Genomic DNA, 57,671 nt, shown 5'->3' on the forward strand with positions numbered 1-57,671 from the left:
AAACGACATGAAATGGCTATGTTCTGTAGGTGTCGCCGTCAGCCTGGCGCTGCAACCTGCGCTGGCAGAGGATTTGTTTGGCAATCACCCGCTCACGCCTGAAGCGCGGGATGCGTTTGTCACGGAATTGCTCAAGAAAATGACGGTCGATGAGAAAATCGGCCAGCTGCGTCTGATCAGCGTCGGCCCGGATAACCCGAAAGAGGCCATCCGCGAGATGATCAAAGACGGGCAGGTAGGGGCCATCTTTAATACCGTCACCCGCCAGGATATCCGCAAGATGCAGGATCAGGTGATGGATCTCAGCCGCCTGAAGATTCCGCTGTTCTTCGCCTATGACGTGGTGCACGGCCAGCGTACCGTCTTCCCGATTAGCCTCGGCTTAGCGTCTTCCTTTAACCTCGACGCGGTGAAAACCGTCGGGCGCGTGTCGGCTTATGAAGCGGCGGACGACGGCCTGAACATGACCTGGGCGCCCATGGTGGACGTTTCGCGCGATCCGCGCTGGGGCCGCGGCTCGGAAGGCTTTGGTGAAGATACGTACTTAACCTCCACGATGGGTAAAACCATGGTGGAAGCGATGCAGGGTAAAAGCCCGGCGGACCGCTACTCGGTGATGACCAGCGTCAAACACTTTGCGGCCTATGGCGCGGTTGAAGGTGGGAAAGAGTACAACACCGTCGACATGAGCCCGCAGCGCCTGTTCAACGACTACATGCCGCCGTACAAGGCAGGGCTGGATGCGGGCAGCGGCGCGGTGATGGTAGCGTTGAACTCGCTGAACGGCACGCCTGCGACGTCCGATTCCTGGCTGCTGAAAGACGTGCTGCGCGACCAGTGGGGCTTTAAGGGCATCACCGTATCCGACCACGGCGCGATTAAAGAGCTGATCAAACACGGCACCGCCTCCGATCCGGAAGACGCGGTGCGCGTCGCGCTCAAGTCCGGCATCAACATGAGCATGAGCGACGAGTACTACAGCAAATACCTGCCGGGGCTGGTGAAGAGCGGCAAGGTAACGATGGCGGAGCTGGACGATGCAGCGCGCCACGTGCTGAACGTGAAATACGACATGGGGCTGTTTAACGATCCGTACAGCCACCTGGGCCCGAAAGACTCTGACCCGGCAGATACCAACGCTGAAAGCCGCCTGCACCGCAAAGAGGCGCGTGACGTCGCGCGCGAAAGCCTGGTGCTGCTGAAGAACCGCCTCGACACGCTGCCGCTGAAAAAATCCGGCACCATTGCCGTGGTGGGCCCGCTGGCCGACAGCAAGCGCGACGTGATGGGTAGCTGGTCTGCCGCGGGCGTGGCTGACCAGTCCGTGACCGTGCTGACCGGTATCAAGAGTGCCGTCGGTGAAAATGCCAAAGTGGTCTATGCCAAAGGGGCGAACGTCACCAACGATAAAGACATCGTGACCTTCCTCAACCAGTACGAGGAAGCGGTGAAGGTCGATCCGCGCACGCCGAAGGAGATGATTGACGAGGCGGTGAACGCCGCGAAGCAGTCTGACGTCGTGGTCGCGGTCGTGGGGGAAGCGCAGGGTATGGCGCACGAAGCCTCCAGCCGTACCGATATCACGATTCCACAGAGCCAGCGCGATCTGATCGCTGCTCTGAAAGCGACCGGCAAGCCGCTGGTGCTGGTGCTGATGAACGGTCGCCCGCTGGCGCTGGTGAAAGAAGACCAGCAGGCTGACGCCATTCTGGAAACGTGGTTCGCCGGTACCGAAGGCGGTAACGCCATCGCCGACGTGCTGTTTGGTGATTACAACCCGTCGGGCAAGCTGCCGATGTCCTTCCCGCGCTCCGTCGGGCAGATCCCGGTTTACTACAGCCACCTGAACACCGGTCGTCCGTACAATGCCGACAAGCCGAACAAGTACACGTCTCGTTACTTCGACGAAGCTAACGGCCCGCTGTATCCGTTTGGTTACGGCCTGAGCTACACCACCTTTAAGGTCTCTGACGTGAAAATGTCGGCGCCGACCCTGAAGCGTGACGGCAACGTTACCGCCAGCGTCGAGGTAACCAACACCGGCAAGCGCGAAGGGGCTACGGTGATTCAGATGTACGTTCAGGATGTTACCGCGTCGATGAGCCGTCCGGTGAAGCAGCTGCGCGGCTTCGAGAAGGTCAACCTCAAGCCAGGGGAAACCAAAACCATCAGCTTCCCGATCGACGTGGATGCGCTGAAGTTCTGGAACCAGCAGATGAAATATGATGCGGAACCAGGCAAATTTAACGTCTTTATCGGCGTGGACTCCGCCCGCGTGAATAAAGGCGAGTTCGAGCTGCTGTAACCTTTCCCTCCTTTGCCTCCCCCCGTCCTGCGGGGGAGGCGTCTTACCTTATGCTAAAAAGGCATTTTGACGGTTAATTCCGCCGTTTTAAGCTACGCTTTTCTCTCAAGCCTCTGAAAAAGGCAGCAAAAAAATGAGGATAGCGGAATGACGATTGCAAAGGGGATGTTGGGATCTGCGGTGTTACTGGCGGCGCTGAGCCTGCCGTTACAGGCGGCGGAGCCGGTAAAAGTGGGCTCAAAGATCGATACCGAAGGCGCGCTGCTCGGCAATATTATTTTGCAGGTGCTGGAAAGTCACGGCGTGAAAACGGTCAATAAAGTCCAGCTCGGCACCACGCCCGTCGTGCGCGGCGCGATTACCTCCGGCGAGCTGGATATCTACCCGGAATACACCGGCAACGGCGCATTCTTCTTCAAAGATGAAAACGATCCTGCCTGGAAAAACGCCAAGGCCGGGTATGAGAAAGTCAAAAAACTCGACGCGGAACAGAACAAGCTGGTCTGGCTGACCCCGGCACCGGCCAACAACACCTGGACTATCGCCGTGCGCAAGGACGTGGCGGAGAAAGGGAAGCTGACTTCTCTGGCGGATCTCAGCCGCTACCTGAAAGAGAAGGGCGACTTTAAGCTGGCTGCGTCCGCGGAGTTTATCGAGCGTCCCGACGCGCTTCCTGCGTTCGAAAAAGCCTACGACTTCAAGCTCGACCAGGCTCAGCTGCTCTCGCTGGCGGGCGGGGACACGGCGGTAACCATCAAAGCGGCGGCGCAGCAAACCTCCGGCGTTAACGCGGCAATGGCCTACGGCACCGACGGCCCGGTGGCGGCGCTCGGCCTGCAAACCCTGACCGATCCTAAAGGCGTACAGCCGATTTACGCTCCGACCCCGGTCGTGCGTGAGGCGGTACTGAAAGCCTATCCGGAGATTGCCGAATGGCTCAAACCGGTTTTCGAAAAGCTTGATGAAAAAACGCTGCAGCAGCTGAATGCCAGCATTGCCGTCGAGGGGCTGGATGCCAAAAAAGTGGCCGCCGACTTCCTGAAACAACAAGGGCTTGTGAAGTAACGGGAAAGGGCTGTGCCAATAAAATGTCATAACCGCGTCCTGCTGCTGCTGGCCTGCGTGGCCATCGCGGCGGTCGCGTTACCGTTTGTCAACGTTGCCCCAAACCGCCTGATGTCGGGGGAGGGCAAAGCGCTCTGGCAGGTCTGGTCGTTTACGCCGGCGTGGCTTGTGGCGTCGCTGAGCGCGTGGGTGATCCTGTCGCTCTGGCAGGGACGCCCGGCGCAGTGGCTGACGCTGCTCCTCTCTGAAGGGCTGTTTATCCTCCTGTTCTGGAGCGCCGGACTGGCGGCGACGCATATGGCATCGGCGGAAAGTCCGCTGGCGAGAACCACTATCGGCAGCGGCCTGTGGCTGTGGCTGGCGCTATGTCTGCTGGCCTGCAGCGATGCCATTCGTCGACTCATCGCCAGCGCGGTCTGGCGCTGGATGCTCAATGCGCAGATATGGTGTATTCCATTGTTCCTGCTGTTCAGCGGTGAGCTGAACAACCTCTCGCTGCTAAAAGAGTACGCCAACCGTCAGGAGGTGTTTGATGATGCCCTCGCGCAGCACCTGACGATCCTCCTCGGTACGCTCGTTCCGGCGCTTCTGGTTGGGATCCCCCTTGGCATGTGGTGCTATCGCCATCCTTCACGCCAGGGCGGGGTTTTTACAGTGCTCAATGTTATCCAGACCATTCCATCCGTTGCGCTGTTTGGCCTGCTGATTGCGCCGCTGGCCGGGTTGGTGAAGTCATTTCCTGTGCTGGGAACGCTCGGTATTGCCGGAACGGGGTTAACGCCCGCCCTAATCGCGCTGGTGCTGTATGCGCTGCTGCCGCTGGTGCGCGGCGTGGTCGCGGGCTTAGGTCAGGTCGCACCTGACGTGCTGGAAAGCGCCCATGCGATGGGAATGAGCGCCCGGCAGTGTTTCTGGAAGATTCAGCTCCCGCTGGCGCTGCCCCTGCTGCTGCGCAGCCTGCGTGTGGTGGCGGTTCAAACCGTCGGCATGGCGGTGATTGCGGCGCTGATTGGCGCGGGTGGCTTTGGCGCGCTGGTGTTCCAGGGGCTGCTGAGCAGTGCTCTGGATCTGGTGCTATTGGGCGTGGTGCCCACGATCGCGCTGGCGGTTGTCGTCGACGCGCTGTTTGCCTTATGGCTCGCGCTGCTCGGGAGAAGAGCCAATGATTGAATTTCATGATGTCAGTAAAACCTTTGCCGGTCGCCCGGCGGCGAGCCATCTGAACCTGAACTTTGCCGAGGGGGCTTTCTCCGTGCTAATTGGCACCTCGGGCTCGGGAAAATCCACCACGCTGAAGATGATCAACCGTCTGGTTGAGCATGACAGCGGGCTGATTCGCTTTGCCGGAGAAGAGATCCGCAGCCTGCCGGTGCTGGAGCTGCGCCGTCGGATGGGCTATGCCATTCAGTCTATCGGCCTGTTTCCCCACTGGACGGTGGCGCAGAACATCGCCACCGTGCTGCAGCTGGAGAAGTGGTCGCGGGCGAAAATCGCTGACCGGGTGGATGAACTAATGTCCCTGCTGGGTTTAGAGCCCGCGCTGCGCGATCGCTATCCGCACCAGCTTTCCGGCGGGCAGCAGCAGCGCGTGGGCGTGGCGCGCGCGCTGGCGGCCAACCCGCAGGTACTGCTAATGGATGAACCCTTCGGCGCGCTGGACCCGGTCACGCGCGGGGCGCTGCAGGCGGAGATGACCCGCATCCACCGCATTCTCGGACGCACGATCGTTCTCGTGACGCACGATATTGATGAAGCCCTGCGCCTGGCCGACCATCTGGTGCTGATGGATCATGGCGAAGTGGTGCAGCAGGGCTCGCCGCTTGAGCTGTTAACCTGGCCGAAGAACGACTTTGTGCGCGAGTTTTTTGGCCGCAGCGAGCTGGGCGTCAGGCTTCTCTCCCTGCGGACGGTCAGCGACTATATGCGCCGGGAAGAGGTGCCGGTGAGCGGCGAACCGCTGCAGGCGCAGATGAGCCTGCGGGATGCCCTCTCCGCGTTTGTCGCGCGACAGTGCGAGGTATTGCCCGTCTCGGATGACCGGGGGGCGCCGTGCGGAACCTTACATTTTCGCGATCTGCTGGCCGGGGAGGTGACGCGTGAAGGCTCTGCGTGATCCGCTCCTCTGGCTGGTAGCGCTCTTTGTCGCCTTGCTGTTTCTGATGCCCCACAGCGCGGCGCTGTTTAACAGCCTTTTTCCCGGGCTGCCTCGGCCGGTGTATCAGCAGGAGAGCTTTATTAATCTCGCCCTGGCGCATCTCTGGCTGGTGGCGCTCTCCAGTGCCATCGCGGTTGTGCTGGGCGTGGGGGCGGGCATCGCGGTCACGCGGCCTGCGGGCCGGGAGTTTCGCCCGCTGGTGGAGACGATTGCGGCCATTGGTCAGACGTTTCCCCCGGTGGCGGTGCTGGCGATAGCGGTTCCGGTGATGGGCTTTGGTCAGCAGCCGGCGATCATTGCGCTGATTCTATACGGCGTATTGCCGGTGCTGCAGGGCACGCTGGCGGGCCTCGCGGCGGTACCGGCGTCAGTGCTGAGCGTGGCAGAAGGGATGGGGATGAGTCGCGGCCAGCGGCTGCGCAAGGTTGAACTGCCGCTTGCGGCGCCGGTTATTATTGCCGGGATCCGCACGTCGGTCATCATTAACATCGGGACGGCGACCATTGCGTCGACGGTCGGTGCCAATACGCTGGGAACGCCGATCATTATCGGCCTGAGCGGGTTTAATACGGCTTATATTGTGCAGGGGGCGGTGCTGGTCGCGCTGGCGGCCATCGTCGTCGATCGCCTTTTTGAGCGGCTGACGCTGTACCTCAGCCGACACCGCCGCGAACAATAAACGAGTACCCTGCCAGCATCACGCCGCCGATACCGCTCACGGCCATCAGGACAAAAAGGGTAATAATGGCCAGTTTGGTTGCCTTCATCATGTGCTCCTGTTGTTAACGGAACAATTATACGGTGAAGCGCAGCTGTTAATGAACCATTAAATGCCGTTATGGCTCATCCGGCCCAAGGGAATAAACCGGGTAACCATTTTCTCGCCATTCCATCAGAAGCTGCTGCTGCGTGGCGGACGGCACTTCGCCACACCAGACCAGCAGGGTCTGGCCGTCGAAAAACTCAGGCTTAAGCTGAGCCAGCGAGTGCGCCAGAACATCCACGCGCCAGCCCTTCTGGGTAGCAATCCACGCTTCCAGCCACAGGCGGGTGGTATCGTGCACGTTCCAGCCGACTACCAGCGCATCTTTTCCGGCTTTGTTCTTCGCTGAGGCAAGGCAGACGGCAATATAGTTGATCAGCACCCCGTCGAGCATGCTGAGCAGCGCCTGCAGGGTGGACTGCTGGCACTGCAGGCGTCGACGGAGCGGAATGAAAAGATGGGAGATCAGCGTCTGTGCCGGATAGTCGCGGCCCTGCTCTTTTATCCATGCGCGCAGGCGCTGAAGATTGCCTGCCTGCAGGAGCCGCAGCAGGGTTTCCTGTTGTTCGCGCCAGAGGTGCTGCGTGTCCGGGTCGTCATGGCTCAGCAGGGACTTCACTTTGCCGACCTGCACCCCGTTGTCGATCCAGCTCTTAATCTCGCGGATCCGGTCTATATCGGCATCATTAAAAAGTCGATGCCCGCCGTCTGTCCTTTGCGGTTTGAGCAATCCATACCGTCGCTGCCACGCCCTTAGGGTAACGGGATTGATATCACAAAGGAGTGCCACTTCACCTATCGTGTAAAACGCCATATTCGCCCCCTGGCTTACGCGTTCCCAGCTTAACTGTAGACCCACTTTTGCGAACCAGGAAGGGTTGATTGATTTTTGAACAAACAATGCGAAGCATGCACGATATTCAGAAAAAGGTGTGATAACGGACACGATTTTGTGCTTTTTTGGAATGCTTCAAAGAAAGTAACCCCGCATCAGTGTATGTTACGCGTTTTTAGCGTGTGCGGTTTTGAGTATGTACGAGTTTAATCTGGTGCTGCTGTTGCTTCAGCAGATGTGCGTGTTTCTTGTCATTGCCTGGCTGATGAGCAAAACGCGCCTGTTTATCCCGCTGATGCAGGTCACCGTTCGTCTGCCGCACAAGTTCCTCTGTTACGTCGTATTTTCCATATTCTGCATTATGGGGACCTGGTTTGGTCTTCATATCGAAGATTCTATTGCCAATACGCGCGCGATTGGCGCGGTGATGGGCGGGCTGCTGGGCGGTCCCGTCGTCGGTGGCCTTGTCGGTTTAACCGGAGGACTGCATCGCTATTCCATGGGAGGGATGACGGCGCTGAGCTGCATGATCTCCACGATCGTGGAAGGGCTGCTCGGCGGCCTGGTGCACAGCTATATGATTAAGCGCGGCCGTCCGGATAAAGTCTTCAGCCCGCTCACCGCCGGAGCCATTACCTTTGTGGCCGAAATGGCGCAGATGGCGATCATTCTGCTCATTGCCCGTCCGTTTGAAGATGCGCTGCACCTGGTAAGCAGCATTGCCGCCCCGATGATGGTGACTAACACCGTGGGGGCGGCGCTGTTTATGCGCATTCTGCTCGACAAGCGCGCTATGTTTGAGAAGTACACCTCGGCGTTTTCCGCCACGGCGCTGAAGGTCGCCGCCTCGACCGAAGGGATCTTGCGCCAGGGGTTTAACGAAGAGAACAGCATGAAAGTGGCGCAGGTGCTCTACAAGGAGCTGGATATCGGCGCGGTGGCCATCACCGACCGCGAGCGGCTGCTGGCCTTTACCGGCACCGGGGACGATCACCATCTGCCGGGCAAACCGATCTCTTCAGCCTACACGCTGCGCGCCATTGAAACCGGCGAGGTGGTGTATGCCGACGGCAACGAAGTGCCTTACCGCTGTTCGCTGCATCCGCAGTGCAAGCTGGGCTCCACGCTGGTGATTCCGCTGCGCGGCGAGAATCAGCGGGTGATGGGGACCATCAAGCTGTATGAGGCGAAAAACCGTCTTTTCAGCTCGATCAACCGCACGCTGGGGGAGGGGATAGCCCAGCTGCTGTCCGCACAAATCCTCGCCGGACAGTATGAGCGGCAGAAAGCCCTGCTGACGCAGTCTGAGATCAAACTGCTGCATGCCCAGGTCAATCCGCATTTCCTGTTCAACGCCCTCAATACGCTTAAAGCGGTGATCCGCCGCGACAGCGATCAGGCCGCGCAGCTGGTGCAGTTTCTGTCGACCTTTTTCCGCAAGAACCTGAAGCGGCCGTCTGAGATCGTGACCCTCGCCGACGAGATTGAGCACGTGAACGCCTATCTGCAGATTGAGCAGGCGCGTTTCCAGTCGCGCCTGCAGGTGACGCTCTCCGTGCCGGACGAGCTGGCGTATCAGCACCTCCCGGCTTTTACCCTGCAGCCTATTGTCGAAAACGCCATTAAGCACGGCACGTCACAGCTTCTGGGTACAGGGGAGATAACCATTGCCGCCAGCCGTTTTAACCACCATCTGGTGCTGGATATTGAAGATAATGCCGGGCTTTACCAGCCTTCCGCCTCCGGCGGTTTAGGGATGAGCCTGGTGGATAAACGCCTGCGTGCCCATTTTGGCGATGACTGTGGCATAACCGTCGCCTGCGAGCCCGACCGATTTACCCGTATTACCGTACGACTGCCGCTGGAGGAAAACGCATGTTAAGAGTGCTGATTGTGGATGATGAGCCGCTGGCACGGGAAAACCTGCGCGTTCTGCTGCAGGAGCAGCCGGATATTGAAATTGTGGGTGAGTGCGCCAACGCCATTGAGGCCATCGGCGCGGTGCACAAGCTGCGCCCGGACGTGCTGTTCCTTGATATTCAGATGCCCCGCATCAGCGGTCTGGAGATGGTCGGCATGCTCGACCCGGAACATCGTCCCTACATCGTGTTTCTGACGGCGTTCGACGAATATGCCGTTAAGGCCTTTGAGGAGCACGCGTTTGACTATCTGCTCAAGCCGATCGAAGAGAAGCGCCTTGAAAAAACGCTCACCCGTTTACGCCAGGAAAGAACCGTACAGGACGTCACGCTGCTGCCGGAGAACCAGCAGCCGCTGAAGTTTATCCCCTGCACCGGGCACAGCCGGATCTATCTTCTGCAGATGGATGATGTGGCGTTCGTCAGCAGCCGCCTGAGCGGGGTGTTTGTCACCAGCGCGGAAGGGAACGAAGGATTTACCGAGCTGACCCTGCGCACGCTCGAGAGCCGCACGCCGCTGATCCGCTGCCACCGCCAGTATCTGGTGAACATGGCGCACCTGAAGGAGATCCGCCTGGAAGATAACGGCCAGGCCGAGCTGGTGCTGCGTGCCGGGCAAACGGTACCCGTCAGCCGCCGCTACCTGAAGAGTTTGAAAGAGGCGATTGGGCTGTAAAGCTGGTACACTGCGCGCCATTGCATCATCGACATTCGAAGGCTCTATGCTAAGTAACGATATTCTCCGTAGCCTGCGCTACACCCTGAAAGCGAACAATAACGACATGGTGCGCATTCTTGCGCTGTCCGATATGGAATCCACGTCTGCGGGTTTTGACACGTGGATGACCAAAGAAGACGAAGAGGGCTTTGTCCGCTGCCCTGATATCATTCTGTCGGGTTTCCTGAACGGCCTGATTTACGATAAGCGTGGCAAAGATCCTGCCGCGCCAGAGCTGGCGCTGGAGCGTCGCGTGAACAATAACACGGTGCTGAAAAAGCTGCGTATCGCGTTCTCGCTGAAAACGGACGATATCGTGGCGATCATGACCGAGCAAAAATTCCGCGTATCCGTGCCGGAAGTCACCGCCATGATGCGCGCGCCGGATCATAAAAACTACCGCGAGTGCGGCGACCAGTTCCTGCGTAATTTCCTGCGCGGGCTGACCCATCGGGTGCATCACCCTAAACCATAAAAAAAGCCGGAGATAATCTCCGGCTTTTTTGTTATTTCACCTGCTGACCCGGCTTCGCGCCTTCGTCAGGGCTTAACAGGAAGATATCTTTCCCGCCAGGGCCTGCGGCCATCACCATCCCTTCAGAGATGCCGAAGCGCATTTTGCGCGGCGCCAGGTTCGCCACCATCACGGTTTGACGGCCAATCAGCACTTGCGGGTCCGGATACGCAGAACGGATGCCGGAGAAGACGTTACGCTTCTCGCCGCCCAGATCCAGCGTCAGGCGCAGCAGCTTGTCAGAGCCTTCCACGAACTCCGCGTTCTCAATCAGCGCCACGCGCAGGTCGACTTTAGCGAAATCGTCGAAGGTAATGGTTTCCTGAATCGGATCGTCTGCCAGCGGGCCGGTAACCGGTGCCGCAGCCGCTTTAACCTCTTCTTTAGACGCTTCCACCAGGGCTTCAACCTGCTTCATCTCGATGCGGTTGTACAGCGCTTTAAAGGTGTTCACCTTGTGGCCGAGCAGCGGCTGCTGGATGGCATCCCAGGTCAGTTCGGTGTTCAGGAATGCTTCGGCACGGGCCGCCAGCTGTGGCAGAACCGGCTTCAGGTACGTCATCAGCACGCGGAACAGGTTGATGCCCATAGAGCAGATCGCCTGCAGATCGGCATCGCGACCTTCCTGTTTAGCGACAACCCACGGTGCCTGCTCGTCCACATAGCGGTTTGCCAGGTCGGCCAGCGCCATGATTTCGCGCACGGCTTTACCGAACTCACGAGTTTCCCACGCGTCGCCAATGGTAGCTGCCGCGTCGGTAAAGGTTTTGTACAGGGCAGGGTCAGCCAGTTCAGCCGCCATCACGCCGTCAAAGCGTTTGGCGATAAAGCCCGCGTTACGGGAGGCCAGGTTCACCACCTTGTTGACGATGTCCGCGTTCACGCGCTGCACGAAATCTTCCAGGTTCAGGTCGATATCGTCGATGCGGGAAGAGAGCTTCGCGGTGTAGTAGTAGCGCAGGCTGTCCGCATCGAAGTGGTTCAGCCAGGTGCTGGCTTTGATGAACGTACCGCGGGACTTGGACATCTTCGCGCCGTTCACCGTCACGTAGCCGTGTACGAACAGGTTGGTTGGCTTGCGGAAGTTGCTGCCTTCCAGCATGGCCGGCCAGAACAGGCTGTGGAAGTAAACGATGTCTTTACCGATGAAGTGGTACAGCTCTGCCGTGGAATCTTTCTTCCAGTATTCGTCGAAGCTCACGGTGTCGCCACGCTTGTCACACAGGTTCTTGAAGGAGCCCATGTAGCCGATTGGCGCGTCCAGCCAGACGTAGAAGTATTTGCCCGGCGCGTTCGGGATTTCAAAGCCGAAGTACGGCGCATCGCGGGAGATATCCCACTGCTGCAGGCCGGATTCGAACCACTCCTGCATTTTGTTCGCCACCTGCTCCTGCAGCGCGCCGCTGCGGGTCCACGCCTGCAGCATTTCGCTGAAGGACGGCAGGTCGAAGAAGAAATGCTCGGAGTCACGCATGACAGGCGTGGCGCCTGAAACCACGGATTTCGGCTCGATAAGCTCGGTCGGGCTGTAGGTTGCGCCGCACACTTCGCAGTTATCGCCGTACTGGTCCGGGGATTTACATTTCGGACAGGTGCCTTTGACGAAACGGTCCGGCAGGAACATGCCTTTTTCCGGATCGTACAGCTGAGAGATGGTGCGGTTTTTGATAAAACCATTCTCTTTCAGACGGGTGTAGATCAGCTCCGACAGCTCGCGGTTTTCGTCGCTGTGCGTGGAGTGATAGTTGTCATAGCTGATGTCAAAGCCAGCAAAATCAGTCTGATGCTCCTGACTCATTTCGGCAATCATCTGCTCCGGGGAGATCCCCAGCTGCTGCGCTTTCAGCATGATCGGCGTGCCGTGGGCATCGTCCGCACAGATGAAATTAACCTCGTGGCCGCGCATTCGCTGGTAACGGACCCAGACATCAGCCTGGATATGCTCCAGCATGTGGCCGAGGTGGATTGAGCCGTTGGCGTACGGCAGTGCGCACGTTACCAGAATTTTCTTCGCGACTTGAGTCATAGTAGGCATTACTTCTTTTAACTGTGAAAAGGGTTTTCGATATTACCAAAAGGGGCATTATTAAGTAAGCACAAACCACGGCCTTTCAGGTAAACTTGTTCATCTAAGGTCTTATTCACAAGAACAAAGGAGTCGGGATGAGTTCTCAATCCCAGGCCAAATCACCGGAAGCCTTACGAGCAATGGTCGCCGGGACGCTGGCTAACTTTCAGCATCCAACCCTGAAGCACAATCTCACTACGCTGAAAGCGTTACACCACGTTGCCTGGCTGGACGATACCCTGCACATTGAACTGCAGATGCCGTTCGTCTGGACCAGCGCCTTTGACGCACTGAAAGAGCAGACCAGCTCTGAGCTGCTGCGCATTACCGGCGCGAAGGCGATTGACTGGAAGCTGAGCCACAGCATCGCCACGCTGAAGCGCGTGAAAAACCAGCCTGGCGTGAACGGCGTGAAAAATATCATTGCCGTCAGCTCGGGTAAGGGTGGGGTAGGGAAATCCTCTACCGCCGTTAACCTGGCGCTCGCGCTGGCGGCGGAAGGGGCAAAGGTCGGCATTCTGGATGCGGATATCTACGGTCCGTCTATTCCGAACATGCTGGGTGCGGAAAACCAGCGTCCAACCTCGCCGGACGGCACCCACATGGCGCCAATCATGGCTCACGGTCTGGCGACCAACTCCATCGGTTATCTGGTGACTGACGATAACGCCATGGTCTGGCGCGGCCCGATGGCCAGCAAAGCGCTGCTGCAGATGCTGCAGGAAACGATGTGGCCGGATCTGGATTATCTGGTACTGGATATGCCGCCGGGCACCGGTGACATTCAGCTGACGCTGGCGCAAAACATTCCGGTCACGGGGGCCGTTGTGGTGACGACGCCGCAGGATATCGCGCTGATCGACGCCAAAAAAGGCATCGTAATGTTCGAGAAGGTGGAAGTGCCGGTGCTCGGTATCGTTGAGAACATGAGCATGCACATCTGCAGCAACTGCGGTCACCACGAACCTATCTTCGGTACCGGTGGCGCAGAAAAACTGGCCGCGAAGTATCACACCCAACTGCTTGGGCAGATGCCGCTGCACATTACCCTGCGTGAAGATTTGGACAGCGGAAAACCGACGGTCGTCAGCCGTCCGGACAGCGAATTTGCAGATATGTATCGCCAGCTGGCGGGACGCGTTGCGGCGCAGCTCTACTGGCAGGGCGAAGTGATCCCGGGCGAAATCGCGTTCCGCGCGGTGTAATTCCCCAGCGCTGGATTGCCGGGTGGCGGCTTCGTCTTACCCGGCCTACGAAATACGGTTTTGTAGGTCAGGTAAGCGAAGCGCCACCTGACTTACTCTAGCCGATAATGCATCAGATAGTACTCTCCGTCCGGAGAATCACCCGTCGCCTCAATGTGCCAGCCGTGCCGCTGGTAAAACGCAATAGCCCGCGCATTCTTCACCAGACACTTAAGCGAACCCGTACTGGTAAACGTTTTCTGCACGTGTTCAAGCAACTCATGCCCGACGCCGATGCTCTGATACTGCGGATCTACAAACAGGTTGTGCAGGAAATTATCGTTCGTCCAGACGGAAGCAAAACCCAGGCGATGGCCGTTCTGCGTGGCAACCCAAATCACTTCGTCACGCGTTACCGCGTCAAAGTCTTCAAGCTGCCAGTCTGAACCGTCCAGCCATGGCCAGGCTTCACGCCGGGCGTGGAGGAAAAGCGTGCGCAGGAAAGGGCGATCGCTTTCCTGCCAGGGGCGAATCAGGATGGTATTAGCGGTGATAGAAAATATCTCCATTGTAGGCTTTGTAGATTTTGCCATCCGCATCGCCGATCAGCACATAGTTCTCGCCCATGTAGGTCCAGTGGGTTCCGGCATCCGGAGCCGGCAGGTTACGCAGCTGGTACTGTTTGATGGTGTACTCCGGCGTTTGATACTGCGCCGGCGCCGTGTCGCCAATTTTGAATTTCGTGAAGTCAGCGATGAACTCTTGTTCTTCATAGGCCTTGATGCCGGATGCCGCTTGTGGTGCTGCATTCGCCGCGCTTGCCAGAGACATCACGACACCCAGAAGCAGCCATTTACACTTAGCCATTTTTTCTCCAGTTGAACGGTTTTTAAGTTTGATTTTGCCTGTCAACAATACGGCAACCTGCCTATTTTAAATATCAGACTATGGCTTGTTCGAAAAAAAATGTAACAAAAATGAACCTACCTGATAACCGTTTTCCGTTTGGTAAGCCTCATCGATGAAATGATCTTCACCAGCAAACAGACGCGACACTTCTTTACAGCATAGTGGTGTAATGCCCGCTAAGATGACCTCCGTTAAAACACGAGGTCACAATGGACAACCGCAAAATCAATCGACTGCGCCGCTGGGCGCGGGAAGGGATAATACTCGTTCTGCTGACGCTGGCCGTAGTGTGGGGTGTGGATCAATACCGAAAACCGATGCTCCCCGCCAGTTTTAGCGCAACACCGATGCAGAGCATCGACGGCAACATTCACGATATCGCGGCGCTCAGCCAGGAGCGCCCGCTGCTGATTTACGTCTGGGCGACCTGGTGCAGCATATGCCGTTATACGACGCCCTCGGTTAATCAACTGGCAGAAGAGGGAGGGAACGTGGTGAGTATCGCCATGCGCTCTGGTGACAATGCAAAGCTTGCGCGCTGGGTTGAAAAGAAACAGCTGAAAATGCCGGTGATTAACGATGCAAACGGTGCGCTGTCGCAGGCGTGGCAGGTGAGCGTGACGCCAACGCTGGTGGTTGTGTCGAAGGGGAACGTGGTGAGTACCACAACGGGCTGGACGAGCTACTGGGGATTGAAATTTAGGATGTGGTGGGCATGGCTGTAAAAATAACCCCTCTCCCGGCGGAAGAGGGGTGTTGTATTACTTAGCCAGAACTTCCTGCGCAGTGCGCTCAACCAGAGACAGCAGGATTTTGATATCTTCCAACGTCACGGTTGGGTTCAGCAGCGTCAGCTTCAGGCAGGTCACGCCGTTATGCTCGGTCACACCGACGTTCGCACGGCCGGATTCCAGCAGCGCGTCACCAATTTTCTGGTTCAGCAGGGCGATGCCCGCGTCATCCGTCTGCACCTGACCGCGGAAGCGGAACAGAACGCTTGCCAGCTGCGGCTGCATAACCAGTTCCAGCGCAGGCTGCGCTTTCACGTAGGCCGCAACCTGCTGCGCCAGGGTCACGCCGTGATCGATGATCGCCGCGTATTGCTCCTGACCCAGCGCTTCCAGGCTCATCCACAGCTTCAGCGCGTCGAAACGACGGGTGGTCTGCAGAGATTTGGACACCAGGTTAGGCACGCCCGCCTCTTCGTCGAACTCGGAGTTCAGGTAAGCCGCCTGATAGCGCATCAGCTCATAGTGACGCGCTTCTTTCAGCAGGAACGCGCCGCAGCTGATGGTCTGGAAGAACTGTTTGTGGAAGTCCAGGGTCACTGAATCCACCAGCTCAATGCCGTCAAGGTAGTGACGATACTGCTCAGACATCAGCAGCGCGCCGCCCCAGGCTGCATCAACGTGTACCCAGATGTTCTGCTTCGCAGCCAGTTCTGCAATCGCGCGCAGCGGGTCGATAGCACCGGCATCGGTGGTACCTGCCGTCGCGACGATCGCCAGAATCTGCTCGCCGTTCGCATTGCACTGTTCAATTTTCGCCGCCAGATCGGTCAGATCCATGCGGGAGAATTCGTCCGTTTTCACCTGCACCACGGACTGGTAGCCCAGGCCCATCAGCGCCATGTTTTTCTGCACGGAGAAGTGCGCGTTCTCGGAGCACAGTACGCGGATCTTACGCAGATCGCCCACCAGGCCGTCCTGCTGAACGGAATGACCCTGACGCGCAAAGAACGCATCGCGCGCCAGCATCAGGCCCATCAGGTTGCTCTGGGTACCGCCGCTGGTGAAGACACCCGCGTCGCCACCCTGATAACCCACGCGGGTACGCAGCCACTCGATCAGTTTGATCTCAATGATGGTTGCGGACGGGCTTTGATCCCAGGAGTCCATACTCTGGTTAGTGGCGTTGATCAGCACTTCCGCCGCCTGGCTTACGACCAGGCTTGGGCAGTGCAGGTGCGCCACACACTGCGGGTGATGAACGGACAGGCTGTCTTTCAGGAAGAACTCCACGGCGCGTTCAATCGCCGCTTCGTTGCCCAGCCCTTTCGGGTTGAAATCCAGCTTAATACGGTCGCGCAGTTCCGCGACCGTTTTGCCCTGGTACATCTCAGGCTGTTTCAGCCACTGCATCACAGCCTGAGTGCTTTGTTCAATCGCCTGCTGGTAAGCTTCAATGCTCTGCGCAGAGGAGAACAAAATTGGGTTTGAATCAGACATCGTAATCAACAACTCCGGTTACGCCGGGCGAACGCCCGCAGCAAGCAGTGCCTGCTCAAATTTATCCAGGAAGATCTTCAGCTCTTCATCGCTGATCAGCAGAGACGGCAGCAGACGCAGAACGATACCGTTACGACCACCGCGCTCCAGAATCAGACCGGCTTCGAAGCACTTCTTCTGAATCAGTGCAGACAGCTCGCCGTCGCCCGGGAAGCAGCCCATGTGGTCTGCGGCTTCGTGTGGCTTAACTATCTCAATACCGATCATCATGCCCAGACCGCGAACGTGGCCGATAACCGGGTAACGTTTCGCCATCTCTTTCAGCTGGCTTTTCAGCCATTCGCCTTGCGCAGCCACTTTGCCTGCGATGTTCTGGTCTTTCAGGATTTTCAGCGTCGTCAGACCGGTTGCCATCGCCAGCTGGTTGCCGCGGAAGGTACCGGTGTGGTGACCTGGGGCCCATGCGTCGAACTGCTTTTTGATGCCGAGCACGGCCAGCGGCAGACCGCCACCGACGGCTTTAGACATCACGATGATGTCTGGCTCGATGCCAGCGTGTTCGAAGGCGAAGAATTTACCGGTACGGGCAAAGCCAGCCTGAACTTCGTCGAGGATCAGCAGAATGCCGTGTTCCTGAGTCACTTTACGGATGCGCTGCAGCCACTCAGCCGGAGCCGGGTTCACGCCGCCTTCGCCCTGAACCGCTTCCAGGATCACAGCTGCAGGCTTACGCACGCCGCTTTCAACGTCGTTGATCAGGTTATCGAAGTAGTAAGTCAGCGCTTTCACGCCCGCTTCACCACCGATACCCAGCGGGCAGCGGTATTCGTGCGGGTAAGGCATGAACTGCACTTCTGGCATCATGCCGTCAACCGCTTCTTTCGGGGACAGGTTGCCGGTCACGGACAGTGCGCCGTGAGTCATGCCGTGGTAACCACCAGAGAAGCTGATGATACCGCTACGACCGGTCACTTTTTTCGCCAGCTTCAGCGCCGCTTCAACGGCGTCAGCACCGGATGGACCGGTGAACTGCAGGCAGTACTCTTTGCCCTGACCAGGCAGCAGAGAGAGCAGGTATTCAGAAAACGCGTCTTTCAGAGGCGTAGTCAGATCCAGGGTATGTAACGGCAAGCCGCTGGTAATGACATTTTGGATGCTTTTCAGCACATCAGGATGGTTATGGCCAAGCGCAAGGGTCCCCGCGCCTGCTAAACAGTCAAGGTATTCTTTATTATCTGCATCGGTGATCCACACGCCTTCTGCTTTAGTGATGGCTAAAGGCAGTTTGCGCGGATAACTCCTGACGTTAGATTCAAACTCGGCCTGACGGGCCAGATAGGTTTCGTTGCTTTTGTGGGCATCTACGGTGTCAATACGGACTTTATCCGTCATCATATCACTCCTACAACCGCCGCTTCGTTATGAGCCACGATTGAATAAAAAGTTAAAAAACAGATGGGGGCCTGAAAAAAACGCCGCCAATATAGAGCCTTTTGCCACGGGGCTCAATGGTTAATTTGTTTACTGTTTTGTGACACGCGGCTGTGGGGAGAAAATATCCCCATTTTTAAAAAGAAAATTGCATTTTATGCCAAATAAAAACAGCGCGTTACGGCCCGTTTACCCGGTGTGTAAAGACACAGAAAAGAGTGTGACAAAACGTGCCATCGAACGGCAAAAAAGAGGGGGGACGTTCCCTGTTTTTGCGTCATGGGCAAAAAAGCAGGCTTACGTTACATGCGCAACGGAATCACGCAGTAAAAATGGGCTTTCTACGCGCGTGGTTTCCAGATGCTCTTCACCGTTAATAATATGCAGGGCGCTCAGGCGACCAATTTCATAGTGCGGCAGTTGTACCGTCGTGAGAGGAGGAAGGAACAGCTCCCCAATGCCAACCATATTGTCATAGCCGATAACGGCGACATCTGCCGGTATGCGAAGCCCTTGCCCCAGCAGCGTCTGGTACACCATAAACGCGATACGATCGTTGCCGCAGATAACCGCGTCAAACCGGGGAATGCCATTCTGGATGTGAGCCAGCAACACTGACGGAATGTCGCGGTAGTGCTCATCGCCGGGTGCCATATAGCTGTGCGCCAGGCCGTCCGGATCGAGCCCCGCTTCACGGCATGCACGTTCCAGCCCCTGACGACGTCGGGTTGTGGCCAGATGCCCCGCAGGCAAATGCAGGCAGAGAGGGCGTCGATAACCCTGCGCGAGTAACGCCCGCACGGCGGTATATTGCCCCTGTTCATCATCGGGAATATAGCTGGCAACCTTTTCGCCGTCACTTTCGCAGTTGGCCAGCACGCAGGGAAGGGTGAGGAGTTTAGCCGGGAGAGGAACCTGACGTAGCCCCATGGTGGTGTAGATAATTCCGTCAGGCCGATGAGAGAGAAGAAGGTCGACAATGGCGTCCGGGTTGTCATCGGTAAACATATTCATCACGAAGCTGTTCCAGCCGTGCATTCTGGCCGTCTCTTCAATTGACAGCGTGATCTCCACCGAAAAAGGCGTCGTCACCGTATCGAGCGCCAGTACGCCTATGGTTTTAGGCGAGGCATGCGCGCCGCGTATTTTCTTGGCGGACAGGTCAGGAACGTAGCTGGTCTGCTCGATAGCCAGCTGAACGCGCGCCAGCGTTTCAGGTTTAAGGCGCTCCGGGCTATTCAGCGCGCGGGAGACCGTCATCAGCGATACGTTAGCCAGCTTTGCGACGTCCTTCAGGGAAACCATTTTCTTACTCCGTTAATGCTCTGCGGGAAAGGGTATACAACTAAGTCGCTGATGTAAAAGGAAGGCTGATGCACAGGCCAGGCCATATTTAATTCAGTGATGAATATTTGATCGCGATCTCATTCTATCAATGTTAACGTTAACTTTCGTGATTAACATCTTAAATTTCCGCCAAACCGTATGAGAAAGCATAAATGTTAACGTTACCATAATGTCATTACTCCAATATGAGAATGTCATGATGAAAACGCATCACTCTCACAGCTACCCTTTATTAAGCGCATTACTGTTTTTCTTTTTTGTCACATGGTCATCTTCCGGCTCGTTGCTCTCTATCTGGCTCCATCAGGAGGTGGGGTTAAAGGCAGGGGATACGGGAGTCATCTATGCTGTGCTGTCCGTCTCCGCGCTGTGCGCGCAAATCTGCTACGGCTTCATTCAGGACAAGCTCGGCCTGCGCAAAAACCTGCTCTGGTTTCTGACCAGCCTGCTCATTCTTTCTGGCCCGGCCTTCCTGATGTTTGGTTATCTGCTGCAAATTAACGTGTTACTCGGCAGTATTTTCGGTGGGATTTATATCGGGCTGACGTTTAACGGCGGAATAGGGGTACTGGAGTCCTATACCGAGCGCGTGGCCCGCCAGAGCCAGTTTGAGTTCGGCAAGGCGAGGATGTGGGGATCGCTGGGCTGGGCGGCGGCAACCTTTTTTGCGGGGCTCCTGTTTAACATTAACCCGAAGCTGAACTTTGCTGTCGCGAGCTGCGCCGGGCTGGTGTTTTTTGTTTTGCTGGCGCGCCTAAGAGTCTCTTCGGCCCCGCACGCCATGCAGGAGGCGGTATCCGGCGGTAAGGTCACGCTGGAAGATGCCTTGCGCCTGCTGACGCTACCGCGGTTCTGGGCGCTGGTGTTTTTTGTTATCGGCACCTGTATTTATGGCGTCTACGACCAGCAGTTCCCGGTCTATTTCTCCTCACAGTTCCCGACGCTGCAGGAAGGAAACGCCATGTACGGCTATCTCAACTCCTTCCAGGTTTTCCTTGAGGCGGCGGGCATGTTTTGCGCCCCGTGGCTGGTGAATCGCCTCGGTGCGAAAAACGGCCTGATTTTCGCCGGAATGGTGATGGCGATGCGTATGGTGGCATCGGGTCTGGTTGAGGGACCGGTGTTGATCTCCATTACCAAGCTATTGCACGCGGTTGAGCTGCCCGTTTTGCTGGTCTCCATCTTTAAATACAACAGCCTGCATTTTGATAAGCGACTCTCTTCCACCCTCTATCTGGTGGGCTTTGCCTGTACAAGCTCGGTGATTGCCTCGGTGCTGTCGCCGCTGGCAGGTTACAGCTATGAGAAATACGGCTTTGCCCAGTCCTATCTCATCATGGGGCTACTGGTCTTCAGCACCACGTTTATCTCCATCTTCCTGTTGCGCTCGGGTAAGTCCTCTTCTGACCCGCTCATGCCGCAACCTTCCACCATCTGATCAAAGAGTAGAGAAATGACGTATTCCATTACGAAAGCAGAACAGGAACTTCAGTCCAGACGCGAAGGGCTTAACCTGCGCTGGTATCCCCGTTACCACCTCGCTGCGCGAGCTGGCTGGATGAACGACCCTAATGGCCTGGTGTGGTTTGACGGCTGGTATCACGCGTTTTACCAGCATCATCCGTATTCGACCCAGTGGGGGCCGATGCACTGGGGCCATGCGCGCAGCAAGGATTTAGTTCACTGGGAGCACCTCCCTGTTGCGCTGGCACCGGAAGGACCAGACGACAAGGACGGCTGTTTTTCTGGCTCGGCGGTGGTGGATGGCGACACGCTGGCGCTGATCTACACCGGCCACAAATTCTACGGCGATCCTGGCGATGAGGCTAATCTCTACCAGGTTCAGTGCCTGGCAACCAGCCGTGACGGCATCCAGTTTGTGCGGCACGGGACAGTCATTAATACACCGCCCGGGCTGCATCACTTCCGCGATCCGAAGGTATGGCGTGAAGGGGCGTGGTGGTACATGGTCGTTGGTGCGCGGGAGGGTGATATGGGTCAGGTACGTGTTTATCGCTCTGCCGATCTGCGCGAGTGGCAGGACAGGGGCGTGCTCGCGGTAGCTGAAAAAGAGATGGGTTATATGTGGGAATGTCCGGACTTTTTTACCCTCAACGGTAAACGCGTGCTGATGTTCTCACCTCAGGGACTCACCGCAGACGGATTTAATCATCGCAATCTTTTCCAGAGCGGCTACCTGGTAGGTGAATGGCAGCCTGGTCAGCCCTTTGTGCCTGAAGGTGAGTTTGTGGAGATGGATCGCGGGCATGATTTCTATGCGCCGCAAAGTTTCCTGACTCCTGACGGCCGCCGCATTGTTATCGGCTGGCTGGACATGTGGGAATCGCCCCTGCCGGAACAGCAGGATGGCTGGGCGGGTATGCTTTCTTTACCGCGCGAGCTGACGCTGAGTGCGGATAACCATCTGCAAATGCGGCCAGCCAGAGAAGTTGAAGCCCTGCGCGGGGCGTGGTTCCCCTGGCCGATAAGTACACTTAATAACCAGCAGATGACGCTGGTGGAACACTGCGATGCGATGGAGGTCATTCTGCAATGGGATTGCACGAATAGCAGCGCGGAGCAATACGGCATTCGTCTCGGCGACGGCCTACGCCTCTATGTTGATGCCCAGATGCAGCGCCTGGTGCTGGAGCGACACTATCCACAGTATGGCCTGTGCGGTACCCGAAGCGTCGCGCTTAACCTGAACGACGCGCTCAGCCTGCGCCTGTTCTTTGACTGCTCTTCGGTGGAAGTGTTTGTTAACGAAGGTGAGGCGTGCCTCAGCAGCCGTATTTATCCTGATGCCGAATGCCGCGAGCTGGCGTTATTTGCCTGGACGGGAGGAGCATCGCTTATTCATGGCGGGGCGTGGCAGTTAGAGTAAATCTGTATTTAGTCATGAGCTAAAATAAAGCCCCATACAAATGGGGCTATGTAAATCTTATCAGGAGGGAGCGTAGTGCTAAGATCACATTTTTGATAATTGTGCGTTTACAACTCTCTCTTTCTCGACAACCAGCTGCATAATATAGCTACCCTTGTGCCATAAACCCTTATTTGGCTTCCAGCCTTTCGAAAGCAGATATTCAGCAGCATCAGAGATTGGCTTATTCATAACGTGATCCGCTTCACCTGAAAACTGTTTAACATCGCCGCTTTCTTTGGCAGGCTTGCTGTCACAACGACCCGCAGCATCCATAACCTGAGTGCAGCCTTCAGGAAAAGGCTTATGTGCTGATTGTGCAAGTTGAGCAGCATTCTCCAAAGCCTGTTTTTCTGCAGCAGCGTTAATGGCTGTAGTGCGGTTTTGCTCTGCAATATAACAAGCATCTTTACTCACCCCCTTGTTTTGACAATCCGCCATCCGTTGCGCTGGTGAGGAACACGCAGCAAGAGATAATACTGCCGCTATCATCATTAATTTTTTCATTATTGCCTCAGTAATTACAACTATAAATATAGGTGCCTAACATCAAGCCGATCCATATCCCTAATAAAATAAAAGTGAGATACAAAACAGCGGAGATAAAAATGTACTTTGTCATTTTCTTTGCGAGCAGCAATGTATTGAGTTATAGCCAGCTGATTAAAACTCATGGGCGATTTTTTTAGCTCACTGGCATTTTATTTTAATACTGTAACATTACCATCCGTAAGATGCGGACGCCGCAACAATTTCATTGCCGTTGGATGTACCTGATGTAGAGAGGGTAGCAGCTACATTCTCAGCGAACTTATGACGGTAGCCGATTGCATAACCTTGCGCATCTTTGAAGTTGGCAGCACCGACGGCAACCGCGTTATCTGTATCAACGTAATGCAAACCAGCAAGAGAAGCAGCGCCAGCGATACCAGCACGATATTCCTTGCGATCCTCATTCTGCTGATTCTCCAGAGAAGAGAACTTAGCGTTATTTTGACTCTCTAACGCAGTAATACGTGATTCATGATTCGCTAATTGTGCGCTGTGATTCTGAATCGTCGCTTCCTGTGTTTGCTGGCGTGACTGAACGGTAGCAACAGCAGCTTTATTCGCTGCGGCTACCGTTTGTGCATCGACAGCTAAAGATTGCGCATAAGCGCCCGTATTAAATGCCTGAGTCGCTTTGCCAGAGGCATCCTGAAGTGCTTGATCTTGTCTATCCTGATCGGCGTTGAAAATGCTTTTATCGACCTTACTTGCTAGCGCTTGAGTGTTGGCGTCTGCTTTGTTGTTCGCATTGGTCGCGGTGATGTCAGTTTTATCTACTCTCGTGTTTGTATCAATGATTGCTTGACCGTTAGTAATAACGCCTTGTAAAGCCGCGTCTGCTTTATTATTAGTGTTATCAATCAATATATTCTGTTTGTTATCAGTGATTGTCTGATCTGCTTTGTAATCGTCGACTTTCTGATTAAGGATAGCGTTAGCTTGAGTGTTAGCATTTACGCCATCTTGAGCGGTGTTAGCTGTATCTTGTGCTTTATTAATAGCTGTATTTGCTCTGTCAATATCGCCCTGAAGGTTATAGATTTGCCCGTCTTGCTTAATGTTACTCCCCTCGATGTTATCAAGGTTATAGGCGGATTTATCGGTGCCCTGAATTTGAATGTGAGCACCTGGATTATTGACGTTATCGTCAAGGTTTATGTTTACTTCCGCAGCATTTGCAGTATTCATTGAACCAGCAAACACAAAACCAAAAACAGCGATAGCTGCTGTATTTAAATATTTCATTTTAAAGCTCTCATCATCACTACAAGAAAAAATAAAGTAAGGGCGCTATCCTGGCGGGAAGATACAACGTCTTGTTATATCTGAAATAATTCACTATTAACGTTGAAAATTTTGGTTTGATAACTTATTTCGTAACGTGCAGTAACTATCTATGAATGTGTAATTTTGATTATTGATCTAAATCATAAATAGCAGGAATAGCAAAACGAACCGTTCCAGAAAAGCTCGGCTTAATAATCTTATAATACAATAAGATAGCGATTCATGATGGATGAGAGCCAAATTAGATATAAAACACCAATACATTAAATGTATTTAAGTGTTTTGATTAAAATTGGTTAATAATACACATAACAGTTTATGTAAATTTATGGGTTTTTGCCGATTATTTATTATCGAACCTTTCGTCAGCTTCGAATGAAAATAAATTCAGCTCATTTTTGTTCCGGGATATACCAGGAGAAAATATTTATGTTGAAGATGCTAGCGAAAAAGTGTTTAGGGAGATTCATAACGCGATCGCTGCCGTGATAAATCAAAACCCCTTGCGCCTGACCTGTGGCCACGGTTACACTGATTGAGAACATTGATTTCAATAAATCATTGTTTTAAAAGTATTTTGACTCGGGGTGCCCTTCCTTGTGAAGGCTGAGAAATACCCGTATTACCTGATCTGGATAATGCCAGCGTAGGGAAGTCAGATGCCTTCCCGGTCATCGCTTCTTCACGCAAGGCAGGAGCGAACCCATGCAGCCTGACCTGCTCGATTTACACGTTTTACATCACTTCCGCACCCGTTCTCCGCTGACCCATTGTATGACCAATGATGTCGTACAGACCTTTACGGCCAACGTTCTGCTGGCGCTTGGCGCATCACCCGCGATGGTGATTGAGGCCGAAGAGGCTGAACAGTTTGCTGCGATCGCCGATGCGCTGCTGGTCAACGTTGGCACGCTGACCGCGCCGCGGGCCCAGTCGATGCGGCGGGCGATTGAGAGCGCGGTGGCGGCAGGCAAGCCCTGGACGCTGGACCCGGTTGCCGTGGGCGCCCTGGCGTTCCGCACCCGTTTTTGCCATCAAATTCTTGCCCTGAAACCGGCGGCCATTCGCGGCAATGCCTCTGAAATCCTTGCTCTTGCCGGGATGAGCCCGGGTGGGCGCGGCGTTGATACGACCGATACCGCCGCCAGCGCGGTGCCCGCTGCACAGGCGCTGGCCCGCCAGACCAATGCCGTTGTGGTCGTCACCGGCGAGGTGGATTACATCACGGACGGGCAACGTACCCGAACGGTTACCGGCGGCGATCCGCTGATGACGCGCGTGGTAGGCACCGGATGCGCGCTTTCTGCCGTTGTGGCGGCGAGCTGTTCGCTGCCGGGTGACCGGCTGGATAACATTGCAGCCGTCTGCGGATGGATGAAGCGAGCCGGAACGGTAGCCGTTACGCACTCCCTTGGCCCGGGCAGTTTTGCCAGCGCGTTCCTGGATGTGCTCTATACGCTGGAGGAGCAGGCATGAAGCGGATTAACGCCCTGACCATTGCCGGCACCGATCCCAGCGGCGGCGCGGGTATCCAGGCTGACCTGAAAACATTCTCGGCCCTTGGCGCGTACGGCTGCTCGGTCATTACCGCGCTGGTGGCGCAAAACACGCGCGGCGTGCAGTCGGTCTACCGTATTGAGCCAGATTTTGTTGCCGCGCAGCTGGATTCTGTGTTCAGCGACGTGCGCATCGATACCACCAAGATCGGCATGCTGGCCGAGACGGATATTGTGGAAGCGGTGGCCGAGCGGCTTAAACGCTATCAGGTGCAAAACGTGGTGCTGGATACCGTCATGCTGGCAAAAAGCGGCGACCCGCTGCTTTCGGCCTCCGCCGTGGAGACGCTGCGTACAAAACTGCTGCCGCAGGTGGCGCTTATCACGCCCAATCTGCCGGAAGCCGCCGCGCTGTTAGGCACATCGCATGCGCAAACGGAACGCGAGATGAAAGCGCAGGGAAACGCGCTGCTGGCGATGGGCTGCGGCGCGGTGCTGATGAAGGGCGGTCATCTTGACGACGCTGAAAGCCCGGACTGGCTCTTTACCCGCGATGGCGAAGTACGTTTTACCGCGCCGCGCGTGCAGACCAAAAACACCCACGGCACGGGCTGCACGCTCTCCGCCGCGCTGGCGGCGCTGCGTCCCCGGCATGAAGGCTGGGCCGATACGGTTAGCGAAGCGAAAGCCTGGCTCTCGGCGGCGCTGGCAAAAGCCGATACTCTGGAAGTCGGTCACGGTATTGGGCCGGTTCATCATTTTCATGCATGGTGGTAACCCAGTATACTGGCAGGAAACACCACGCCTGAGAAAACAGAGATGGAACAAGCGCATACCCGGTTAATCGCTCAACTGAATGAACGGATCGCCGCGCCGGACAACACGCCGCTGTACCTGAAATTTGCCGAAACGGTAAAAAATGCGGTGCGAAGCGGCATGCTGGAGCACGGGAATATTTTGCCCGGCGAGCGCGATCTGAGCCAGTTAACCGGCGTGTCGCGCATTACCGTGCGAAAGGCAATGCAGGCGCTGGAGGAAGAGGGCGTGGTGACGCGTTCCCGTGGATATGGCACGCAAATCAACAACATCTTTGAATATTCGCTGAAAGAGGCGCGCGGGTTCTCGCAGCAGGTGGTGCTGCGCGGCCAAAAGCCCAATACGCTGTGGGTCAACAAGCGTGTGGTGAAATGCCCGGAAGAGGTGGCTAACCACCTGTCGATCTCCCCGGACAGCGAGGTTTTTTTACTTAAGCGCATTCGCTATGTGGATGACGATGCGGTGTCGATTGAAGAGTCCTGGGTCCCGGTCGGGTTAATTCCCGATCCGGATGCAATTGGCATTTCGCTGTACGACTACTTCCGCAGTCAGAACATCTTCCCGCAGCGCACCCGCTCAAGGGTGAGCGCCCGCATGCCGGACAGCGAGTTTCAGGCGCACATAAAGATGGATGAAAAAATACCGGTGCTGGTGATCAAGCAGGTTGCGCTTGACCAGCAGCACCGTCCGATTGAGTACAGCATCAGCTACTGTCGCAGCGATCTATACGTCTTTGTATGCGAGGAGTAATTCCTCACGAGTCGGGGCGCAATCGCCGCCGCGGTGGCTGACCACCCAGGACGCCACGGCATTCCCCAGCAGAACGGCGTCTGCCAGCGACCATCCCGCTGCCAGCCCTGCCAGCGTGCCGCCCGCGTGGCTGTCGCCAGCACCAATGGTGTCCACAACCGTCGCCGGGAACGCCGGAACAACGCCCGAGGCGTCACCGTCATACCACATAGCACCGTCTTTATCATGGCGCACAATTAGCGCGGCGCCGAAGCGTTGCTGCCACACTTCACCCAGGTTTTCAGACTCCACACCTAATCTTTCAGCTGCAAGTTCCGCTTCCTGACGATTGAGCGACACGATTGGCCTGCAGGCCATAATCCGCTCCATCAGCGCGTCGGGAATATCCGCGATGCGGGGGCCGAAATCGATCAATGCCGTCACGTCCTGTAATCCCTCCAGCCAGCGTGTCAGCAGCTCGCCGCACGGCGATGCCAGCTGGTAGCCGGACAAATAAACCAGACTGTTTTGCGGAACGTAAAGCGCATCCAGCCAGCGCTGCTGCCACTGGTTCTCCACGCCGCTAAAGGACATAAAGGTACGTTCGCCGTCAGGCTCAACCAGCGCCAGGCACCAGCCGTTGTCGCCCGTATCGGCCTCCACGGCGCTGTGCAGATCCTGCTTCGCCATGGCGTTGCGGATAATATCCGCCCAGACGCCGTGACCGACGGGCAGAGCGTTTTGCGCCGTAATGCCGAGCCGCTTCAGGGCGATGGCAATGTTCAGCGCGCACCCGCCGATATTCACGCCCTGCTGCTTAAGTTCGATATCGCACCCGCGCCAGGGCAGGGCGTAGGCGTCGGCGATGACGTCTATCACCGCTGCGCCCAGCACCGTCACCGGGCGCGTGGCGTGCAGGGTGTCGAGACGTTGGGCAAATGCATTCATACGCCCTCCCTTTGCTCCCGGTAGTGCAGCAGTTTCTCGCAATAGTGGCCGAAATCGAGCCGGTTAACGGCGTCGAGCTCGGCCTTCAGCGCCGGGTCAATTGCCTGGACGCCGTGGAGCGCGCCGCAGATGGCCGTCGCCATTGCGCCAATGGTGTCCGTATCGCCGCCCAGGTTGGCGCATAAAATGGCGCAGCGGTTCGGATCGGTTTCCGCCAGTTCGACCATCGCAATGGCCGCCGGGACGGACTCAATGGTGCTGGTTCCTGCGCCGACAAGCTGATAAATCTGCTCGCTGGCGGAGTCGATGCCGTTGGCTTCCCGTACGGTCTTAAGCGCCAGCTCAAGACGTGCCGCCAGCGACGCGCTGAAGGTGGTGGTTTTCATCTCCTGCGCATAGCGGGCGATACCCGGCAGAGCATCGACGATGTTCTGCCAGCTTTCGCCGTCGACGGCGCGGGAAACCGCCCACGCAATCACCACCGCGCCGGCAATGGCGAGGTCCGATTTATGGGTCGGGCTGGAGGCCAGCGCCACCTGCTCAACAAAGTGTTCCAGACGCGTGGCCGGAAGCAGGCAGCCCAGCGGGGACGCGCGCATCGCCGCCCCGTTGGTCACGCCGTTGTTTTCCAGCTCGCTGACCGGCTTGCCGTCACGAATTGCGTTAAGCGCGATTTTGGAGGTCGGGCCGAGCACGTTCTTATTAAACGCATCGAAATCGAGCGCCCAGTGCAGAATATGCTTGCCGATAACGTCCGCGTTAATCTCCCCGTCGCACTCAACGATCGCATCGGCCAGGCACAGCGCCATTGAGGTATCGTCGGTAAACTCTGCCTGTTTGAAATAGCAGGCCGCATTATTCTCTGCCGGGCCGGGTAAAAAGCGGTCGATCCAGCCGAAGTGCGACTTTACGCGCTTTCTCGGCCACAGCTCCGACGGCATGCCCATCGCATCCCCTAACGCCTGCCCGTAAAGGGCCCCGAGAACACGGTCTTGTTTCATTTAACTTCCCCTTGTGTCAGCGCGGTATCGCCATCAACCACCGCAATTGCGGCGATCTCTTTGTCCGATTCGCGGAAAAACAGCATAAACAGCACGGCAATCACGGCAATCATGATTGCACCAAACGTCCACATTCCGGCCCAGTTGAAGGTCAGCCCATTCACCGGCTCTTTGTATGCGAACATTTTTTCCATCATCACGCCGCCCAGGCGGTAACCCAGCAGGCTACCAAAGCCCTGGCAGCACAGCGTAATCAGGCCCTGCGCGGCGGTGCGCATGTGCACCGGCGCTTTTTTATCCACGTAGATATACGCGGTGACGTAGTAGAAGTCGTAGCTCACGCCGTGCAGCAGAATCCCGAGGAACAGTAGGGCGTAGGTGAAGTACTGTTCCGCACCGCCGTATACGAAGAACCCGTAGCGGATGGCGGCGGTAATCAGACCCAGCAGTAAGACCTTCTTAATACCAAAGCGTTTGGTAAAGAACGGCAGGGCGAGCATAAAGAAGATTTCAGAAAACTGGCCGAGCGTCATCCAGCCGGTGGCGTTTTTCATTCCCACTTCGGTGAGATAGCCGTTGGCGAAGATGTAGTAGAAGGCCAGCGGCATGGCGAACAGGAACGAGCAGAAGAAGAACACGAGGAAGTTTTTGTCGCGTAGCAGGATCAGCGCGTCCAGCCCGAGCATCACTTTGAAGTCCAGCTTGCCGGTACTTTTCGGCGGTGTGTTCGGCAGGAAGAGGGCAAAGACGCCGAGCAGGGCGGAGCTGGCGGCCGTCATCAGCAGCGGAATATTGGTATCGGAAATATCGCTATAGCCCAGCATCTGCGGCAGGAAGCCGCACGCCAGCCCGGAGGCGATCCAGCCGATAGTGCCCATCACGCGGATACGCGGGAAATCGGCCTCGACGTCATCCACGTTGGCAAAGGCAATACTGTTGGTCAGCGCGATGGTGGGCATATAGGTCAGGGAGTAAACCAGCAGCAGCGGGAAGAAGGTGCTGAACTGGGTTTGCTGTGCGGCGAAGTACATCAGAATCGCGCCGGCAAACATCAGCACCGCCAGTACTTTCTGCGCGGCGAAGAAGCGGTCCGTCAGCGATCCGACCAGAATTGGGGAGAGGATAGCGGCAATGGCGGTACAGGCATAAGACCAGCCGATTTCCCCCGCGGTAAAACCGCTTTTGCTCAGCCACAGCCACAGCGGCACAAACCACGCGCCCCAGATAAACCATTCAACAAACATCATGAATGACAGTTGGACTTTCGTTTTCATTTTTTAATCCTGCATGTCAGAGAGGGTGCGCCTTTAACATACCATTCAATAATACCTTTTAAATACCTTTGTGGCGATTGTTTGATCAATGTAACAGTTTTGTTGTACACGAATCGAGCCAGCAGATTGTGCTGAAAAAAAATGCAATGGGTGGAAAATCCGTTAAGTCGGTACCAGGCTTAGTCTGCCCATAAATAATGGGACTGGATTAACGCACACCGACATGACGTCGAACTTACGGGAGTATCACATGACTGATATTGCGCAGTTGCTTGGCAAAGACGCCGACAGCCTTTTACAGCATCGTTGTATGACCATTCCAGCCGACCAGCTTTACCTGCCTGGTCATGATTATGTTGACCGCGTGATGGTCGATAACAACCGTCCCCCTGCCGTGCTGCGAAATATGCAGACGCTCTATAACACCGGGCGACTCGGCGGCACCGGATATCTCTCGATTCTGCCGGTAGACCAGGGCGTTGAGCACTCGGCGGGCGCCTCTTTTGCGGCGAATCCGCTCTACTTCGATCCGAAGAACATTGTTGAACTGGCAATTGAAGCGGGCTGTAACTGTGTAGCCTCCACCTACGGCGTGCTGGCCTCCGTCTCGCGTCGCTATGCCCACCGCATTCCGTTCCTCGTGAAGCTGAACCACAACGAAACCCTGAGTTACCCTACCGAATATGACCAGACGCTCTACGCCAGCGTCGAGCAGGCGTTCAATATGGGGGCGGTTGCCGTTGGGGCGACGATTTACTTTGGCTCTGAACAGTCCCGTCGTCAGATTGAAGAGATCTCTGCGGCGTTTGAGCGCGCTCATGAGCTCGGCATGGTGACCGTGCTGTGGGCGTACCTGCGTAACTCGGCGTTCAAAAAAGACGGCGTGGATTACCACGTGTCGGCCGACCTGACCGGCCAGGCGAACCATCTGGCGGCGACCATTGGCGCTGACATCGTGAAGCAGAAAATGGCCGAGAATAACGGCGGCTATAAAGCGGTGAACTTTGGCTATACCGATGACCGCGTTTACAGCAAGCTGACCAGCGATAACCCGATCGACCTGGTGCGCTACCAGCTGGCGAACTGCTATATGGGCCGCGCGGGGCTGATCAACTCCGGCGGCGCGGCGGGCGGTGATACCGACCTGTCAGACGCGGTGCGTACGGCGGTTATTAACAAACGCGCGGGCGGCATGGGGCTGATCCTTGGCCGCAAGGCGTTTAAGAAATCGATGGCCGACGGCGTGAAGCTGATCAATGCGGTTCAGGACGTCTATCTGGACAGCAAAGTCACGATTGCCTGACCTGAGGGCGAAGTGTAGGCCGGGTAAGGCGTAGCCGCCACCCGGCAATACCATTAGCGCAAAAGCACACAGTCCGGCGGCAACCGACACTGCAGCGCGCCGGGCAACACCTCAATGCGGAACTGCGTCCCGCTCAGCGGCTCTCCGTCGAGGTTAAACGTCATCCCGTGCGGCGCATTTACCTCAAACCACGCCGATTTCCCGTCAATGATATTTGGACTCTCTTCCGGCTGCGTCAGCGTGGTAAACAGCGCGGGCAGCAGGCCGTCGCCCGTGAAAATCCTCAGCTGTAGCTGACCGTCATTGATCAGCGCCTCCGGGCACAGCTGCTGACCGCCGCCTGCCTGTCGACCATTGCCAATGCCAATGACCAGCGCGTCACCCTGCCACTGAAAATCCTCGCCGCGAATTTCGCAGCGGTCAGGCTTGAGGGTGTCCATGCGCATCAGACCGTGGATCAGATACGACACGCCGCCCAGCGCCGCCTTCAGTTTTTCCGGCGTTTCGCTGGTGATGCGCGTGCCAAACCCGCCGGTCGCCATATTGATAAAGCAGGTTTTATCATTCACCTGCGCAATATCCACGGCGGTGGCTTTACCGAGGATCGCCAGCTGGAGCGCCTTCTCTAACTCCTCCGGGATCCCGGCGCTGGTGGCAAAGTCATTGGCGGTGCCGAGCGGTAAAATGCCCATCACCGGGCGGTTTGCCGAGGGCAGGTCTATTAGCGCTGAGGCAATCTCATTGATAGTGCCATCGCCGCCGCCGGAAATGATGGTCTCAACGCCAAGCCCGAGGGCTTCATTGATATAGCGTGCCGCGTCGCCTTTTTCCCACGTCACCCTGACGTGAATGCGCGCGCCGTCGTCGCGCAAGCCGCGAATTGCCTGACGCAACAGATCGTTGCCTGCACTTTTGCCATTGAGAATCAATAAACTGTCTGGATAGGTTGCCATCCGCGCTGCTCCCTTTTTTAGCGTTAGTAAGAGTGTATAGCAGAGAGGAAAAAAGCGGGTAAGAACAGGATGAAAGGAACAAAATATGCCCGAAAGCGCGTTACACTCCAGCGATGATATGAACTAATCACAGGAAAGTGATGATGAATAAAATTTTGGTAAGCGCGTGCCTGATGGGCTTCAGGGTTCGTTATAACGCAAGTGAAAAAGCGAGAATGAACGCGCAACTCGCTCGCTGGCAACAGGAACAACGTCTGGTTATCCACTGTCCTGAATTGGCTGCCGGGCTGCCTGTACCTCGTCCTCCGGCAGAGATTATGTCCGCTGATGGCAAAGACGTAATGCGCGGGCAAGCCAGAATTATTGAAAATACCGGGCAGGATGTGACCGCACATTATCAGCTTGCAGCCTGGCTTGCGCTACGCGCTGCTCAGGAGTCGGGGTGTAGCGCTGCATTGTTAACCGATGGCAGCCCAACGTGCGGCAGTGAGTTCATTTATGACGGTTCTTTTCGCGGAATACATAAAGCGGGGAGGGGAGTTGCGGCATCGTTGCTCGCAGAGCATGGGATCGCCGTGTTCTCAGAGAAGCAAATCGACGAACTCATTGCCTGGATTGAGGAGAGAGAAGGCAAAAAATAAGCCCGCGTAAGGGAGATTACGCAGGCTAAGGAGGTGGTTCCTGGTACAGCTAGCATTTATGGGTTATGTTTTTCAGCGGGGGGATAATACCCGTATTGAACGAAGCGGTATGTGATCCGATTCTAAGAATTATCCCAGCGCGAAAAAATTTCCCTGATTGACTATTTGCCGTGTGGGTTTCGGGTGCTTTCACCGTTGAAGTTACGCATCAGCAGCGCGAACTTCAGCTCCACCTCTTCCGGAACCGGCAGCCATACGGTATGCCCGTCGCCCGGCGCCACGTCAATCGCTTCGCCTTTGCCGTTTTCCAGATGCTCCAGCGTGAAGTTCATGTTGCCCTGCGGGGTCATCAGCTCCAGGCTGTCACCTTTGGTGAACTTGTTTTTCACCGCGACGGCCGCCAGCGCGCCTTTACGCTCGCCGGTGAAGTCACCGACAAACTGCTGGCGCTCGGAAACGGAGTAGCCGTGCTCGTAGTTCTGGTAGTCGTCGTGGGTATGACGGCGCAGGAAGCCTTCGGTATAGCCGCGATGCGCCAGGCCTTCCAGAGTTTCCAGCAGGCTGGTATCGAACGGTTTACCGGCGGCCGCATCGTCGATGGCTTTACGATACACCTGCGCGGTACGCGCGCAGTAGTAATAGGATTTGGTGCGGCCTTCGATCTTCAGGGAGTGCACGCCCATCTGGGTCAGACGCTCGACGTGGGCGATGGCGCGCAGATCTTTTGAGTTCATGATGTAAGTGCCGTGCTCGTCTTCAAAGGCGGTCATGTACTCGCCCGGACGTTTGGCTTCTTCAATCATAAACACGCTGTCGGTTGGCGCGCCGATGCCCAGCGTCGGCTCAACGTTGGTCACCGGAATAGGCTCGTGCTTGTGGACGATGTTGCCGACGTCATCCTCTTTGCCTTCCTGGACGTTATATTCCCAGCGGCAGGCGTTGGTGCAGGTGCCCTGGTTCGGGTCGCGCTTGTTGATGTAGCCAGAAAGCAGGCAGCGGCCGGAGTAGGCCATGCACAGCGCGCCGTGGACGAAGATTTCGATTTCCATATCCGGCACCTGAGTGCGGATCTCTTCGATCTCTTCCAGAGACAGTTCGCGGGACAGGATGACGCGGGTCAGCCCCATCTGCTTCCAGAACTTCACCGTTGCCCAGTTGACGGCGTTTGCCTGCACGGAGAGGTGAATATCCATCTCCGGGAAGTTCTCCCGAACCAGCATGATTAAACCCGGGTCCGACATGATCAGCGCGTCCGGCCCCATATCCACCACCGGCTTCAGGTCACGGATGAACGTTTTCAGCTTGGCGTTGTGCGGCGCGATGTTGACAACCACGTAGAATTTTTTGCCCAGGGCATGCGCTTCGTTGATGCCGAGCTGCAGGTTCTCGTGGTTGAATTCGTTGTTACGCACGCGCAGCGAGTAGCGCGGCTGGCCCGCATACACGGCGTCGGCGCCATAGGCGAAAGCGTAACGCATATTTTGCAGCGTTCCCGCCGGGGAAAGGAGTTCCGGTTTAAACATGTTTGTTCTCGTTCTGATGACAGGTCAGATCCGCGTGCACCCGGTGCAGCGGTAAGGGGAGATCCCCCACTTTAAGGGCGGGCATTGTAGCGCTGCGGGGCAGGGAGGTAAAGCGTCGAGTCGTATCACCGCCCATCCGGCGTGTACGCATATTTTTAGGTATTGTCTTTACCATCTGGCTTGAAAGACCGAGGCAATGCCGTTTCCCGCTTTAAGTACAAGCGTGGACTGAACGTCATTGCTTTTGCTTAATTCGAATCAACCAGATACAGGAAAACTAACTGATATTGAGATCGTGTATAACTTTTGAGCGTCATCAAGTCGTCTGTTCAGGAACCTATCTGAATACGTAGCTTGATTAATGAAGAGAAAAAGACGGAATCTGTTTATGAACCGTTACCATTAGTCAGGGGAAGAGTATGGCGAGGCTGGATTTCTGTGAACTTGCTTCTGCAAGCGCAGATACTGCAGATAGCGACCAATTTGAGAAGTTCGCAAAAATATTCATGGAAAAAATTTTGGGAGGGATTGTAACTAAAGGCCCAAGCCGCGGGGCGGATGGTGGCATAGATATACGGGTTGAGTTTGATATTGCCGGATGTCGAATTGCCAAACTTGTTAGTTGCAAACACTACGCTCCTTCTAAAAAGTCCGTTGGTCGCAGTGATGAAGAGGACATTCAGGACAGACTTGCTGAATTTGAATGTGATGAGTTTGTTGGATTTTATTCCACCATTGCATCGTCCGGACTTGAGCAAAAACTGGAGCGACTGAAAGCTAAAAAAGGGATTTTGTACCAGATTTATAATTCAGAGGATATTGAAACCTTATTACTGGAAAATCATGCGGGCTTTCAGTTAGCAAAGCGTTTTTTTCCTCGCTCAGTACAAAATATATTACCACAATTTATTGCTCTACTGCCCACCTTCACATCCTGTGACGCAGTGCGTCATTCTTCAGGTTGGATAGTCCCGGATGTTTATAGTGACTACGAGCCACGGGTCTACGCCTGTAATGCTAATTTAGCTGCACAGTATGCAAATGAGAAGGCGATGAATGATATCCATGAACCTATGTTCTTGCAGGCATGGAAAGATGCCGTCCATATGTTTTCAGATTATTTCATTATTCCTGCTGCCGGTATTAACAGTGTAAGCAATATTAATGACTTACCACCGGACTGGGATACTTCAGACGATATAATAAATTTATCCGCCGGGAAACGATGGGCACTTTTGGCTATCTGGAGTTTTTTTGATGATAAAAAGGTTAATGCTATTTTGAAGAAAATGCATAAACATCCTTCTCAGCAAGATTTGAACGTTATTAGCTTCGCTTTCCTGGCGATGATAACTGGCACCGAGCGTCGCGATGTATTAGCGCGACTTTTTGCTTATGCTACACCTTTTCGTTCCTGGTAAGGCCACAGTTTTAATGTCTGGAGTCTCTGCCCCGCAGTGCTGCGGGGCAATATTCTCACATTATCCTGCACGCATCCGCTTCCCAGCGATACCCCACGCCATACACCGCGCGAATAAACGACTGTTCGGCGTCCAGCGCTTCCAGCTTGCGGCGCAGGTTTTTGATATGGCTGTCGATGGTGCGGTCGGTCACTACGCGGTAATCGTCGTACAGGTGGTTCAGCAGCTGTTCGCGGGAGAAGACTTTGCCCGGCTCGTGGGAGAGGGTTTTGAGCAGGCGGAACTCCGCAGGGGTCAGGTCCAGCAGCTTGCCGCGCCAGCTTGCCTGGAAGCGGCTTTCATCCACAATCAGCGGGCTTTCAGCGTCCAGCACCTGAAGCTCGCGCTGCGGCCTGCAGCGGCGCAGAATGGTCTTCACGCGGGCTACCACCTCGCGCGGGCTGTAGGGCTTGCAGATGTAGTCGTCCGCGCCGATTTCGAGCCCCAGCAGGCGGTCAATCTCTTCAATTTTGGCGGTGACCATGACGATCGGCACGTCGGAGAAGCGGCGAATTTCCCGGCACAGGGTCAGTCCGTCAACGCCCGGCAGCATTAAATCCAGCAGGATCAGATCCGGCGGAGTCTGGCGCACGTACGGCAGCACCTGGTCGCCGTGGCTTATCAGGGACGGGGCATAGCTGGCCGCGCGTAAGTAGTCGATTAGCAGCTGTCCCAGCTTGGGTTCGTCTTCAACGATCAAAATGCGCGGCGTGTTTTCGTCAATCGGTAACTCGGTCATACTTCTCTCGATAAATCCCGTTCCAGAGGTAACTCTACTGTAATGCTAACCCCGCCAAAAGGCGAATGGGCGGCGCGGATCGTGCCATTATGCGCCTCGACGATGTTAACGCAAATCGCCAGCCCCAGGCCGGAGCCGCCGCTGGCGCGGTTGCGGGAGCCTTCGGTACGGTAGAAACGTTCAAACAGTTTTTCCAGCTGCGCGTCCTGCACGCCGGGGGCGGAATCCGCGAAGGTGAGGGCAAAGCGCCCGTTTTCCTGTCTGCCGGAGATGTGCAGCCCTCCGCCGCTGTCGGTGTAGCGCAGGCTGTTTTCCAGCAGGTTATTGAACAGCTGCATCAGCCGGTCTTTGTCGCCGAACACCACCGCGCTGTCCGGCAGGGAGAGATCGATTTTCAGGTTGCGGCTGGCAAACCGCTCGCGGAACGCGCCGCTGATCACTTCCAGAATATTAATCACGTCCACCGGCGCTTTCTGGTAGGCCAGCGCGCCTTCGTCGGACATGGAGAGCTGGTGGAGATCGTCCACCAGCTTGGTGAGCGTGCCCACCTCCGCCTGCAGGGAAGCCACCGATTCGGGCGTAAACTGGCGCACGCCGTCCTGAATGGCCTCCAGCTCGCCCCGCAGCACCGCCAGCGGGGTGCGCAGCTCGTGGGAGATATCGGCCATAAAGTCGCGGCGCATCTGCTGGTTCTTCTCCAGCGTGCTGGCGAGCTGGTTAAAGTCCTGCGCCAGCTTGCCCAGTTCGTCCTGGCTGCGGGTATCGACGCGGGTGGTGAAATCCCCGGCGGCGAGCTTGTGCGTACCCTCCACCAGCCGTTTTACCGGGGCGAGCAGACCGCGCGCCAGCGGGAAGGTGGCGAGCGCGGCGAGCAGCGTGGAGAGGGCGACAATCAGCCAGCTTGTGCGGCGCTGCTGGCGGTCAAAGTTGATGTCGGTGTTGCGCGTCAGGCGCTCCACCGGCGAGGCGATCACCCAGCCCACGGTGGCGTTATTCACTTTAATTGCCCGCCGGGTGCCGTCCGGCGGTATCGGCGCGCGCGGCCCAACCAGGGGGCGCATATCCTGGTCGATCACCCAGAACTGGGTGCGCCAGCCGTGTGGCGGCATGCCCGGCCCAGGGCGATCGTCACCGGTATCGTGCTCCAGCGAGCGCAGGATCTGGAAAATAAAGCGGTCGTTATTGCGCAGAAAACGCCAGTTGCCGTGTTGGGCGTACTGTTCACTCAGCGCATCGCTCAGTCCCTGTAAACGCTGTTCATTGCCATGCTTGATGTAATCAATAAAGCCGCGCTCGAAGCTTACCCGCACCGCCCAGTGCATGGTGATCAGCAGGACGATACAGGTGGCGAAGATCGCTACAAAGAGCTTGCCGGTAATACCCGGACGCCAGAATTTCATGAGCCACTCCTTTTGCCGCGCCTAATCACGACGTTCTTGCTGGTATCATCCGGCACTCTGGCGAAGATGAAAGCGGGCAGGGCGATGATGACCGCCATGCTGAGGTAGGTATACAAAAAGACCTGATGCGCCACCGGCGTGTCGACGCTGAGATGGTGCTGGCCGTACATGCCGAGCAGCAGGCCGGCAATGGTGACGCCCACGCTCATGGAGAGCTGCATCACCATCGACAGCAGGCTGTTGCCGCTGCTCGCCAGATCGTCAGGAAGGTCCTTCAGCGTCAGGGTATTCATCGACGAGAAGCGCATGGAGTTGATAATCCCCTGGCAGAACAGCACCAGCGGCAGGACGTAGTACCAGCCCATCAGCGCCACGGCCATAAACAGCAGGCTGACCAGCGCCAGCCCCAGCGTAGCGGCCACCAGCACGTGTCGATAGCCAAAGCGGTTGACCACCTGCACCACAACGCGCTTCATCCCCATGCTGCCGAGCACCATCGGGATCATCATCAGGCCCGCGTGGAACGGCGAAAAGCCCATGCCAATTTGCAGAAAAACGGGCGTCATAAACGGCAGCATCCCGCTGCCGATGCGTCCGGCGAAGCTGCCAGACAGGCCCAGACGGTAGGTGGGGTTTTTAAACAAGTTCAGGCTGAACAGCGCCTTATCGTTTCCTCTGGCGTGCCGGAGGTACCACAGAATAGCGGTGACGCCGAGAGCGACCAGAATACCCAGCGTCAGGGGGGAAATCCCGAGCCCTTTTTGCCCGTCCAGCGCCAGGGTAAGCGTAGCCATGCCCGCCGCCAGCAGGATAAAGCCGAAGAAATCAAAGCGCCGCGTCTGCATTTTGTAGTTCGGCATCAGCGCCAGGGTGGCCATCGCGCCGATGATGCCTACCGGGAGATTGATTAAAAAGATCCAGTGCCAGGAGGCGTACTCCACCAGCATACCGCCCAGCGCCGGACCCAGCAGCGGCCCCACCTGACCGGGCAGGGTCACAAAGGTCATCGCCGCCATGTACTGCTCGCGCGGCACAATCTTCATCACCGTTAGCCGCCCGACGGGGACCATCATCGCCCCGCCGATGCCCTGCAGCACGCGCGCCATGACCAGCTGGTCGAGGGTATTGGCCTGGGCGCAAAACAGCGAGCCGGTGGTAAACAGCACGATGGCGGTAAAGAAGATGTTCCGCACGCCGACCTTATCGGCCAGCCAGCCGCTCGCGGGCAGCATCACGGCCACCGTCAGCACGTAGGAGACAATCACCATGTGCATATGCAGCGGGCTCTCCCCCAGGCTTTTCGCCATGGAGGGGAGGGCGGTGTTGACGATGGTCGTATCCAGCGACTGCATAAAGAAGCCGAAGGCGACTATCCATAACTGCCAGCGAACGTTAGCGGGGAGATCGGTCATTTACTCGTCACCGTGGTTCTGTTTTTACGCGAGAAGCGCAGCCGCAGGCGGTCGAAGAACAGATAGACCACCGGCGTGGTGTACAGCGTCAGCAGCTGGCTCATCACCAGGCCGCCGACAATGGTGATCCCCAGCGGCTGGCGCAGCTCTGAGCCGTCGCCGCCCGAGATCACCAGCGGCAGCGCGCCAAACAGCGCCGCCAGGGTGGTCATCATGATCGGACGGAAGCGCAGCAGGCAGGCCTGGAAGATGGCCTCTTCCGGCGACAGATTGCCGTTGCGCTGGGCGTCCAGCGCGAAGTCCACCATCATGATGGCGTTTTTCTTCACGATACCGATCAGCAGCATGATCCCGATGAGCGCGATAAGGCTGAACGGCGCGCCGAACAGCTCCAGCGCCAGCAGCGCCCCCACGCCCGCCGACGGCAGCGTCGAGAGAATGGTCAGCGGGTGAACGTAGCTCTCGTACAGCACGCCCAGCACAATATAAACCGTGGCGATGGCGGCCAGAATCAAAATCACCTGCGAATTCATCGTCTCCTGGAACACCTGCGCGGTGCCGGCAAAGCTGCCGCGCACGGTGGACGGCACGCCAAGCTGCGTCATCGCGCGGTTGATAGCATCGCTGGCCTCAGAAAGCGACGAACCGGCGGGCAGGTTAAAGGAGATGGTCGATGCCGCCGATAGCCCCTGATGGTTCACCGACAGCGGCGCGTTGGCAGGCTGCCAGCTGGCGAAGTAGGAGAGTGGAATCGCCTTGCCGTCGTTGTTAATCACAAACATTTTGTCCAGGGCGCTGATGTCCTGGGTGTAGCGCGGGTCAACTTCCATCACCACCTTGTACTGGTTCATCGGCTGGTAGATGGTGGAGATCTCGCGCTGGCCGAAGGCGTTGTTCAGCAGGCTGTTGGCGGCTTCAACGTTAATACCCAGCCGCGACATGGTTTCGCGGTCATAGGTCAGCGCCATCTCGGCGCCGTTGTCCTGCTGATCGGAGTTCACGTCCGCCAGCTCCGGCAGGGCAGCCAGCGCCTTGCGGATCTTCGGCTCCCACTCGCGCAGGGCGGCCAAATCGTCCGAGAGCAACGTGTACTGATAGCTGGCGTTCGCCTGTCGCCCACCGACGCGGATATCCTGAACGGCCATCAAAAACAGGTTTGCCCCCGGCTCTTTGGCGAGCTTCACCCGCAGGCGGTCAATCACCTGCTGGGCGGTTTCGTTGCGCTCGCCGCGCGGTTTCAGGGTAATAAACATCATCCCGCTGTTGACGCGTGACCCGCCGGTAAAGCCGGTGACGTTATCCACGGCTTTGTCTTCACGAATGATCTTCATAAAGTCCTGCAGCTTGCCGCGCATCGCCTGGAATGAAATGCTCTGGTCCGCCTGAATGCCGCCCATCAGCACGCCGGTGTCCTGCTCCGGGAAGAAAGTTTTCGGGATGGTGATATACATCCAGACGTTGAGCACGATGGTGCCCATCAGCACCAGGCCGACAAGACGCGTATGGTTCAGCACCCACTTCAGCGATTTACCATAGCCTTCCTGCAGTGCCATCAGGAAACGGCCAAAGCCTTTGCGGCGCGGCTGCGAATGGGGTTTGCTGCGCTTGAGCATCCAGCCGCACATCATTGGCGTCAGCGTTAAGGAGATGACCAGCGAAATGCCGATGGCGACGGAGAGAGTGACGGCAAACTCGCGTAGCAGCCTGCCCGGCAGCCCGCCCATCAGCAGCAGCGGCAGGAACACCGCGACCAGCGACAGGCTCATGGAGAGTACCGTAAAGCCCACCTCGCGCGTGCCCTGCAGCGCGGCCTGCAGCGGCTTCACGCCCGCTTCCAGATGGCGGGAAATGTTCTCCAGCACCACGATGGCGTCATCCACCACGAAGCCCGTCGCAATCGTCAGGGCCATCAGCGACAGGTTGTTGAGGCTAAACCCGCACAGATACATGGCGGCAAAGGTACCGATCAGCGAGACCGGCACGGCCACCGCCGGAATAAGCGTCGCGCGGCCGGAGCGCAGGAACAGGAAGACCACCAGGATCACCAGCGCGACGGAGATCACCAGCGTTTGCTCGACCTCTTCCAGCGAGGCGCGAATGGTCGGGGAGCGATCCTGGGCAATTTGTAGATCGATCGCCGCCGGGATGGTCTCCTGCAGGTCCGGAAGACGGGCGCGAATGCTGTTCACCGTCTCGATAATGTTGGCCTCCGGCAGCTTGCGGATCATCAGCAGGATCGCCGGCTTGGCGTTGGTCATCCCGGCGTTGCGCACGTCCTGCACCGAATCGGTGACGCTGGCCACATCGCTTAAGCGCACCGCCGCGCCGTTGTTATAGTGGATGATGAGCGGCTGATATTCCGCCGCGGTTTTCAGCTCGTCGTTGGTGTGGATCTGCCAGCGGTGGCTGCCGTCCTCAATCGCCCCCTGCGGTTTACGCACGTTGGCGTTGCTGATGGCGGAGCGCACGTCGTCCAGCGACACGCCCTGGTTGAATAACGCCTGCGGGTTTAACCCCACGCGCACGGCGGGCAGGGAACTCCCACCGACGCTCACGTCACCGACGCCGTTAATTTGTGAGATTGTCTGCGCCAGCTGGGTAGACGCAAAGTCGTACAGCTGCCCCTGTGAGTACGTATCCGAGGTCAGCGTCAGGATCATGATCGGCGCGTCGGACGGGTTGGCCTTGCGGTAGGTCGGACGGCTCGGCATCCCGCTCGGCAGCAGGCTCTGTGCGGCGTTGATGGCCGCCTGCACGTCGCGCGCCGCGCCGTTGATATCCCGGTCGAAGCTGAACTCCAGAATGATGCGCGTGCTGCCCAGCGAGCTGCTGGAGGTCATCTCGTTGACCCCCGCAATCCGCCCGAGCGAGCGTTCCAGCGGGGTGGCAACCGACGAGGCCATGGTCTCCGGTGAGGCGCCCGGCAGCGAGGCGCTGACCATGATCACCGGGAAATCCACCTGCGGCAGGGGGGCCACCGGCAGCAGCCGGAAGCCCAGCACGCCGCAGAGGGTAATGGCGAGCGAGATTAAAATCGTCGCCACCGGGCGATAAATGAAGAGGGCGAAAAACTTCACTTATGCCTCCTCTTCACGTTTCGGGAAGCGGCTTTTGGTCCACAGCGCCAGGCGGTCAAACAGCAGGTAGATCACCGGCGTGGTGAACAGCGTCAGCACCTGGCTCACCAGCAGACCGCCGACCATGCCGATACCCAGCGGACGACGGAGCTCCGCGCCGACGCCGGTGCTGAGCATCAGCGGCAGCGCGCCCAGCAGGGCGGCCAGCGTGGTCATCAGGATAGGGCGAAAACGCAGCAGGCAGGCCTGGAAAATCGCATCGCGGGGCGACATGCCCTGCTCGCGCTCGGCGGCCAGGGCGAAGTCGATCATCATGATGGCGTTTTTCTTCACGATCCCGATGAGCAGGATGATGCCGATGATGGCAATCACGTCCAGCTCGCTGCCCGCCAGCATCAGTGCCAGCAGTGCCCCCACGCCCGCCGTCGGCAGGGTAGAGAGGATAGTGATCGGGTGGATAAAGCTTTCGTACAGCACGCCGAGCACGATGTACATCGCCACAACCGCCGCGACGATCAGCCAGATGGTGTTGCCCAGCGCGGCCTGGAACGCCAGGGTGCTGCCCTGGAACTGGGTCTGAATGTCGGACGGGAAGCTGAGCTCTTTTTCAGCCGCCTGAATGGCCTCCACCGCTTCACCCAGAGAGTAATTGTCCGGCACGTTAAAGGAGATGGTGGTGGACGGGAACTGATCCAGATGGTTGATCGACAGCGGGGTATAGCGTTCTTCCACCGTGGCGATAGCGCTCAGCGGCACAATGCCGCCGTCTTTGCTGGTCAGGCGCACCGAGTCCAGCCCCGCCAGGCCGGGCGTGTTCTCCGTGTTGTGCTCCAGCACCACGCGGTACTGGTTCGCCTGGGTGTAGATGGTGGAGATCAGGCGCTGACCGAAGGCGTTGTACAGGGCGTTGTCCACGTCCGCCATGGTGATACCCAGACGGCTGGCGGTATCGCGGTTGACGTTAACGTACGCCGCCAGCCCTTTGTCCTGCCAGTCGCTGCTGACGTCGGAGAGCTGGGGCAGGGTGTTAAGCTTGTTCACCAGCTGCGGCACCCAGGTGCTGAGGGCATCCAGCGTGGTGGCCTGCAGCGTGAACTGGTACTGCGTGCGGCTGACCTGCGTATCAATGGTCAAATCCTGAATCGGCTGCAGGTAAAGCTCAACGCCCGGCACGCGCGCGACGGCGTTTTGCAGACGCTCAATAACGGCGTTGACGCGATCGTCGCGTTCATCCAGCGGCTTGAGGTTGATCTGCAGACGCGCGCTGTTAAGCGACGGGTTGGTGCCGTCGACGCCCACGTAGGAGGTCAGGCTCTCGACCGCCGGATCTTTCATGATGATTTCAGACACCTGCTGCTGGCGCTGGGCCATATTGGCGAAGGAGACCGACTGCGGGGCCTGAAGCGTGCCCTGGATAATGCCGTTGTCCTGGATCGGGAAGAAGCCTTTCGGAATGAAAATCCACAGCATCACGCTGAGCGCCAGCGTGCCGAGCGCCACGCCGAGCGTTGCCCACGGATGGTTCAGGACTTTCGCCAGCACGCGACCATAGGCGGCAATAATGCGCTCGAACATGCGCTCGGAGGCGCGCGAAAAGCGGTTTTGCTTGCGCAGGGACTCGTGGCTCAGCATGCGGGCGCACATCATCGGCGTCAGAGTCAGCGACACCACGGCGGAGATCAAAATGGCGACCGCCAGCGTCACGGCAAACTCGCGGAACAGCCGCCCGACGATATCGCCCATAAACAGCAGCGGGATCAGCACCGCAATCAGCGAGAAGGTCAGCGAGATAATGGTAAAGCCGATTTCCCCTGCGCCCTTCAGCGCGGCGGCCAGCGGTTTTTCGCCTTTCTCGATATAGCGTGAGATGTTCTCGATGACGACGATGGCGTCATCCACCACGAACCCGGTGGCGATGGTGAGCGCCATCAGCGTCAGGTTATTGATCGAAAAATCGAGGAACACCATCACCGCAAAGGTGCCGACCAGCGAGAGCGGCACGGCGACGGCGGGAATAATGGTTGCCGGAACGTTACGCAGGAACAAATAGATGATCATGACGACCAGCGCAATTGCCAGCATCAGCTCAAACTGGGTGTCGGTGACCGACGCGCGAATATTCGTGGTGCGGTCGGAAAGCACCTTCACGCTGACCGATTTCGGCAGGCTTTCGATCAGCTGCGGCAGCATGGTGCGGATGCTGTCGGCGGTTTCGATGATGTTCGCGCCCGGCTGGCGCTGCACGTTCATCACGATCGCCTGCTGCCTGTTGGCCCAGGCTCCCAGCCAGCTGTTTTCCGCACCTTGTTCTACGGTCGCCACGTCGCCCAGACGCACCGGCGCGCCGTTCTGGTAGGCGATAATCAGCTGACGATATTCGTCGGCGGACTGCATCTGGTCGTTCGCCGAGAGCGTCACGGCGCGGGTAGGGCCGTCCAGCGAGCCCTTCGCCGAGTTGACGTTGGCGTTGCTGATGGCGGTGCGGATGGTTTCACTGGTGAGCCCCAGCGCGGCGATGGCCTGCGCGTTCAGCTTGACGCGCACCGCCGGGCGCTGTCCACCCGCCAGGGTGACGAGGCCGACGCCGGAAACCTGAGAAATTTTTTGCGCCACGCGCGTTTCGACCATGTCCTCTACCTGGGTCATCGGCATTGCGGAGGAGGTGACGGCCAGCGTCATGATCGGCGGATCCGCCGGGTTCACCTTGCTGTAGACAGGCGGGTTAGGCAGATCCGACGGCAGCAGGTTGGTGGCGGCGTTGATGGCCGCCTGTACCTCCTGCTCGGCGACGTCCAGCGACAGCGTCAGCTGGAACTGCAGCGTCACGACGGATGCCCCGCCGGAGCTCTGGGAGGACATCTGTTTTAGCCCCGACATCTGGCCGAACTGGCGCTCCAGCGGTGCGGTGATGGCGGAAGTCACGACATCCGGGCTGGCGCCGGGATACAGCGTCACCACCTGAATCGTTGGGTAATCCACCTCCGGCAGCGCCGATACGGGCAGGAAGCGATAGCCGATAATCCCGGCGAGCAGGATCGCCACCATCAGCAGCGTGGTGGCGACAGGACGAAGGATAAACAGGCGTGACGGCCCACCTGTAGAGCCTGGCGGCAGCACCTGCATCAGGATTTCTCTCCCTGTTTCGCAGGTTCAACCACTTCCACTTTGGCCCCTTCGGTCAGACGGTCAATACCGTCGGTGACCACGCGGTCGCCTGCGGAAAGGCCGGCGCTGATGACCACCGTCTGGCTGTCCTGAATACCGGTTTTTACCAGATGCTTGCTGACCTTATTGTCGTTGTTGAGCACCCAGACAAAGTTGCCTTCATTACCCATCTGCAGTGCAGCGGTGGGGATCACCACCGCGTTTTCTTCGGTCGCAACCAGCATGCGCGCATTGACGAACTGGTTCGGGAAGAGGGCATCGTCCTGGTTATTAAAGCGCGCCTTCAGCTTGATGGTGCCGGTGGTGGTGTCGATCTGGTTATCCAGACTGAGCAGGGAGCCTTCGCTCAATTTCTGCTTGTTGGTGCGGTCCCAGGCTTCCACCACCAGGCCTTTACCGGTTTTTTGCGCCTGCATGACGGTCGCGATATCGCTTTCCGGCAGGGTAAAGACTAAATCAATCGGGTGGGTCTGGGTGATCACCACGATGCCCGTGGTGTCGCCGCTGGAGATTTGGTTGCCGATATCGACCTGCTTCAGGCCGACACGCCCGTCAATTGGCGCGGTGATACGGCTCCAGTCCAGCTGCAGCTGGGCGCTGGCAACGGCGGCTTCGTCGGCTTTGATAGTGCCCTGCGTTTCGCTGACCAGCGACTGCTGGGTGTCCAGCTCCTGACGAGACACGAGGTTGGTTTTCACCAGCTGCTGGTAGCGCGCTAAATCCCGGCGGGCGTTGGCGAGCGTGGCTTTGTCTTTCGCGAGCTGTCCCTGCGCCTGGGCGAGGGCGACCTTAAACTGGCTCGGATCGATTTCCGCCAGTAAATCACCGGCTTTGACCTGCTGACCTTCCTGGAAGTGGATCGCGACGAGCTGGCCGTCGACGCGGCTGCGCACCGTGGCGGTATTGGCGGCGGTAATGGTCCCGAGACCTGTGAGATAGCGAGGAACGACTTTATTCACCGCCGTCGCCGCCTGTACCGGCGCCAGGGCTCCGCCGCGCATGCCGTGACGCCCTCCGCCTGCCGGGCGCTGTGCCTGATTGCTGGCACCGGCGGGAGCTGCGGAGTTCGCGGATTGACTGTGCCAGTACCAGGCGGCGGCAAGGGCCACCACAATGATGCCAGCGGCGATTGCCCAGCGGGATTTGTTACTGCCTTTCATCGTTATACGTTCTCATCCTGAAGACTTCGGGGAATGATACTAGTTTAGTCAGCTAACACAGCGGAAAAATGGAGGAAATATGGAAGACTGTCAGGAATGGTCTGAATGGAGGTAAACGCAAAACGGCAACATCCGTTGCCGTTTTTGATGTTTTATCCCTCTCCCACAGGGAGAGGGCCGGGGTGAGGGCACCAGGCCGCACCGCAACAACGCTAGCTAAACATCACCTGCGCCCAGCGCGCCAGACCGGCTGTAACGGAACCAAAATCATCGCCACCTGCAATCGGAATACCCGGCAGCTGTTCGGCCAGCGCTTTCTTAATCAGCGGTGAACGGGCGCTACCGCCGGTCAGGTAGATGACGTCCGGCTTCTCTTTGCCGTTCTCCAGCGCCAGCTGCACCTGTTCCAGAATGCGCTGCAGCGGCTGGGCAAGCGCCGTCTCCAGACCGTCCTGCGAAATGGCGGTGGCCAGTTCGTCGCTGATAAACGGCAGGGAGACCGCATGCTCGGCGCGGTCGGAAAGGGCGATTTTGCTCTCTTCCGCGGTACGCACCACGCGGTAGCTCAGACGCTGGCGCCACACTTTATAGAGGAGGGCGACTTTTTCGGCGTCCTGGGCATCGCGAACCAGATCGTTAAGGAAGCGGCCGTTCGCGGTGCTGTAAAAATCACTTTGCGCAGGCACATCGTTGATAGCAATCGCATTCCACCACGGCAGGATCGGCAGGGCGATGCCTTTTTCCGTCTGACCGCCCATGCCGAGCAGCGGCATCAGGCTTTTGAATGCCAGCGCGATATCGAGATCGTTACCGCCTACGCGGCAGCCGCTGTGCCCGAGCAGGCTGTTTTCACGATCGCGACGGTTATGCCATTCGGGGCCCATCAGCAGCAGCGAGCAGTCCGTCGTGCCCCCGCCGATATCCACGACTAATACGCGCTTCTCTTCCGTCAGCGTGGCTTCAAAGTCCAGCCCCGCGGCAACCGGTTCATACTGGAATACCACATCGCGGAAGCCTGCGCGGTGCGCCGCGCGTTCAAGGATCCCCTGCGCCTGCTGGTTGGCCTCGTCGCCGCCCAGCCCCTGGAAGTTGATCGGGCGGCCAATCACCGCCTGGGTAATCGCATCGGTGACCTGCGTCTGCGCCTGATTGCGAATATGCAGCATCATCGCACACACCAGGTCTTCGAACAGAGCGACCTGCTGCGGCTTCAGGCCGCTGGCGCCGAGGAAGGATTTTGGCGACTTAACGAAATAGACTTCTTCGGGGTCTTCAATGTAGTGCCCGAGCGAAGAGAGGCCGAACTGCACGCTGGACGGCGAAACGTCGATGTCTTCCTCGCGATTAAAGCTGACCGCCCGGCGCAGCAGCGCCTGGGTCTCCGCCGCCGTGGCCGGAACCTGGTGGTGGCGGAACAGCCATTCACTCACCGCTTCACGCGTCGGCGCGCAGAGCATTGACGGCAGCAGCGTGCTCTCTTTTTCCATTTTCAGGAGCCGTGGCTGCCCGTTTTGCATAATCGCAACCGAGCAGTTTGCCGTACCGTAGTCAAATCCAATAAACACGATGAATCCCCATGCCGGTGAGAAGGGGCGAGACTTTAACGAAATGTCCGCATGGCGACAACAGGAATATGAAAGCAAGGCGAAACAGGACCTTTCCGTTTATGCTGTGAAGAACCCAAAAGGAGAGACGATGTACACCCTGAACTGGCTTCCCCCTTACGACTGGCAGTGGATGTTTGGCTTTCTTGGCGCGCGTGCGGTGACGGGCATTGAAACCGTCACAAGCGACTACTACGAGCGCAGTTTTGCCTGCGAAGGGCATCAGGGAATATTTCGCGTGACGCCGGATATCGCTGCCCATACGCTGACCGTGACGCTCAGTCCGGGGTTGATTCCGATTGCGCAGGCATGCCTCGAGCGCATAGAACGCCTGTTCGATCTCTCCTGCAACCCGCAGCACATAGCGGATACGCTGGGCGATCTCGGAGCTGCAAGGCCGGGCTTACGTTTGCCGGGATCGATGGATGCGTACGAGCAGGGCGTCCGGGCGATCCTCGGGCAGCTCGTGAGCGTGGCGATGGCGGCGAAGCTGGCGTCGCGCGTGGTGGCGTTATGCGGCGAACCGGTGGCGGATTGCCCGGGGTATCTCTGCTTCCCCACGCCGCAGGCGCTGGCGGCTGCGGACCCGCTGGCGCTGAAAGCGTTGGGCATGCCCGTAAAACGCGCGGAGTCGCTGATTCATCTGGCGCAGTCGGTTATCGACGGAACGTTTCCGCTTTTCCCGCCCGTGAATATAGAAGAGGGGATGAAGGCGCTACAGCAGCGGCCGGGGATAGGGCGCTGGACGGCAAATTATCTGGCCCTGCGCGGCTGGCAGGCGAAAGATGTGTTTCTGCCGGATGATTACCTGATTAAGCAACGCTTCGCAGGAATGACGCCCGCGCAAATTCGTCGTTATGCCGAACGCTGGAAACCGTGGCGCTCCTACGCGCTGCTGCACATCTGGTATACCGACGGCTGGGCACCGTCAGTTGATGGCGAAATAGCTGGTGTTTAGCAGAAGATCTAATGGCTGCGGCTCGGCGATAGTGTCGCCATAGATAAAATCAATGCCGATGCCCGAGAGCGTATCCATCATGATGGGCTGATTACACGGCCCTGCTATGGTCTTCATCCCCAGACGCTGGGCGTGGCCCTGAACAATGGTCACCATCATCTCATCCATCAGATTGCCATAGACGTTGCTGACCACCTCTGCGTCCAGCATCAGATAGTCGGCCATGTTCGGGCTCAGGTGCGTGAAGACGTTCATGTCGCGTCCTATCTGGCTGAAGATCACACGGCAGCCCGCCTGGCGAAGCTTTTGCAGACCCCGTTGCAGGTTTTTATCCGGGCTGCACACCACGTCGGCAGAGATAACCAGATGCAGGAGACGGCCCGGCATGGGGCTTTTATCCAGCAGCTCGAGAAGTTCATCGACCAGCGTTACGCTGGCTAAACCGGCCTCAGAAAGCGGCAGTGCCACGCCCATGCCTTTACTGGCCACCTGCGCGGCGAAGGCACGGAAAAATTCACTAAAGATACGTCTGTCGAGGGCGTGCAAAAGCTCAGGCTCCGCCAGGCCCGAGCGGAAGGCATGCTCCTCCTGTACTTCGCCCTGGCTGGTCCACAGGCGTAACGAAAGCAGCCAGAAATTACTGCTTTCCGGGATGCGCGGGGAGGCGACGCTGCGGGCGATCATCATCAGATGATTGTCTTTAATCATGTGCCACTGTTCATCAAGCGACATCATGCTGCGCGTGTTGTGATCCCGCTCCTGCTGGGGTTCGTAAACCGTCACAGTACCGCGCCCGTTGTTTTTTGAGGCGTAACAGGCAATATCCGCCTGCGACATTACCTCTGACGCCTGATGGTTATTTTCATCAATCAGCGTGATACCTGCGCTGGCGCCGATCCGGTGCAGGCGGCCTTCCCACATAAAGTGATAGTCGTTGATGGCATGAATCAGGCGACCGGCAATATAGCGCGCGCTTTCAATATTGCAGTCCGGTAACAGTAACCCAAACTCATCCCCGCCCAGGCGCGCCAGCACGTCGCTGGAGCGGAGCATGGTCAGCATCAGAGAAGAGAGTTCCCGCAGCAGGGCATCGCCCGCCGCATGGCCCGCCGTATCGTTGACGGCTTTAAAGCGATCGAGATCGATAAAGACAAGGGCATGGCGCTGTCGCGTTTCGCGAACGGTCTGCAGGAGTCGTTTGAGATGATTTTCGAAGCTGACCCGGTTTGCCAGATGGGTCAGGGCATCGTGGGAGGCGCTGTAGCTCAGCTGGCGCAGCATTTTGCGCGACTCTGTCACGTCCTGAATCACGATAACCGAGCCAATATTCTGTCCATCCAGCGTGCTGAGCGGCGTAATGCTGTAGTGGATATCAAAATTGCCGCCGGTACGGCAGTTCAGCACCACATCCTGATCGATATCGGAACGGGACATATCGCCGCTGTGAATATTCTCCATCAGCGGCCCTTTTTCACCGAAGGTGATGTGCAACACCTTCAGGATCGGCTGGCCGATAGCCTCAGTCTGCAGCCAGCCGCTCATTTTCTCCGCGACCGGGTTCATAAAGGTGACGTTCATGTTGATATCGGTGCACAGCACCGCTTCACCGATAGAGTCGAGCGTGATGTGCAGCCGCTCTTTTTCCTGGAAAAGCGCCTCGTTAAGCTGCTTAACCTCGGTCATGTCCATGTTGATGCCGAGCAGCCGTTCGACTTCGCCCTGCTTATTGAGCACCCGGTTCGCCAGGGAGCGAATATGGCGCACGCCTTCCTTCACGCGGATGCGGAATTCCAGCTTAAACGGCAGACGGGATATCAGCGAGTCCCGCAGCACCTTCTCAGCGTGGGCACGGTCTTCCGGCAGCATCGTATCGTGCCAGAGCTGCCAGGTAGGCTTGATATGCGGCGGGATTTCATACAGCTCAAACATCCGCTTGTCCCAGCTGATGATGTCTGGCTCGAGATCCCACTCCCAGATGCCGATGCCGCCCGCTTCGTTAGCAAGCGTAATGCGCTCCATCAGGCGCTTATTGACCCACTCGGTCTGCTTCAGGTCGTTAATGTCTTCAATCTGGGCGATAAAGTAGAGCGGCGAGCCGTCGGCATGGCGCACGACGGAGACGGCAAGCAGCGCCCAGACCACTTCCCCGTCGCGGGTGTAGTAGCGCTTCTCGAGGGTGTAAGTGTTGATGTCGCCGTTGACCAGCTGTTCGAGCTGCTCCAGGTCGGTATTCAGATCTTCCGGCCAGGTGAGCTGCTGGAAGGTCAGCGACTGGAGCTCCGTCTGGCTGTAACCGAGGAAATTGCACAGCGCCTTGTTAGCCTGAAGCCATTTACCTTCGATGCTGACCAGCGCCATACCGATGGCGGAATACTCCATCGCATTGCGGAAACGCTCCTCGCTTTCGGTAATGTGCTTGCGCTCGGCGCGGAAGGCGTACATCACCATGGTCATCACGTTGGCAGGCAGGAGCAGCATCAGAAACGGCAGCCAGGGGGCGTTCAACATCGGCCCGACGTGTTGGGTTGTCAGCGCCACCGGGTTCCGGGCAATCATCAGCGATACAACCATCACGGTGACAAGAAACACCATGAATGCTTCCATCCGCGGCAGGCGCACCGCGCTCCACATAAGCAAAACGATAACGCAGGTGAAAGGCCACGGCAGCCAGGTAATGGCTGCCCAGCTGAGGGCCAGCGTCACGGCCAGGGTGGTCAGGGTTTCCAGCAGCAATCGCGGGTCACGGTGGCGCAGCAGATAATGCGGTTTAAACAACAGACCCAACGGTACCACCGCCAGCGCGCCAATGGCTTCAGACAACACCCAGACGAAGAAATTACGCGCTGGTTCAGGGCCGGGCGCCAGCAGAGACACCAGGACGCCGCCCACCAGGGGCGGTATCACGGCGCTGCCGATGGCCACCCGGATCCAGTCATTCAGATTCTGCAGCGGGTTGTACCACGGCAGCAATTTGCGCAGCAATAACGCACCGGTAAAGGCTTCAACCACGTTAATTAAGGTGTAGGTGAGGTTTATCGATCCCCACGAAAACAGCATCCATGTGGCCAGAATATTGCCGAACGAACAGGCCAGGGCGATTCCCGCCCACATTTTTCCTGCATGGCGATAAAACGCCACCATCATAATGGCGGTGGGGAACCAGAGCGGGGCCAGCAGGGTGCCGAACCGGGTGAGCTCCAGCGAAAATAAGGTAAAGATAAAGGTGACCAGGCCCAGACAGACAAGTCGTATTAAAGGATGTGGGGTGGTAACCAAAACCCGCTGGTATTGTTTATTCATTACCGCTTTATCCAGAGACGCCATGCCGTCAGGGAAGATGTCCGAACGCGTGAATTTGATAATTTGGTTTATGCTAGTACAAACAATTTACAATTCATATGGTGACCGCTCAGAATTTGACACTACAGACTTATTAAATAGAAGCTCCGTGAAAAAAAACGGTTAAACGCTGAAAAAACGCTCATTTAAATTTCACTCAGGGAATAAGACGTCACTTTTAGGCCAGTCTCGCAGAACCTGTGCATTCGACTGGTATCACGCCCGCGAAATCCCTATAATTGCCGCGTTTGACGCTCCGGCGTCGTCCTTCCTTAACATCCAGGTTAATCAGGTCGCTAAATTTATGACTGATAAGTCTCATCAGTGCGTCATTATAGGCATCGCCGGCGCATCGGCTTCAGGTAAAAGTCTAATTGCCAGTACGCTTTATCGCGAACTGCGTGAACAAGTAGGTGATGAGCATATCGGCGTCATTCCCGAAGACAGCTATTACAAAGATCAATCCCATCTGTCGATGGAAGAGCGCGTTAAAACGAACTATGACCACCCAAATGCAATGGATCACAGCTTGCTGTTCCAGCATTTAGAAGCGCTCAAAAGCGGCCAGGCGATTGAACTGCCCGTTTACAGTTACGTAGAACACACCCGCACCCAGGAAACCATCCGCATCGAGCCGAAAAAGGTCATTATCCTCGAAGGCATCCTGCTTCTGACCGACGCCCGCCTGCGTGAATCCATGAACTTCTCGATTTTCGTTGATACTCCGCTGGATATCTGCCTGATGCGCCGCATCAAGCGTGACGTGAATGAGCGCGGCCGTTCGATGGACTCCGTCATGGCGCAATACCAGAAAACGGTTCGCCCGATGTTCCTGCAGTTTATTGAGCCATCCAAACAATACGCCGATATCATTGTGCCGCGCGGGGGTAAAAACCGCATTGCTATAGATATCTTAAAAGCGAAAATCAGCCAGTTTTTTGAATAAGCCGCGTGAATTGTGTACCGTTCAGAGATAACCTGGTTTTACCCTGAGCGCTTACCGCCTCAGGGTACGATGCATGAAAGGAGAAAGTGCCATGCGTCTTTGTGATCGCGATATAGAAGCCTGGCTGGATGAAGGCCGTTTGTCTATTACCCCACGTCCACCCATTGAGCGTATCAATGGTGTGACCGTTGATGTACGGTTGGGGAATAAATTCCGCACCTTCAGCGGCCATACCGCACCGTTCATTGACCTCAGCGGGCCGAAGGACGAAGTCAGCGCTGCGCTCGATCGTGTGATGAGTGACGAAATCGTTATCGACGAGGGCGAAGCTTTCTATCTGCATCCGGGTGAACTGGCCCTGGCGGTGACGTTTGAATCTGTAACCCTGCCTGCGGACCTGGTCGGCTGGCTTGATGGCCGTTCTTCGCTGGCGAGATTGGGGCTGATGGTTCACGTGACCGCGCACCGTATCGATCCAGGCTGGTCGGGGCGTATTGTGCTGGAATTCTTCAATGCCGGTAAATTGCCGCTGGCGCTGCGGCCGGGAATGATGATCGGCGCGTTAAGTTTTGAACCGCTGTCAGGCCCGGCAGATCGTCCTTATAACCGTCGCCAGGACGCAAAATATCGCGACCAGCAGGGCGCGGTTGCCAGCCGCATTGATAAAGACTGATCGTTAGCCCATTGAGGATGCCATGAGAAGAGTTCTGACAACGCTGATGATTTTGCTGGTGGTGCTGGTGGCTGGCCTTTCGGCGTTGGTTCTGCTGGTTAACCCCAACGATTTCCGCGCTTACATGGTGCGGCAGGTCGAGGCACGCAGTGGTTATCAACTGAATCTTGACGGGCCGCTGCGCTGGCACGTCTGGCCGCAGCTCAGCATTCTCTCTGGCCGCATGTCGCTCACCGCGCCGGGAGCGTCCCAGCCGCTGGTGTCCGCAGACAACATGCGCCTTGATGTGGCGCTGATCCCGCTCATTTCCCATCAGCTGCAGGTTAAGCAGGTGATGCTGAAAGGCGCGGTGATTCAGCTCACCCCACAAACCGAAGCCGTGCGTGATGCAAATGCGCCGGTCGCGCCGCGCGAGAATATCCTGCCTGATGAGCCGTCCGATACTGGCTGGTCCTTTGATATCGGCAAGCTGAAAGTTGCCGATAGCGTGTTGGTTTTCCAGCATGAACACCAGGAGCAGGTGACCGTTCGCGACATTAACCTACAGATGGAACAGGATGCTCACCACTTTGCGACGGTAGAGTTTAGCGGGCGCGTGAATCGCGATCAGCGTGATTTGACCCTGTCGCTGAATGCGAATGTGAATGCGTCAGACTACCCGCATCAGCTCACGGCTGATATCCAGCAGCTTAACTGGCAGCTGACGGGGGCCGATCTTCCCGCCCAGGGCATCGCCGGGCAGGGAACGCTGCAGGCCGTATGGCGCGAAGAACAAAAACAGCTGGAGCTGGATAATCTCAATCTGCAGGCTAATGACAGTAGCCTGAAGGGGCAGGCGAGCGTCACGCTCGAAGAAAAGCCGAAGTGGGTGCTGAATCTGCAGTTTGACAGGTTCAACCTTGAAAACCTGTTGCCGCCTCTGCCAGCCAGCGCCACGGACAGCGATGCCACGCAGACGGGGCAAAGCCAGGCTCCGGTATCACGTCCGGTTATCTCGTCTAATCTCGATCAGCCCGACTATAACGCCCTGCGTGGATTCACGGCGGATATTCTGCTGAAAGCCAATAGCCTGCGCTGGCGAGGCATGGACTTTACCGACGTGAGCAGCCAGATGTTTAACCATAACGGTTTGCTGGTGATCTCCGAACTGAGCGGTAAGATGGGCGCAGGGAACCTCTCGCTGCCCGGTACGCTGGATGTCCGTAAAGACGTTGCCAGCGCCGAATTCCAGCCGCGTCTCGACAATGTTGAGATAGGCACCATCCTGAAGGCTTTTAACTACCCGATATCCCTGACGGGGCAGTTGACGCTCGCGGGTGACTTCTCAGGTTCGCAAATTGATGCCGATGCTTTCCGCCGCGAGTGGCAGGGGCAGGCGCATCTCGATCTGAAAAATTCCCGTATGGAAGGGCTTAACTTCCAGCAGCTGGTGCAGCAGGCGGTTGAGCGCAGCAGCGATGTAAAAGCCCAGGATAACTACGACAGCGCCACCCGCCTCGAGAGCTTCACCGCGGACCTGACGCTGGACAACGGCCAGCTTACTCTCGACAGAATGCAGGGCGCCTCTTCACTCTTATCAGTGACCGGTGAAGGCAAGCTGGATCTGGTGAAAGAGACGGCGGATACGCGCTTTAACGTTCGGGTACTTTCCGGCTGGCAGGGTGAAAGCAAGCTCATCGACTTCCTGAAAGAGACGCCGGTCCCGCTGACCGTATACGGCAAATGGCAGGCACTGAATTACAGCCTGCAGGTGGATCAGATCCTGCGCAAGCATCTGCAGGATGAAGCGAAACGTCGGCTTAGCGGCTGGGCGGATCGTAATAAAGATTCACAGGACGGCAAGGATGTGAAAAAGCTGCTGGATAAGCTGTGATGTCCGTTGCGCCGGGTGGCGGCTTCGCCTTACCCGGCCTACAAAAACCGAACATCGTAGGCCGGGTAAGCGAAGCGCCACCCGGCTTTTTTATACCTCAAAATCCAGTTCTTCTTCATCCCGCAGCGGAATGAGCTGAACCTTCTGCACTCGATGGTTTTCAATCTGCAGCGTTTTGAGCAGATAGTCTCCCACCTGAACCTCTTCTCCCGGCTGCGGGATACGCTGCAAGTACTCCATCAGCAGGCCGGCAATGGTGTGATATTCCCGTTTTTCATCCAGCGGCAGCGGCACGTATTGCACCAGGTCTTCCAGCGGCATGTGGCCGTTAGCCGTCCAGGAGCCGTCTGCGTTTTTCTGAATGTCGTGGCGCGCGTCAATCTCATCCACCTCGTTAGGCAGATTACCGGCGATCGTTTCCATCACGTCGCTGAGCGTGACCAGCCCTTCCACTGAACCAAACTCATCTACTACAAAGGCAAAGTGCGTGCGCGCGTTACGGAATTGCTCCAGGGCTGAAAGCAGCGGTAGCCCTTCCGGGAATACCAGCGGCTGGCGAACCAGGACGCGGAGATTGAGCGGCTCACCGTGAAGCTGCTGCTGGAGCAGGTCAATAACGTGCACCACGCCCAGCAGCTCATCTTCCTCTTCACCGCCGGTCACCACCACGCGGGTGTGCTGGTTTTTATCCAGCAGGGCGCGAACGTGCGCTTCCGGGGCCGTCAGGTCGATATGTTCAATGTCATGTCGCGATGTCATGATGCTGCTAACCGTCCGCTGATTGAGATTGAGCACCCGCTCAATCATCAGCCGTTCCTGCGGGTTAAAGATCTGCCCGTCGCTGTGATCGGCCAGCATGGCGGAGGATTCGGCGTCCAGCTCGGCATCCTCTTTCTTACCGCTTAACAGGCGCATAACCGTGTCGGCCGTGCGCTGACGCAGGGTCTGATTCGCGGAAAGGAAGCGGCGGCGGTTAAA

At 57.2% G+C, this 57,671-nt stretch carries 46 protein-coding genes and 1 riboswitch (1 of these 47 only partly in view); of the genes, 22 read left to right on the forward strand and 24 right to left on the reverse strand.

Features of this window, described 5'->3' with window-relative positions; genetic code table 11:
* Window positions 1-7: 7 nt before the first annotated feature.
* From bglX to LRM19_RS10290, 5 genes are all read left to right on the forward strand, one after another.
* Window positions 8-2,305, forward strand: coding sequence for a beta-glucosidase BglX (gene bglX / locus LRM19_RS10270; RefSeq protein WP_248174698.1), 2,298 nt, complete (start codon window positions 8-10; stop codon window positions 2,303-2,305).
* 147 nt (window positions 2,306-2,452) lie between these two features.
* The gene (osmF, locus tag LRM19_RS10275) at window positions 2,453-3,370 is read left to right on the forward strand and encodes a glycine betaine ABC transporter substrate-binding protein OsmF (RefSeq protein ID WP_115875831.1); all 918 of its coding nucleotides are present in this window, start codon (window positions 2,453-2,455) and stop codon (window positions 3,368-3,370) included.
* Window positions 3,371-3,382: 12 nt separating this feature from the next.
* The gene (locus tag LRM19_RS10280; RefSeq protein ID WP_271368654.1) at window positions 3,383-4,540 is read left to right on the forward strand and encodes an ABC transporter permease; all 1,158 of its coding nucleotides are present in this window, start codon (window positions 3,383-3,385) and stop codon (window positions 4,538-4,540) included.
* Window positions 4,533-5,483, forward strand: a complete 951-nt coding sequence (locus tag LRM19_RS10285) for an ABC transporter ATP-binding protein (protein WP_136195421.1) — start codon at window positions 4,533-4,535, stop codon at window positions 5,481-5,483. Before LRM19_RS10280 ends, LRM19_RS10285 begins: the two co-directional genes overlap by 8 nt.
* Window positions 5,467-6,204: an ABC transporter permease gene (locus tag LRM19_RS10290; protein WP_111965984.1), complete on the forward strand. Its 738-nt coding sequence runs from the start codon at window positions 5,467-5,469 to the stop codon at window positions 6,202-6,204. The genes LRM19_RS10285 and LRM19_RS10290 overlap by 17 nt, the downstream gene beginning before the upstream one ends.
* Here LRM19_RS10290 and LRM19_RS10295 read toward each other — a convergent pair.
* Together LRM19_RS10295 and mlrA are read right to left on the reverse strand one after the other, a co-directional pair.
* A complete protein-coding gene (locus tag LRM19_RS10295) occupies window positions 6,179-6,292 on the reverse strand; it encodes a protein YohO (protein ID WP_008500895.1) in 114 nt (37 codons plus the stop codon). The genes LRM19_RS10290 and LRM19_RS10295 overlap by 26 nt on opposite strands.
* 69 nt (window positions 6,293-6,361) lie before the next feature.
* Entirely contained in the window at window positions 6,362-7,102 is a 741-nt protein-coding gene (gene mlrA / locus LRM19_RS10300) for an HTH-type transcriptional regulator MlrA (RefSeq protein ID WP_111965985.1), read from the reverse strand.
* Window positions 7,103-7,319: 217 nt separating this feature from the next.
* On the opposite strand from mlrA, the gene LRM19_RS10305 reads away from it, so the two are divergent.
* From LRM19_RS10305 to LRM19_RS10315, 3 genes are read left to right on the forward strand one after another with little or no spacing between them, the layout of a single operon-like run.
* Window positions 7,320-9,005, forward strand: a complete 1,686-nt coding sequence (locus LRM19_RS10305; RefSeq protein WP_032642882.1) for a sensor histidine kinase — start codon at window positions 7,320-7,322, stop codon at window positions 9,003-9,005.
* Window positions 8,999-9,718 carry a two-component system response regulator BtsR gene (gene btsR / locus LRM19_RS10310; RefSeq protein ID WP_024908144.1) on the forward strand — a complete coding sequence of 240 codons (720 nt, stop codon included), beginning with the start codon at window positions 8,999-9,001 and terminating at the stop codon, window positions 9,716-9,718. The genes LRM19_RS10305 and btsR overlap by 7 nt, the downstream gene beginning before the upstream one ends.
* Window positions 9,719-9,764: 46 nt before the next feature.
* A complete protein-coding gene (locus LRM19_RS10315; protein WP_271368655.1) occupies window positions 9,765-10,235 on the forward strand; it encodes a DUF1456 family protein in 471 nt (156 codons plus the stop codon).
* 31 nt (window positions 10,236-10,266) lie between these two features.
* On the opposite strand, the gene metG is transcribed toward LRM19_RS10315, so the two are convergent.
* Complete coding sequence (gene metG, locus LRM19_RS10320) at window positions 10,267-12,300, reverse strand: methionine--tRNA ligase (protein ID WP_047652495.1); 2,034 nt, start codon at window positions 12,298-12,300, stop codon at window positions 10,267-10,269.
* 137 nt (window positions 12,301-12,437) lie between these two features.
* Between metG and apbC the strand changes: the two genes are divergently transcribed.
* Complete coding sequence (gene apbC, locus LRM19_RS10325) at window positions 12,438-13,547, forward strand: iron-sulfur cluster carrier protein ApbC (protein ID WP_127731658.1); 1,110 nt, start codon at window positions 12,438-12,440, stop codon at window positions 13,545-13,547.
* Window positions 13,548-13,639: 92 nt separating this feature from the next.
* On the opposite strand, the gene LRM19_RS10330 is transcribed toward apbC, so the two are convergent.
* Window positions 13,640-14,119 carry a GNAT family N-acetyltransferase gene (locus tag LRM19_RS10330; protein ID WP_271368656.1) on the reverse strand — a complete coding sequence of 160 codons (480 nt, stop codon included), beginning with the start codon at window positions 14,117-14,119 and terminating at the stop codon, window positions 13,640-13,642.
* Window positions 14,070-14,393, reverse strand: a complete 324-nt coding sequence (locus tag LRM19_RS10335; protein ID WP_048992494.1) for an RcnB family protein — start codon at window positions 14,391-14,393, stop codon at window positions 14,070-14,072. The genes LRM19_RS10330 and LRM19_RS10335 overlap by 50 nt, the downstream gene beginning before the upstream one ends.
* 251 nt (window positions 14,394-14,644) lie before the next feature.
* Here LRM19_RS10335 and LRM19_RS10340 point away from each other — a divergent pair, with 251 nt between their 5' ends.
* Window positions 14,645-15,160, forward strand: coding sequence for a protein disulfide oxidoreductase (locus tag LRM19_RS10340; RefSeq protein ID WP_271368657.1), 516 nt, complete (start codon window positions 14,645-14,647; stop codon window positions 15,158-15,160).
* A gap of 36 nt (window positions 15,161-15,196) precedes the next feature.
* On the opposite strand, the gene LRM19_RS10345 is transcribed toward LRM19_RS10340, so the two are convergent.
* The 3 genes from LRM19_RS10345 to LRM19_RS10355 all read right to left on the reverse strand — a co-directional run bounded on the left by LRM19_RS10345 (window position 15,197) and on the right by LRM19_RS10355 (window position 19,399).
* Window positions 15,197-16,663, reverse strand: a complete 1,467-nt coding sequence (locus tag LRM19_RS10345; RefSeq protein WP_271368658.1) for a pyridoxal phosphate-dependent decarboxylase family protein — start codon at window positions 16,661-16,663, stop codon at window positions 15,197-15,199.
* Window positions 16,664-16,681: 18 nt separating this feature from the next.
* Entirely contained in the window at window positions 16,682-18,058 is a 1,377-nt protein-coding gene (locus LRM19_RS10350; protein ID WP_047624397.1) for a diaminobutyrate--2-oxoglutarate transaminase, read from the reverse strand.
* Between the two features lie 333 nt (window positions 18,059-18,391).
* The gene (locus LRM19_RS10355; RefSeq protein WP_271368659.1) at window positions 18,392-19,399 is read right to left on the reverse strand and encodes a LacI family DNA-binding transcriptional regulator; all 1,008 of its coding nucleotides are present in this window, start codon (window positions 19,397-19,399) and stop codon (window positions 18,392-18,394) included.
* A 238-nt stretch (window positions 19,400-19,637) separates the two neighbouring features.
* Between LRM19_RS10355 and LRM19_RS10360 the strand changes: the two genes are divergently transcribed.
* Together LRM19_RS10360 and LRM19_RS10365 are read left to right on the forward strand one after the other, a co-directional pair.
* The gene (locus LRM19_RS10360) at window positions 19,638-20,879 is read left to right on the forward strand and encodes an MFS transporter (RefSeq protein WP_045355480.1); all 1,242 of its coding nucleotides are present in this window, start codon (window positions 19,638-19,640) and stop codon (window positions 20,877-20,879) included.
* Between the two features lie 15 nt (window positions 20,880-20,894).
* On the forward strand, window positions 20,895-22,328 hold the full coding sequence (locus LRM19_RS10365) for a glycoside hydrolase family 32 protein (RefSeq protein ID WP_271368660.1): 1,434 nt from the start codon (window positions 20,895-20,897) through the stop codon (window positions 22,326-22,328).
* Window positions 22,329-22,412: 84 nt separating this feature from the next.
* Here LRM19_RS10365 and LRM19_RS10370 read toward each other — a convergent pair whose 3' ends face one another.
* Both LRM19_RS10370 and LRM19_RS10375 read right to left on the reverse strand, forming a co-directional pair.
* A complete protein-coding gene (locus LRM19_RS10370; RefSeq protein ID WP_271368661.1) occupies window positions 22,413-22,874 on the reverse strand; it encodes a hypothetical protein in 462 nt (153 codons plus the stop codon).
* 213 nt (window positions 22,875-23,087) lie between these two features.
* A complete protein-coding gene (locus LRM19_RS10375) occupies window positions 23,088-24,161 on the reverse strand; it encodes a YadA C-terminal domain-containing protein (protein ID WP_271368662.1) in 1,074 nt (357 codons plus the stop codon).
* Between the two features lie 615 nt (window positions 24,162-24,776).
* Window positions 24,777-24,873: riboswitch (TPP riboswitch) on the forward strand.
* Between the two features lie 35 nt (window positions 24,874-24,908).
* On the opposite strand from LRM19_RS10375, the gene thiM reads away from it, so the two are divergent.
* From thiM to LRM19_RS10390, 3 genes are read left to right on the forward strand one after another with little or no spacing between them, the layout of a single operon-like run.
* Window positions 24,909-25,679 carry a hydroxyethylthiazole kinase gene (gene thiM / locus LRM19_RS10380; RefSeq protein WP_271368663.1) on the forward strand — a complete coding sequence of 257 codons (771 nt, stop codon included), beginning with the start codon at window positions 24,909-24,911 and terminating at the stop codon, window positions 25,677-25,679.
* Window positions 25,676-26,476, forward strand: a complete 801-nt coding sequence (thiD, locus tag LRM19_RS10385; protein WP_115875817.1) for a bifunctional hydroxymethylpyrimidine kinase/phosphomethylpyrimidine kinase — start codon at window positions 25,676-25,678, stop codon at window positions 26,474-26,476. Before thiM ends, thiD begins: the two co-directional genes overlap by 4 nt.
* A 42-nt stretch (window positions 26,477-26,518) precedes the next feature.
* Window positions 26,519-27,265 (forward strand): GntR family transcriptional regulator, encoded by a 747-nt coding sequence (locus LRM19_RS10390; protein WP_111965802.1) that lies wholly within the window; start codon window positions 26,519-26,521, stop codon window positions 27,263-27,265.
* Here the strand turns inward: LRM19_RS10390 and LRM19_RS10395 are convergent.
* From LRM19_RS10395 to LRM19_RS10405, 3 genes are read right to left on the reverse strand one after another with little or no spacing between them, the layout of a single operon-like run.
* Window positions 27,239-28,192: a PfkB family carbohydrate kinase gene (locus LRM19_RS10395; RefSeq protein WP_115875816.1), complete on the reverse strand. Its 954-nt coding sequence runs from the start codon at window positions 28,190-28,192 to the stop codon at window positions 27,239-27,241. The genes LRM19_RS10390 and LRM19_RS10395 overlap by 27 nt on opposite strands.
* Window positions 28,189-29,193, reverse strand: a complete 1,005-nt coding sequence (locus tag LRM19_RS10400; RefSeq protein ID WP_271368664.1) for an ADP-ribosylglycohydrolase family protein — start codon at window positions 29,191-29,193, stop codon at window positions 28,189-28,191. Before LRM19_RS10400 ends, LRM19_RS10395 begins: the two co-directional genes overlap by 4 nt.
* Window positions 29,190-30,467, reverse strand: coding sequence for a nucleoside permease (locus LRM19_RS10405; RefSeq protein ID WP_127731644.1), 1,278 nt, complete (start codon window positions 30,465-30,467; stop codon window positions 29,190-29,192). Before LRM19_RS10405 ends, LRM19_RS10400 begins: the two co-directional genes overlap by 4 nt.
* 250 nt (window positions 30,468-30,717) lie before the next feature.
* On the opposite strand from LRM19_RS10405, the gene fbaB reads away from it, so the two are divergent.
* Window positions 30,718-31,770 carry a class I fructose-bisphosphate aldolase gene (gene fbaB, locus LRM19_RS10410; RefSeq protein ID WP_008500869.1) on the forward strand — a complete coding sequence of 351 codons (1,053 nt, stop codon included), beginning with the start codon at window positions 30,718-30,720 and terminating at the stop codon, window positions 31,768-31,770.
* A gap of 53 nt (window positions 31,771-31,823) precedes the next feature.
* Here fbaB and yegS read toward each other — a convergent pair whose 3' ends face one another.
* Window positions 31,824-32,723, reverse strand: a complete 900-nt coding sequence (gene yegS, locus LRM19_RS10415; RefSeq protein WP_271368665.1) for a lipid kinase YegS — start codon at window positions 32,721-32,723, stop codon at window positions 31,824-31,826.
* Window positions 32,724-32,863: 140 nt separating this feature from the next.
* Between yegS and LRM19_RS10420 the strand changes: the two genes are divergently transcribed.
* Window positions 32,864-33,364, forward strand: a complete 501-nt coding sequence (locus LRM19_RS10420; protein ID WP_115875813.1) for a DUF523 domain-containing protein — start codon at window positions 32,864-32,866, stop codon at window positions 33,362-33,364.
* Window positions 33,365-33,525: 161 nt separating this feature from the next.
* Here LRM19_RS10420 and trhP read toward each other — a convergent pair whose 3' ends face one another.
* Window positions 33,526-34,887, reverse strand: a complete 1,362-nt coding sequence (gene trhP, locus LRM19_RS10425) for a prephenate-dependent tRNA uridine(34) hydroxylase TrhP (protein WP_023312421.1) — start codon at window positions 34,885-34,887, stop codon at window positions 33,526-33,528.
* A 419-nt stretch (window positions 34,888-35,306) separates the two neighbouring features.
* Here trhP and LRM19_RS10430 point away from each other — a divergent pair, with 419 nt between their 5' ends.
* Entirely contained in the window at window positions 35,307-36,308 is a 1,002-nt protein-coding gene (locus tag LRM19_RS10430; protein WP_271368666.1) for a hypothetical protein, read from the forward strand.
* 55 nt (window positions 36,309-36,363) lie between these two features.
* On the opposite strand, the gene baeR is transcribed toward LRM19_RS10430, so the two are convergent.
* The 7 genes from baeR to yegD all read right to left on the reverse strand — a co-directional run bounded on the left by baeR (window position 36,364) and on the right by yegD (window position 48,865).
* Entirely contained in the window at window positions 36,364-37,086 is a 723-nt protein-coding gene (gene baeR, locus LRM19_RS10435; RefSeq protein ID WP_115875811.1) for a two-component system response regulator BaeR, read from the reverse strand.
* Window positions 37,083-38,486: a two-component system sensor histidine kinase BaeS gene (gene baeS / locus LRM19_RS10440; RefSeq protein WP_111965795.1), complete on the reverse strand. Its 1,404-nt coding sequence runs from the start codon at window positions 38,484-38,486 to the stop codon at window positions 37,083-37,085. Before baeS ends, baeR begins: the two co-directional genes overlap by 4 nt.
* Window positions 38,483-39,898, reverse strand: a complete 1,416-nt coding sequence (locus LRM19_RS10445) for an MFS transporter (RefSeq protein ID WP_271368667.1) — start codon at window positions 39,896-39,898, stop codon at window positions 38,483-38,485. Before LRM19_RS10445 ends, baeS begins: the two co-directional genes overlap by 4 nt.
* Window positions 39,895-42,975 carry a multidrug efflux RND transporter permease subunit MdtC gene (gene mdtC / locus LRM19_RS10450; RefSeq protein WP_271368668.1) on the reverse strand — a complete coding sequence of 1,027 codons (3,081 nt, stop codon included), beginning with the start codon at window positions 42,973-42,975 and terminating at the stop codon, window positions 39,895-39,897. The genes LRM19_RS10445 and mdtC overlap by 4 nt, the downstream gene beginning before the upstream one ends.
* Window positions 42,976-46,098: an MdtB/MuxB family multidrug efflux RND transporter permease subunit gene (locus LRM19_RS10455; RefSeq protein WP_143345308.1), complete on the reverse strand. Its 3,123-nt coding sequence runs from the start codon at window positions 46,096-46,098 to the stop codon at window positions 42,976-42,978. It abuts the gene before it with no gap.
* Window positions 46,098-47,300: an MdtA/MuxA family multidrug efflux RND transporter periplasmic adaptor subunit gene (locus tag LRM19_RS10460; protein WP_271368669.1), complete on the reverse strand. Its 1,203-nt coding sequence runs from the start codon at window positions 47,298-47,300 to the stop codon at window positions 46,098-46,100. Before LRM19_RS10460 ends, LRM19_RS10455 begins: the two co-directional genes overlap by 1 nt.
* A gap of 212 nt (window positions 47,301-47,512) precedes the next feature.
* The gene (gene yegD, locus LRM19_RS10465; RefSeq protein ID WP_127731634.1) at window positions 47,513-48,865 is read right to left on the reverse strand and encodes a molecular chaperone; all 1,353 of its coding nucleotides are present in this window, start codon (window positions 48,863-48,865) and stop codon (window positions 47,513-47,515) included.
* 130 nt (window positions 48,866-48,995) lie between these two features.
* Between yegD and alkA the strand changes: the two genes are divergently transcribed.
* Complete coding sequence (gene alkA, locus LRM19_RS10470; protein ID WP_271368670.1) at window positions 48,996-49,862, forward strand: DNA-3-methyladenine glycosylase 2; 867 nt, start codon at window positions 48,996-48,998, stop codon at window positions 49,860-49,862.
* On the opposite strand, the gene LRM19_RS10475 is transcribed toward alkA, so the two are convergent.
* A complete protein-coding gene (locus LRM19_RS10475; RefSeq protein WP_271368671.1) occupies window positions 49,833-53,162 on the reverse strand; it encodes a diguanylate cyclase in 3,330 nt (1,109 codons plus the stop codon). The genes alkA and LRM19_RS10475 overlap by 30 nt on opposite strands.
* A 343-nt stretch (window positions 53,163-53,505) precedes the next feature.
* Between LRM19_RS10475 and udk the strand changes: the two genes are divergently transcribed.
* The 3 genes from udk (at window position 53,506) to asmA (ending at window position 56,693) form a co-directional block, all read left to right on the forward strand.
* Window positions 53,506-54,147, forward strand: coding sequence for a uridine kinase (gene udk / locus LRM19_RS10480; protein ID WP_008500855.1), 642 nt, complete (start codon window positions 53,506-53,508; stop codon window positions 54,145-54,147).
* 91 nt (window positions 54,148-54,238) lie between these two features.
* Window positions 54,239-54,820 (forward strand): dCTP deaminase, encoded by a 582-nt coding sequence (gene dcd / locus LRM19_RS10485; RefSeq protein ID WP_111965787.1) that lies wholly within the window; start codon window positions 54,239-54,241, stop codon window positions 54,818-54,820.
* Window positions 54,821-54,842: 22 nt separating this feature from the next.
* Window positions 54,843-56,693: an outer membrane assembly protein AsmA gene (asmA, locus tag LRM19_RS10490; RefSeq protein ID WP_271368672.1), complete on the forward strand. Its 1,851-nt coding sequence runs from the start codon at window positions 54,843-54,845 to the stop codon at window positions 56,691-56,693.
* A 90-nt stretch (window positions 56,694-56,783) separates the two neighbouring features.
* Here asmA and LRM19_RS10495 read toward each other — a convergent pair whose 3' ends face one another.
* On the reverse strand, window positions 56,784-57,671 hold the 3' portion of the coding sequence (locus LRM19_RS10495; RefSeq protein ID WP_271368673.1) for a TerC family protein. It continues 696 nt past the right edge of the window; the window shows 888 of its 1,584 coding nt (coding positions 697-1,584); the start codon falls outside the window, past its right edge — the gene reads right to left on this strand; the stop codon is at window positions 56,784-56,786.

The organism is Enterobacter sp. PI-10 (assembly GCF_027947695.1).
Classification (GTDB): domain Bacteria; phylum Pseudomonadota; class Gammaproteobacteria; order Enterobacterales; family Enterobacteriaceae; genus Enterobacter; species Enterobacter vonholyi.

Bases quoted from the DNA above. Each gene is read 5' to 3' on its own strand.
- LRM19_RS10330 (WP_271368656.1), bottom strand. From the start codon at position 14,119: ATGGCAAAATCTACAAAGCCTACAATGGAGATATTTTCTATCACCGCT.
- LRM19_RS10355 (WP_271368659.1), bottom strand. From the start codon at position 19,399: ATGGTTTCCCTGAAGGACGTCGCAAAGCTGGCTAACGTATCGCTGATG.
- LRM19_RS10390 (WP_111965802.1), top strand. From the start codon at position 26,519: ATGGAACAAGCGCATACCCGGTTAATCGCTCAACTGAATGAACGGATC.
- mlrA (WP_111965985.1), bottom strand. From the start codon at position 7,102: ATGGCGTTTTACACGATAGGTGAAGTGGCACTCCTTTGTGATATCAAT.
- asmA (WP_271368672.1), top strand. From the start codon at position 54,843: ATGAGAAGAGTTCTGACAACGCTGATGATTTTGCTGGTGGTGCTGGTG.
- thiD (WP_115875817.1), top strand. From the start codon at position 25,676: ATGAAGCGGATTAACGCCCTGACCATTGCCGGCACCGATCCCAGCGGC.
- fbaB (WP_008500869.1), top strand. From the start codon at position 30,718: ATGACTGATATTGCGCAGTTGCTTGGCAAAGACGCCGACAGCCTTTTA.
- alkA (WP_271368670.1), top strand. From the start codon at position 48,996: ATGTACACCCTGAACTGGCTTCCCCCTTACGACTGGCAGTGGATGTTT.
- LRM19_RS10400 (WP_271368664.1), bottom strand. From the start codon at position 29,193: ATGAAACAAGACCGTGTTCTCGGGGCCCTTTACGGGCAGGCGTTAGGG.
- LRM19_RS10315 (WP_271368655.1), top strand. From the start codon at position 9,765: ATGCTAAGTAACGATATTCTCCGTAGCCTGCGCTACACCCTGAAAGCG.
- apbC (WP_127731658.1), top strand. From the start codon at position 12,438: ATGAGTTCTCAATCCCAGGCCAAATCACCGGAAGCCTTACGAGCAATG.
- LRM19_RS10285 (WP_136195421.1), top strand. From the start codon at position 4,533: ATGATTGAATTTCATGATGTCAGTAAAACCTTTGCCGGTCGCCCGGCG.
- yegS (WP_271368665.1), bottom strand. From the start codon at position 32,723: ATGGCAACCTATCCAGACAGTTTATTGATTCTCAATGGCAAAAGTGCA.
- LRM19_RS10360 (WP_045355480.1), top strand. From the start codon at position 19,638: ATGATGAAAACGCATCACTCTCACAGCTACCCTTTATTAAGCGCATTA.
- btsR (WP_024908144.1), top strand. From the start codon at position 8,999: ATGTTAAGAGTGCTGATTGTGGATGATGAGCCGCTGGCACGGGAAAAC.
- LRM19_RS10295 (WP_008500895.1), bottom strand. From the start codon at position 6,292: ATGAAGGCAACCAAACTGGCCATTATTACCCTTTTTGTCCTGATGGCC.
- LRM19_RS10365 (WP_271368660.1), top strand. From the start codon at position 20,895: ATGACGTATTCCATTACGAAAGCAGAACAGGAACTTCAGTCCAGACGC.
- LRM19_RS10420 (WP_115875813.1), top strand. From the start codon at position 32,864: ATGATGAATAAAATTTTGGTAAGCGCGTGCCTGATGGGCTTCAGGGTT.
- LRM19_RS10395 (WP_115875816.1), bottom strand. From the start codon at position 28,192: ATGAATGCATTTGCCCAACGTCTCGACACCCTGCACGCCACGCGCCCG.
- LRM19_RS10430 (WP_271368666.1), top strand. From the start codon at position 35,307: ATGGCGAGGCTGGATTTCTGTGAACTTGCTTCTGCAAGCGCAGATACT.
- LRM19_RS10405 (WP_127731644.1), bottom strand. From the start codon at position 30,467: ATGAAAACGAAAGTCCAACTGTCATTCATGATGTTTGTTGAATGGTTT.
- LRM19_RS10375 (WP_271368662.1), bottom strand. From the start codon at position 24,161: ATGAAATATTTAAATACAGCAGCTATCGCTGTTTTTGGTTTTGTGTTT.
- LRM19_RS10445 (WP_271368667.1), bottom strand. From the start codon at position 39,898: ATGACCGATCTCCCCGCTAACGTTCGCTGGCAGTTATGGATAGTCGCC.
- LRM19_RS10335 (WP_048992494.1), bottom strand. From the start codon at position 14,393: ATGGCTAAGTGTAAATGGCTGCTTCTGGGTGTCGTGATGTCTCTGGCA.
- trhP (WP_023312421.1), bottom strand. From the start codon at position 34,887: ATGTTTAAACCGGAACTCCTTTCCCCGGCGGGAACGCTGCAAAATATG.
- baeR (WP_115875811.1), bottom strand. From the start codon at position 37,086: ATGACCGAGTTACCGATTGACGAAAACACGCCGCGCATTTTGATCGTT.
- baeS (WP_111965795.1), bottom strand. From the start codon at position 38,486: ATGAAATTCTGGCGTCCGGGTATTACCGGCAAGCTCTTTGTAGCGATC.
- LRM19_RS10340 (WP_271368657.1), top strand. From the start codon at position 14,645: ATGGACAACCGCAAAATCAATCGACTGCGCCGCTGGGCGCGGGAAGGG.
- LRM19_RS10460 (WP_271368669.1), bottom strand. From the start codon at position 47,300: ATGAAAGGCAGTAACAAATCCCGCTGGGCAATCGCCGCTGGCATCATT.
- osmF (WP_115875831.1), top strand. From the start codon at position 2,453: ATGACGATTGCAAAGGGGATGTTGGGATCTGCGGTGTTACTGGCGGCG.
- LRM19_RS10475 (WP_271368671.1), bottom strand. From the start codon at position 53,162: ATGAATAAACAATACCAGCGGGTTTTGGTTACCACCCCACATCCTTTA.
- bglX (WP_248174698.1), top strand. From the start codon at position 8: ATGAAATGGCTATGTTCTGTAGGTGTCGCCGTCAGCCTGGCGCTGCAA.
- metG (WP_047652495.1), bottom strand. From the start codon at position 12,300: ATGACTCAAGTCGCGAAGAAAATTCTGGTAACGTGCGCACTGCCGTAC.
- LRM19_RS10345 (WP_271368658.1), bottom strand. From the start codon at position 16,663: ATGTCTGATTCAAACCCAATTTTGTTCTCCTCTGCGCAGAGCATTGAA.
- udk (WP_008500855.1), top strand. From the start codon at position 53,506: ATGACTGATAAGTCTCATCAGTGCGTCATTATAGGCATCGCCGGCGCA.
- thiM (WP_271368663.1), top strand. From the start codon at position 24,909: ATGCAGCCTGACCTGCTCGATTTACACGTTTTACATCACTTCCGCACC.
- LRM19_RS10370 (WP_271368661.1), bottom strand. From the start codon at position 22,874: ATGAAAAAATTAATGATGATAGCGGCAGTATTATCTCTTGCTGCGTGT.
- LRM19_RS10350 (WP_047624397.1), bottom strand. From the start codon at position 18,058: ATGATGACGGATAAAGTCCGTATTGACACCGTAGATGCCCACAAAAGC.
- LRM19_RS10305 (WP_032642882.1), top strand. From the start codon at position 7,320: ATGTACGAGTTTAATCTGGTGCTGCTGTTGCTTCAGCAGATGTGCGTG.
- LRM19_RS10455 (WP_143345308.1), bottom strand. From the start codon at position 46,098: ATGCAGGTGCTGCCGCCAGGCTCTACAGGTGGGCCGTCACGCCTGTTT.
- dcd (WP_111965787.1), top strand. From the start codon at position 54,239: ATGCGTCTTTGTGATCGCGATATAGAAGCCTGGCTGGATGAAGGCCGT.